Here is a 53,317-nt window from a genome sequence, read left to right as displayed (position 1 = left end):
GACAACACGCTGCGCAACTCGACGCACAAGGAACTGTATGACCTGATCAAACAGAAACTGGGGCACTCGCAGCCGTGAGTGACTGAGGCGGGCGTTCGATAAACCCCGCAGAAACAAAAAAGCCCCGCAGGCTAGGTCCTGTAGGGCATTTTCTATGAATAAAGTTCAGGATCGGGATTCCACCCCGTTACACGCCACACGAGTATTCAGATAATCAGTGACAGCTTCTTCAAATGCTGCTCGAAGCTCATTAACTGAATCGCCATGAAACCCCACAACGTCCTTTATTCCGAAGATGTGGCCAACGAACAAGCAGTCTGCGTGGCTGTACTCATACCGGGCGAAATAGCCGTTGTAGCTCATCAATCTCATGATGTAGTCCTGCGTGCTCAACTAGAATGGTTGCCAGAATAATCGAGTGACTCTCACTGAGGTTGTAGGCAAAATCCGCGACTTGCGTGCGAACATACACTACGTGCGTTTTTCGTCAGGCCTCAACCTTGTTGGCCTGCATTTCGGCGGGATAGTCTCCAAGCATCGCTGCACATTCAGCGATCGGGCTTGGAAACCCGTCGAGTCACGCAATCACCGCTCACAACACTGGCGTTCTTTTCGAACGCGAGTTTGTGTTATGGCGGCTGTGCGTGGGACGCCTTCGGGCGTGCCGGTCTCCTTGACTCCCGGTTTCCAACCTGCGTACAGCTGCCACCCATTCGCTTGGAAACGAAAAGTGGCAGTTCACTGACGTCAAGGAGTTCCACAATGCAGCTGTTTTCCCGATACAAAAAAGATTTGATCATCTCAATCAACGGAGATGGAAAATGACCGAAATCCCAGAAGAAAAAACCATCGGTCTCACCCCTTTCATCTACTGTTCAGATAACCCATTGTTCCATGTCAGCGCTGGCGTCCCCATTAGCGAAGCTCTGTCACAGGCCTCTGATTTATTAGCGCTCGCCAAGTCCTTTGCAGAAGATGCAGCGTTCATAAGAGACACTGACCGTTATGCTTGGGCAGCCTATTACCTGACCGCTATGAGCAAAGCGGTGATTGATGATGTGGTGAAAACTGTCATACCAAGGCCAGGATGGACGACACCCAACGCTGAAAAATAGCGACTGCCTTACCTGACGCCTCCCAAACACGAAAAAGCCCAGCAACAACGCTGGGCTCATCGAGCTGATAGACCCAGCACTGGAACTGATGTGAGAGATCGTTGCATCAGAGAAGCAACCGGAAACTGGGAGCAGGAAGCAGGAAGCGGAAATGGGAAAAGATTATTCTTTCAACGAACGGACTTACAGCGAAAATAAACCAGCCCTGTTTTGCCTTTGGAAATCGACAACCGTAGAGTTACCGAGTCATTTGCCATCGTCTTGGGAGTTGAGATAGTTGGCGATGACATCACCATGACACGCTGCAGGCTTGCAGTGACAACCGAGCGTCTTACCTCTGAGCTTTTCGATGTTTTCATCAAATTTTTCGGGTAATTTCAAAAAACGTTTTTCGAAATCATAAGCAAACTTGGCTATAACTTCGTCACGTGTGCCTTCTTTACCCATCTGGTAGGGATTGCCCCACAGGGTTCCCCGACCGATGTAAACATCATAACTATCACCATTATCTTTATTAGATACTTTGGTGATTTTTAAATTTATAATTCTTGTGGGTATTTCTTTTTCTCGTAAATCATTATCGAGCATAAAGAAACAGTTTCTTTCTTCATCTTGAAAAAGAATAGCGTGTGTGACTTCCTTCAATGCTTCTTTGTCTGAGCCAAACGGGATTGCTGTCAGCCCCTTTGACTGTGAATACTTTTCGATGAAACTATTTTCATCAGATACGAAAATCAGCTCTACCTTTTCAAGAGAGCTGATAATTTTATCGACTTTCCTTTCAAATTTCGAATATGAAAGGAAGTCGATAGGATAAGCAATTAAGACCTTTGCATCTTTACTCATATTAAATCTTTGACAACCGCATCAGATTGATCCCACGCTTGCTTGAGATAATTTGCAACCAGCCTTCGATGACACTGGTGCGGCTGATGCTCACTGCAAAGCAAGCACCCTTCGTCAATGATGTCTGGTTTTACGTGCTTTTCAATATTTCGCTTTGCCATCAGATTTAGAAATTCATCCTCATATTGCTGCCAAGAAATTTCCTTTTTCTGGTATGGCGACAAAATTTCTTTCGTGGGTGCCAATTCTGGCAAATGCACGTAGTCAACGTCGCATAATTCTTTTAGGAAATATTTCAAGTCGTCTCTTTTTGCAAATCCTGAGAGCTGTGAAATATTATTCAATCGAACGTCAACAACCCGCTTTGTGCCTGATAATTTTATCAAGGCGAAAAAACGTTCTGCTTTTTTCTCCGTAAAACCTATTGTGAAAATCTTCATTTTTACCCCTTAGAATACTGCGGCGACCAATTTATAAGCATCTCCGTTGTAAGGTTCACCTAGGCTAATGGTGAAATAGCTTACGTTAGCCGCGTACTCGCCATCTTGCTGGGCCTTGTAGTGTTGCTCTGTCTCTGGATCTGTGACGGTCAGAGCATACTGAATGCGGTTATAGGTAAACTTGGCTCGTACAACACGTTTCGGATTACCAAATTGGGCTCCCTCGGCACTGACCTTGAAGGTGACGTTCTGCGGCTGAATGAGGTAAAGGCTCTGACGGGGTTCAGTCAGGTGCTCAACAGACACCCTATCGTTCACACCTGAATAGCTGTGATTGCCATTCTCCCATAGGGTATCTGGAGCATCCGCAATCCCTGCAAGGTCATTGACAACCATTTGGCCCGCTTTCTCCCAATAAATGGTGTCATCAATGATATGGTTCTCACGCTGGAAACCCGCAGGGGCGGTATTCGTGAAGGTGATGTCGATAACATCCAGTTTTTGAGCCGTGGTGCCGTCCTGATACTCACGATCTCGCTCAGTGATTTCATGTGTTGCAGTGGTGCCAATGGGACGCAGCCAAGCCCCTGTGTAGTCTCCCGTTGTCACCTTACCAGCCACACAGCGGCCACTGAGCTTACGAGAATTTGCCAAGCAGATGATTCGATACTGATACGGCATTTTGTGCGTCCCTTCCATGATGGCGATGTGCCTTGCAGCATCCTCCCTTCGCTCATCACAGATGGCAAGCCCTACTTTCGTTAATTCACGACCGCACCACCCCAAAGGTTTATGAAGAGGGCTACGTCACAATCTAAGAGCTTCTAACGCACAACTGCTCGCGTGCTGTGCAAAGCGAGACGAACCTCGCTCTTTCGCACCATAAGGCTGTCACACAGGGTGCTGGCTAATGAGGCGTGAAGGTAGGATTTAATCGCCAAATGAAAAAAGTACAGACGAAAAAAAACAGCGACTTGGTCACTGCAGTTTGGCAAAAAATTGCTACAAACTACTGCTACAAATCGCTGCTTTTTCACCTTCGTAACTCATTGATTTACAAAGGTTTTTTAATAATGGCGGAGAGATAGGGATTCGAACCCTAGGTACCGGTGAAGGTACAACGGATTTCGAATCCGTCCCATTCGGCCACTCTGGCATCTCTCCAACGGCGCGCATCATAACAACACTTCTGCCGAAAGCAAACCCTCTTTCGAAAATTTTCTCCGTGCTATCAGATGCTTGCGTCGATTAAAGCGGTACACCCAGACGATTGGCGACTTCTTCGTAAGCTTCGATGACGTCACCGAGGCCCTGGCGGAAGCGGTCTTTGTCCATCTTCTTCTTGGTGTCCTTGTCCCACAGACGGCAGCCGTCCGGGCTGAACTCGTCGCCCAGGACGATAGAACCGTCGCTGAACACGCCGAACTCAAGCTTGAAGTCCACCAGCAAGAGGCCTGCGTCGTCGAACAGTTTGCTCAGGACTTCGTTGACCTTCAGCGACAGTTCTTTCATGCGCGCCAGTTGCTCGGCGGTGCCCCAGCCGAATGCCACGACGTGGGATTCGTTGATGAACGGGTCGCCCTTGGCGTCGTCCTTCAGGAACAGTTCGAAGGTATACGGGTTGAGCTTCATGCCCTCTTCGACGCCCAGACGTTTTACCAGGCTGCCGGCAGCGTAGTTACGCACGACGCACTCGACCGGGATCATGTCCAGCTTCTTCACCAGGCACTCGTTGTCGCCCAGCAGCTTGTCGAATTGGGTCGGGATGCCGGCCGCTTCGAGTTTTTGCATGATGAAGGCGTTGAACTTGTTGTTCACCATGCCTTTGCGGTCGAGCTGCTCGATGCGCTTGCCGTCGAACGCCGAGGTGTCGTTGCGAAACAGCAGGATCAAGCGGTCAGCGTCATCGGTCTTGTAAACCGATTTGGCTTTGCCGCGGTAGAGTTCTTCACGTTTTTCCATGATGGGCTCCGCTTGCTAAGTAGATGGGCTAGGCGATATGGCGCCAGTCGAGCCCTGAATCTTGATCGGCCAGTTGCAGCCAGTCCGGGTCGCACCCGAGAGTGTCGACAAAACATTGCCGGGCCAGCTGCGGCAGGTTGTTCTTGCTGCTCAGGTGGGCGAGAACCAGATGCTGCAAGCCCTGCCACCCCAACTCGGCCACCAGGAATGCCGCCTGATGGTTGTTCAAATGTCCCAGCTCGCCGCCCACCCGCTGCTTGAGAAAGTGCGGGTAATGACCACGTGCCAGCATGTCGCGGCAATGGTTGGACTCGATCATCAATGCATCGAGATCCCGATAACCGTCCAGCACCCGTTCGCAGTAGGAACCCAGGTCGGTCAGCAGGCCGAAGCGCCGCTGCTCGTTGTCACTGAATACATACTGAGTCGGCTCTTGCGCATCATGGGCCACGGCAATGACCCCGATGTTCAGTGCGCCGATCTGCAACTGCTCGCCGCCGGCGAGAAAGCCTGCGGGTTCGATCGGTTTGCGCATCCCGCGCAGTGTGCCGCGACTGAGGTAGACCGGCAGATTGTAGCGCCGAGACAGCAAACCCACGCCATGCACGTGGTCGGCATGTTCGTGGGTTACGAGTATCGCGCTCAGCTGCGCCGGATTCACACCCAGGCGCAACAGGCGTTTTTCGGTTTCCCGCAGGGAAAAACCACAATCCACCAGCACATACGTATCAGCGCTGGCGATCAGCGTGCCGTTCCCTTGGCTACCGCTGCCGAGAACGGCAAAGCGCATGTGATCAGCCCAGGTTGTCCTGAATCACGCTCAACACTTTGCGGGCCACATCGGCCGGCGCAACGGTGTTGATGTTCTTCTCGACGGTTACCTGAACGTTTTCGCCGACCTTGCTCAGGCGCACCTGATAACGCTCGGCGCGGGCTTCAACTTCTTCCTTGGTCGGCGCACTGCCGAACAGGCTGCTGAAGAAACCAGGCTTCTCGTCCTTCTTCTCGGCTTTTTCGGCCAGGTTGATGTAATACAGACCCAGGCTGCGGTTGATGTCCTCAACTCGCCATTGACCTTGCTCCAACGCACGACCGACGCTCGACCAGGCACGATCCAGATCCGGACCGACGTTCAACACCGGGTTGCCGCTGCCGTCTTCGCTGAGGCTGACACGGCTTGGGGTATCGAAATCACGCGAAGCCAGCATCGACACCGAACCACCCTTCTCGGATGTCCGGCTCATGCTCGCCAGCATGTCGTCGACCAGCGCTGCGTCCAGGCCAGTGTTGACCGAACGGTTGGTGAAATCGACGTCAGCGGTGCTGCCTGCAGGACGCTCGGCGCTGACCACGTAGATTTCACTGGTGTTGCGCTGCACGCCTGGCTCGATGCGCACCCGCACGCGGGTTTCGCTGTCGGCGGCGACACCCGCTGCGCTCAGGCGCTTGGCCATGGCGGCGGACAGCTCGTCGGAATGCTGCCAGGTGGTGGTGAATTCACCGGTTTGCGGACGCTGTTCATCCAGACGGAAACCGTTGTCCTGGAAGAACTGCACCGCCACTGGCCAGACTTCGGCCGGTGGGTGCTGGGCCACGACCCAACGCGAGTCACCGCTCTTCTGCAGCGAGTAGTCGGTTGCATCGGCAATCGCGGTCAGCGGTTGTGGACGCGGCACCACGTATTCGCCCTTGGCAGTGTCATCGGCCACGTTGCGCGGAATCGGCAACAGTGGATCAAGACGCTTGGAGGTGCTGACATTCGGTGGCAATTGCATCGGTGCAGTCTGTTGCGCTTCCAGGTAATCGCTACCACGGTCACGGAAATAACCTTCCGGGCCCCAGACCCATCCGCAGCCACTGGTGCTGGAGATAATCAAGGCAAGTGCGGAAAGTCCGGCCATTCGCTTCATGCGTTGTACTTCCTCAATTAAACCAGGACGCTGCACTGGCGCAGGGCCGTGCGAAGCGTTTCATGACAAGGAGCGCTCAGCCAGGTCAGCGGCAGGCGGATGCCTTCGTGCATCAGGCCCATTTCAACCAAAGCCCACTTCACCGGAATCGGGTTGGCTTCGATGAACAGGTCCTTGTGCAGCGGCATCAGTTTTTCATTGATTGCCCGTGCGGTATCGGCGTCGCCTTTCAACGCGGCCTCGCACAGGTCAGCCATTTCGCGCGGGGCGACGTTGGCTGTTACGGAGATATTGCCTTTGCCACCCAGCAGGATCAGCTCGACCGCGGTCGGATCATCGCCGGACAGCACGATGAAGTCCTTGCTCACGCCGTCGATGATGGCTTTGGCGCGTTTCAGGTCACCGGTGGCTTCCTTGATGCCGATGATGTTCGGCACGGTGGACAGGCGAATCACCGTCTCGGCCTGCATGTCGCAGGAGGTGCGGCCGGGAACGTTGTAGAGAATCTGTGGAATGTCGACGGCTTCGGCAATGTGCTTGAAGTGCTGGTACAGGCCTTCCTGGGTCGGCTTGTTGTAGTACGGCACGACCAGCAGGCAGGCGTCGGCGCCGGCTTCCTTGGCATTGCGGGTCAGCTCGACGGCTTCGCGGGTCGAGTTGGCGCCGGTACCGGCGATCACCGGAATGCGCCCGGCTACCTGTTTGACCACGGCTTTGATGACGGCGATGTGTTCTTCTACATCAAGGGTCGCCGACTCGCCGGTAGTACCGACCGCGACGATGGCATGGGTGCCGTTCTTGAGATGGAAGTCCACGAGTTTGCTGAGGCTGTCCCAGTCAAGACGCCCTTGTGCATCCATGGGAGTGACCAGTGCCACCATACTGCCCGCAATCATGAAACCGCTCCTGCCGGAAAAAGAGAGCGGTAATGGTACTGGCGCCAAGATGCTTGCACAAGCGAAGTACTGCGCCGCCATTCCCCTTGGCGTCGGTTTTCGCTACCCTTCAGACTTTGATCGGTACAGATCAGCTTGTACGCCGGGTACCAGCCTCCCCTTTCGGCCTCCCAGGCCCCGTTCCAGGGTCGCAGTTGCACGTTCCGCCTTTATTGGAGCGAATTGCGAGCCAGGTTCCGAGGCTTTCTGAACGGGCACGCGCAGACGCATCCCGACGGCCAACGCCCATCGACCTACCGACCGCTCATCGCTTTAGGAATGCTGCATGTCCACCCCCACAGTTCGCGAACAATTCCTTGTCATCAGTGCCCTTGGCGCCAACCCCATGGAGCTGACTAACGTCCTGTGCCGCGCCAGCCATGAAAATCGCTGCGCCGTCGTCACGTCCCGCCTGACCCGCCACGGCGAGTGCAGTGCCCTGGTGCTGGAAGTTTCCGGTAGCTGGGACGCGCTGGCCCGCCTTGAAGGCAGCCTGCCGACCCTGGCCAAGCGCCACGCCTTCACCGTCAACGTGGTACGCAGTGCGGCGCTGGAAAATCGTCCGCAAGCACTGCCTTATGTAGCTTATGTCAGCTCGGCGTATCGCCCGGACATCATCAATGAGCTGTGCCAGTTTTTCATGGACCACAACGTCGAGCTGGAAAACCTGACCTGCGACACCTATCAGGCCCCGCAGACCGGCGGCACCATGCTCAACGCCACGTTCACCGTAACGCTGCCGGCCGGCACCCAGATCAGTTGGCTGCGCGACCAGTTCCTGGACTTCGCCGACGCAATGAACCTGGACGCGCTGATCGAACCTTGGCGCCCCCAAAACCCAATGTAAGGAAGCTTTCATGGCCGTTGTCATCGACCAACCGGTTGCGGATTTCGAAGCACCTGCCACCAGCGGGCAGACCATCAGCCTGTCTGCCTTGAAGGGCAAGCAAGTGGTGATCTACTTCTATCCGAAGGACAGCACCCCGGGCTGCACCACCGAAGGCCAGGGCTTTCGTGACCAGTATGCGGCGTTTCAGGCTGCCAACACGGAGATCTTCGGTATTTCCCGCGACAGCCTGAAGTCCCACGAGAACTTCAAGTGCAAGCAGGAGTTTCCGTTCGAGCTGATCAGCGACAAGGACGAAGCGGTCTGCCAGCTGTTCGACGTGATCAAGTTGAAGAAGCTGTACGGCAAGGAATACCTGGGCGTCGATCGCAGCACGTTTCTGATCGACAAAAACGGTGTGCTGCGTCAGGAATGGCGCGGCGTGAAAGTGCCGGGGCATGTGGATGCGGTACTGGCTGCGGCTCAGGCGCTGAATAAAGCCTGAAGATCAAAAGATCGCAGCCTGCGGCAGCTCCTACATTGGAATGTGTTTCCCTGTAGGAGCTGCCGCAGGCTGCGATCTTTTGGCTTTTATAGTAACGGAGCCACCACAGGCTCCTTACGCGGCCATGCATCCAGCACGGCCTTGAACAGCGTCGCCAGCGGAATCGCAAAGAACACGCCCCAGAAGCCCCACAACCCGCCAAACAACAGCACCGCGCAGATGATGGCCACGGGGTGCAGGTTGACCGCCTCGGAAAACAGCAAAGGCACCAGCACGTTGCCATCCAGCGTCTGAATGATTCCGTAGACCGCCATCAGATAAATGAACTGATCGCTCCAGCCCCATTGGAATAGCGCGATCAGCAGCACCGGTACGGTCACCACCACCGCACCGACGTACGGCACGACCACCGACACCCCGACCAGCAACGCCAGCAGCGCCGCATAGTTAAGGCCGAGGGCGACGAAGGCGATGTAGGTCACGCCGCCGCAGATCACGATTTCGATAACCTTGCCACGAATGTAGTTGGCAATCTGCCGGTTCATCTCCTGCGCGACCCGGGTGATCAGCGCCCGCTCGCGAGGCAGATAGCCGCGCACCCACTCGCCGATCATGGCCCGATCCTTGAGAAAGAAAAACACCAGGATCGGCACCAGCACCAGATAGATCATGATATTGACCAGCAGCGGCAGGCTCGACAGCGAAAAGGTCAGCGCCCACTGCCCGAATTTGCCGATTTCACCACGCGCGGCTTCGATGGCCTGCAGCACCTGCTCATCCGAGACCAGGTGCGGATAGCGCTCGGGCAGCAACAGCAGCAGCGACTGCCATTTGGCGAGCATGCCCGGCAGTTCGTTGAACAACGTGATCAACTGATGCCAGAGCAGCGGCAACACCACCACGATAAACACCAGCAACACGCCCATGAACAGCGCAAACACCAGGCCCACCGCCGCCGCACCGGGCACGCGCATACGCTCAAGAGCAAGCACCAGCCCCTGCATCAGGTACGCCAGCACCATCCCCGCCAGTACCGGCGCGAGCATGCCACCGAGCGTGAGCACTGCGGTGAAGGCGAGAAACAGCAGCACTGCCAGCACCACCGCTTCTTCGTCGGAAAAATAGCGCTGAATCCAGTCGCGTAACACTTTGAACATCAATAATCCCTAGGTCTTTTACGCGGGGGGGGTCAGGCTTTTTTCAACCAGTAACGGTAAACGCCTGCTTCGTCTTCTTCGCGCAGCAGCGTATGACCGGCCAAACGGGCAAAGGTGCGGAAGTCGCGCTGCGAGCCCGCGTCCGTGGCGATTACCCTGAGTATGGCGCCGCTGGGCAGCTTATTGAGCTCCATTTTGGCCTTGAGCAACGGCAACGGGCAATTCAGGCCACTGGCGTCCAGTTCACAATCATGGGCTACAGCGTCAGTCATTGCGTCACTCCGGTTCAGATGGTCGAGCGGCCTAGAATATCTGGTCGCGGGCCCGGTGTCCGGCTACAGTAAGGTCTTTGTCTTCTAAGGCTTTGTGCATGACATTTCTGCGCCCTACCCTGTTGACGCTCGCTTGCCTGCTCGCCTCACCGGGCTTTGCCGACGATCTGCCGTCACTTGGCGACGCCAGTTCTGCCATTGTCTCACCGCAACAGGAATACCAGCTGGGCCGCGCCTGGCTGGCGATGTTGCGCAGTCAGGTTGCACAACTCAACGATCCGCAACTCAAGGACTACGTCGAGTCCAGCGTCTACAAGCTGGTGGAAACCAGCCAGGTAACTGACCGCCGCCTGGAATTCATCCTGATCAACAGCCCGCAACTCAACGCCTTCGCGGCGCCAGGTGGCGTGGTCGGGGTCAACGGCGGGCTGTTCCTCAATGCGCAGACCGAAGGCGAATATGCCTCGGTACTGGCTCACGAACTGGCTCACTTGTCGCAACGTCACTTTGCTCGCGGCGTCGAAGCTTCGCAACGGATGCAGGTACCGATGATGGCGGCGCTACTGGCTGGCATCGTGATTGCCGCTGCCGGTGGTGGTGATGCCGGGATCGCGACCATTGCCGGCAGTCAAGCAGCAGCCATTCAATCGCAACGTACCTTCTCGCGCCAGAACGAACAGGAAGCCGACCGTATTGGCATCCTCAACCTGGAAAAGGCCGGATACGACCCGCGCTCGATGCCGACCATGTTCGAACGCCTGATGCGCCAGTACCGCTTCGACGCCAAGCCGCCGGAATTTCTGCTGACTCACCCGGTAACCGAGTCGCGTATCGCTGACACCCGTAACCGCGCAGAACAAGCGCCAGCCGGCGGCATTGAAGACAGCATGCGCTATCAGTTGATCCGCGCCCGCGTTCAGTTGATCTACGAAGAAACACCGGGACTGGGGGCCAAGCGCTTCCGCGCACAACTGGACGAGAACCCGAAGAACGACGTGGCGCGCTATGGCCTGGCAATCGCCCAGATCAAGGGTGGTCAGCTCAATGAAGCGCGGGAGAACCTCAAGCAATTGCTGGCCAAGTCGCCCAACGAGATCATCTACAACCTCGCGCAGATCGACCTGGACATCACCAACAACCGCCTGCCGGACGCGCAAACCCGGGTTGACCGGATGCTCACGCAATACCCGGGCAATTACCCGCTGAATCAGGTTCGTGTCGATCTGTTGCTGAAACAGAATCGCACCGCCGACGCGGAAAAAGCCCTCGACAGCTTGCTCAAATCTCGTCCGAACGATCCGGACGTGTGGTATCAGGTCGCTGAAACTCGTGGCCTGTCCGGCAATATCATCGGCCTGCATCAGGCTCGCGCCGAATACTTTGCGCTGGTGGGGGACTATCGTCAGGCGATCCAGCAGCTCGATTTTGCCAAACGCAAGGCGGGCAGCAACTTCCCGCTGTCCTCGCGAATCGATGCGCGCCAGCGTGAACTGATGGAGCAGGAACGCATGATCAAGGACATGATGGGCTAAGTGTTCATCAGCGACATAAAAGTTTCAGGCATAAAAAAACCGCCTCTTTCGAGGCGGTTTCTTATTTCACTGCAACCTGATTATTCAGCCAGTTTGAAGGTGATGAAACTCGCGCGACCTTCGCGCAGAACGCGCATCGACACTGAACGGTTCTTCGGCAGCGCCTTGGCGATCTCGCCGAACTCTTTGGTAGAGCCAATGGCCTGGTTGTTCAGGTGCGTGATCACGTCACCCGGCTGCAGACCGATCAGCGCCGCAGGACCATCCTGAACCTCCTTGATCACCACACCGCCCTTGAGGTCGTAGGTTTTCTTCTGCTCAGCGGTCAGTTCCGCCACCGAAACGCCGAGGCGATTGCTGCTGCTTTCCGCACCGGACTTCGGCAGTGCTGCCAGCTCTTTGTCCTCATCAGGAATCGCGCCGACAGTCAGCTCGACATTCTTGCGCTTGCCGTCACGAATCACTTCGAGGTTGGCCTTGGCGCCTGCCTTAAGTGCACCAACCAGATGTGGCAGGTCAGCGGACATGACGATCGGCTGACCGTTCATGCTCAGGATCACGTCACCCACTTGCAAGCCACCCTTGGCTGCCGGACCGTCATCCTGAATCTGCGCAACCAGCGCTCCGGCCGGCTTATCAAGACCGAACGATTCAGCCAGATCCTTGTTTACTTCCTGAATAACCACGCCCAGCCAGCCGCGGCTGACCTTGCCACCGCTTTTCAGCTGATTGGAAACGTCCATCGCCACGTCGATCGGGATGGCGAACGACACGCCCATGAAGCCACCGGAACGGGTGTAGATCTGCGAGTTGATCCCTACCACTTCACCGTTCAGGTTGAACAGCGGGCCACCGGAGTTACCCGGGTTGATCGGCACGTCAGTCTGGATGAATGGCACGTAGTTTTCGTTCGGCAGGCTACGGCCAACGGCGCTGACAATGCCTTGGGTCACGGTGTGGTCAAAGCCGAACGGCGACCCGATCGCCACCACCCACTGACCGGCTTTCAGGTCCTGAGACTTGCCGAGTTTGAGCACCGGCAGATCCTTGCCATCGATTTTCAGCAGGGCCACGTCGGAGCGCGGATCGGTGCCGATCAGCTTGGCTTTCATTTCACTGCGATCTGCCAGACGCACGAGGATTTCGTCGGCATCGGCAATCACATGGTTGTTGGTCAGGATGTAGCCATCCGAAGAAATGATGAAGCCCGAACCCAGCGATTGTGCTTCACGCTGACGGTCGCCGCGCGGCGAACGCTGCTGAGGCGGCATGCCACGCTCGAAGAACTCGCGCAACATCGGCGGCAAGCCTTCCAGGTCAGGCATCTGCTGGTTCACCTTGCGATCCGGCAGTTTCTGCGTGGTACTGATGTTCACCACCGCAGGCGAGGCCTGTTCAACCAGTTGGGTGAAGTCAGGCAAGTCGGCCGCCTGGACAGCGGGGACAGCCTGACCCAGCACCAGCACGGTGGCGAAAATGGAGAGATAAGACTTCAAGCTAAGTATCGACATACAGCTCCCGTTACGACGAGCAGGGTTAAGCGATATGGAGCAAGGAACACCGGGAACCGCGGGCCGGTATTTTTGTTCCGGGAACAACAGACAAGGCCAGAGCCGTGAGGCTCTGACCTATAAAAAACTTTCGGGTGATTTGCAAATGAAAATGCTGAGCAAACATTTCATCTACGTCTCGACGAAGAGGTGGAAATGACTGAAATCAGCTCACTGCTTGCTGGTTGCAGCGCCATCATTGCGCATCGACAAAGCAATGCGTTCAGCTGTGCCAATTGGAATTTCTCCGACCACCGTGACCATCATCTCACCCTCGGGCGTGGTGAGGCGGCGAGAAACGGCAACAGTCGGCCCCAACTGCGTGCGGGTGTCAGTCACTGTCGCACCGTTGAGTGGCTCCAGGAACACCGAGAAACGCGCCAGACCGTCGTCATACATCAGGCTGTTGACCTGAGTCTTGGTTTCCGGATCTTTGTGCGAGGTACTGCTGGTCAGCACGAACCCCGGAGGCAGCCAGTCCGAATGCCAGACCTGAGCCGTCTTCACGGCAGACGCTTTGTCACTGTCCAAGGTGATGGCCTTGCAATCGGTGCCCGCCTGCAAATCTTTATCCGACGGGACCTCAGCGGTATCAAGGCTGGTGAACTGGAAACGCTCGAGCAACTGCCCCTTGTCATTGAGCAGCAGTGACTTAAGCGGCAGAGCGGTCTGTTTGTCCAGATGAAGCTCGAAACCATAGCGATGCTGGTCTCGCGGCGTCAGCGATACGATAACCGCATCCCGCCCGGCCACGCGCGACTTGCCGATGACAGCAAGGTCATACCAGTTTTTCAGCTTTTGGGGATCAAACGCACGAGCGGTCGAGTTGGAAGAGTCTCCCAACCCCGCAATCAGAGTGCCACTGACACATTGAGTATGCCCATCAATGCGCACCACTTCCTGTGCCGAACCGTCCAGCTGAACCAGGCGCTCACGAACCTGACCGTTCTGGACACGATGCCAGATGTTATGGGTAGAAAAACTACCGTTACGCTCGTAAACGAAGGTGCCTTGAAAGCTTTGCTGCTGTTCGGCCTGGCCCAGACGGTTCAACCAGTCCTGGGCCTCATCAGCGTGGGCTGGAACAACGAACCAGCCACTGAGCAGAAGCGAAAGTAAAGGTATGGCGCGCATGATCCTCCTTAACGGTTTTCCATGCTTGCTGCACGCGCATAAGGCAAGGCGCTTTCAGTACCTTTCAGTGCAGCCTGCTGGGCATGCTGGCGCAGATAACCTGGCAGACGCTGATCATGCCAGCCTGGCTGACCTTGCAGAACGCCATTGGCCATCGGACCGGTGGTTTCCGAGCTTTCCTTATAGCCTGCCAGCACTGCAGGGCCTTTGGCTTGCGGTGCTACCAGCGAAGGCTGATTGGACTGCTGAGCCAACTCGACACCCGCGATTTCGTCCTGGTTGTACAGACGAACACCGGCCAGTACGGCAACGGTCACCGAAGCGGCAACGGCCAGACGACCGAGGTTACGCCATGGACCACGGGATACTTTGGCTGGAGCCGTTTCGTCTTCCAGCGCAGCAGAGACTGCCGCAGCGATGTCCAGACGCGGAAGCAGCAGGTCCTTGTGCATGGCTGCCCGGGCGATCTGGTAACGGGCCCAGGTCTCACGGGTTTCAACATCGTCCAGTGCATTGATCACTCGACGCAATTCCAATTCGTCCGCTTCGTTATCCATCACTGCGGACAGCGATTCCTGCAGGGCTTCACGACTCATGGCGTTCCTCTCTTGGCTGTCGCCGCTGTCTCAGTTTTCCTGCAACAACGGCTGCAGGGCTTTATCGATGGCCTCCCGAGCGCGGAAAATCCGGGAGCGCACGGTACCCACCGGACACTGCATGACACTCGCAATGTCCTCGTAACTCAGACCATCGAATTCACGTAAAGTTAACGCCGTACGCAAATCCTCTGGCAGTTGCTGAATGGTTCGATGGACGGTGCCTTCGATCTCATCCCGCAGCAACGCGCGTTCCGGTGATTCGAGATCCTTGAGGCCATGATCGCCATCGTAGAACTCTGCGTCTTCAGAACTTACATCACTATCCGGCGGCCGGCGGCCGCGTGAAACCAGATAGTTTTTTGCCGTGTTGATGGCAATACGGTAAAGCCACGTATAGAACGCGCTATCTCCGCGAAAGTTTCCTAATGCTCGGTACGCCTTGATAAAGGCTTCCTGAGCCACATCCTGGGCTTCATGGGTGTCGTGCACAAAACGCACGATCAACCCGAGAATTTTGTGCTGATATTTCAGCACCAGCAGATCGAAAGCTCGCTTGTCGCCACGCTGAACGCGCTCGACCAGCTGCTGATCCTCTTCCTGGGTTAGCATGAACACTCCTCGATAAGCATGGAGGAGGCTTGCATAACTAAACGACCAGACTTGCAAACATAGACTCGGGCTTTTCGCAAAAGTTCTCCCCCTCCAGGCAAGTTTCCTGCGGGCTCTGATTTGGCACGCACGAAAAACGCAGCGCGGGATAAACCGGCTGCGCGAATAATCTTGTCATCGGTTCGCCGGCAAAAACCCAATCGCAGGTTCTGCATTGAAGCCGACACTGTCCCGTGTTTCTGGCAACTGTCTATTGATCTTGGGCCTCTGGCAAAAGTTCCAATTATTTATAGCCATGCTGGAGCGACATTGAACGACCGTGCGCTGAAAAAGCCTGTTTCATCCTCGATACAGTTGCCTTTTTCCAAAACGATGAAAAAAAACCTCCGACGAAACGTCAGGCTTTTGTCGTCAAAGTAGTTTCACAATGCCATACAAGCCCGGCTATTGTGCCGCCCCACCCCTCTATATACTAGTGGGCTGTGTGGCTGTCTTGACTCGCCGATCCAGCTGTCTTGCGCCAACCCCGATCCGGGTCGCTTTGAGCGGAATCCTGAAATGAGCCAACAGTTTCAACACGATGTTCTGGTGATTGGCAGCGGCGCTGCCGGTTTGAGTCTCGCGCTGACCCTGCCGGGTCATTTGCGCATTGCCGTATTGAGCAAGGGTGATCTGGCCAACGGTTCGACCTATTGGGCCCAGGGCGGCGTCGCTGCCGTGCTGGACGATACCGACACTGTCGAATCCCACGTCGATGACACCCTGAACGCCGGCGGCGGTCTGTGCCATGAAGACGCGGTGCGTTTCACTGTCGAGCACAGTCGGGAAGCCATCCAGTGGTTGATCGACCAGGGCGTGCCGTTCACCCGCGACGAACAGTCCGGCACCGAAGACGGCGGCTTCGAATTCCACCTGACCCGCGAGGGCGGTCACAGTCATCGGCGCATCATCCACGCCGCCGACGCAACCGGCGCAGCGATTTTCACCACCCTGCTCGCCCAAGCCAGAGAGCGCAGCAATATAGAGCTGCTGGAACAACGGGTTGCCGTTGATCTGATCACCGAGCGTCGTCTGGGCCTGGACGGCGAGCGCTGCCTCGGTGCCTACGTGCTGAATCGTGCGACCGGCGAAGTCGATACCTACGGCGCGCGTTTCGTGATCCTCGCGTCCGGCGGTGCGGCCAAGGTCTACCTCTATACCAGCAACCCCGATGGCGCCTGCGGTGATGGCATCGCCATGGCCTGGCGTTCGGGCTGCCGGGTGGCCAACCTGGAATTCAACCAGTTCCACCCCACTTGCCTGTATCACCCACAAGCCAAGAGTTTCCTGATCACTGAAGCCTTGCGCGGCGAAGGTGCGCACCTGAAGCTGCCCAATGGCGAACGGTTCATGCCGCGTTTCGACAAACGTGCCGAACTGGCACCACGCGACATCGTCGCCCGTGCCATCGACCATGAAATGAAGCGCCTGGGCGTCGACTGCGTCTATCTCGATATCAGCCACAAGCCGGAAGCCTTCATCAAAAGCCACTTCCCGACCGTTTATGAGCGCTGCCTGGGTTTTGGCATCGACATCACCAGGCAACCGATCCCGGTCGTACCGGCGGCGCACTACACCTGTGGTGGGGTGATGGTCGATCAACACGGTCGCACCGACGTGCCGGGGCTGTACGCCATCGGCGAAACCAGCTTCACCGGTTTGCACGGCGCCAACCGCATGGCCAGCAACTCGCTGCTCGAATGCTTTGTCTATGCGCGTTCGGCGGCGGCGGACATTCTTGCGCAACTGGATGCCGTCACCGCGCCAAACGCCCTGCCCGAGTGGGACGCCAGCCAGGTAACCGATTCCGACGAAGACGTGATCATCGCCCACAACTGGGATGAGCTGCGCCGCTTCATGTGGGACTACGTGGGGATCGTGCGCACCAACAAGCGCCTGCAACGGGCGCAGCACCGCGTGCGCCTGCTGCTGGACGAGATCGACGAGTTCTACAGCAACTATAAGGTCAGCCGCGACCTGATCGAGTTGCGTAATCTGGCGCAAGTCGCCGAGCTGATGATCTGCTCAGCCATGGAGCGCAAGGAAAGTCGCGGCCTGCATTACACGCTCGACTATCCGAACCTGCTGCCCGAGGCGCTCGACACTATTCTGGTGCCGCCCACCTACGCCGGCTGAATTTGAGCCGCACTCGCAGGCGTCGGTGCACATCCGCTGCCTGCGAGTCTCGCGGTACGCAGATCGAACGCACTCGCCGCTCCCCACGCAGACGAAAGCGCAACACCACGATCAACGGCAACGCCAGGCTGTCCGGGCGCAACTGCACCGCTTGCCAGCCCCCCGCCTGATTCCACAACTGCCAGCCATCGGCGTCGCGGCGCAATCGGCAAAAAGCCTGCGGATGCTTCAACAGTATCTGCCGTGGCAACACCCATGCGGCGTGCAGCACACAGGCGAAAGCTCCGAGCAGACTGGCCCAGAGTGGAATCGACAGGAGAAACAACACACCCACAGCGAACGCCTGGGCCAACAGATACGCCGCCAGCAACTGCCGTGAGGCATGCCAGCGGCATTCGAAGGTGTTACTTGGGCTGAACACGGTCCAGGATCATCCGGACCATGCGCTGCAGTTCCGGGTCTTCGGATTCGCTGCGCTCCATGAACCAGCCGAACATGTCCTGGTCTTCACAGGTCAGCAGTCGGACATACAAGTCGCGATCGACCTGGTTGAGGTGCGGATAGACCTCCTGCACGAACGGCACCAGCAGCACGTCAAGTTCCAGCATGCCGCGGCGGCTGTGCCAGAAGAGGCGATTGAGTTCAACTTGTTCGACCATGGAGCCCTCCTCAAATAGGCGCGCAGTATACAGCCCCGGCGCAGGTCGCACAGTCGGCTTTGGTCGGGCACCACCGATCCTTTATCAACTACCCATTTCAACAACGCGCCCTTATGATGTGGCCCAGACTTTTTACCCTGCGATGAACCATGGCCGATTCTGCTTTTTTCTGCACCCTGTCTCATGAAGGCGTACTCGCGGTTCGCGGCGCGGATGCCGGCAAATTCCTGCAAGGCCAGTTGACCTGCAACATTAATTACCTCAGCGACAGCCAGGCCAGCCTTGGCGCACGCTGCACGCAAAAAGGCCGGATGCAGTCGAGCTTCCGCATTCTGCTCGAAGGTGACGGTGTGCTGCTGGCGATGGCCAGCGAACTGCTGGAGCCGCAACTGGCAGATCTGAAAAAGTACGCCGTATTCTCCAAGTCCAAGTTGACCGACGAAAGCGCCGCCTGGGTGCGTTTTGGCCTGGAGCACGGCGACGCCGCATTGGCCAGCCTGGGGCTGGAACTGCCGCGCGAGACCGATGCCGTGGTGCGCAACGCAGGCCTGATCGCGATTCGCGTCTCGGCGGATCGCGCCGAGCTCTGGACACCGGCCGATCAAGCCAATGCCATCAAGGCCAAACTCGTCGCCGCCCTGCCGGAAGGCGAGTTGAACCAATGGCTGCTGGGGCAGATTCGCGCCGGTATCGGTCAGGTCATGCCGTCCACCCGCGAGTTGTTCATCCCGCAGATGCTCAACCTGCAGGCCGTCGGCGGCGTGAGTTTCAAGAAAGGTTGCTACACCGGACAGGAAATCGTCGCGCGCATGCAGTACCTGGGCAAGCTCAAGCGTCGCCTCTATCGCGTGCGACTGGACGCGAGCGAACTGCCTGAGCCGGGTACCCCGCTGTTCGCCCCAAGCCACAGCAGCGCCATCGGCGAAGTGGTGATTGCCGCCCGCGCCGCAGAAAAGATTGAACTGCTGGCGGTGTTGCAGGCCGAAGCTGCCGAAGCGGGTGATCTGCACCTGGGTGCCCTCGAAGGCCCAGCGCTGCATTTGCTCGACCTGCCCTACGAACTGGATCGCGACCGCGAAATCCAGCGCTGATCGCAGCTTTTGTTGCAACACCCTAGAGAATCTACATGAGCGAGCTGGCGGATAAGGTCCAACAGGATTTGGTTGAGGCCATCGATAACGATGACCTGGTTCTGCCAACGTTACCGGAAGTGGCCCTGCAAATTCGCAAGGCCGCCGAAGATCCGGAGATCAGCGTCAGCGATCTGAGCAAAGTCATTGGCCGCGACACGGCACTGTCGGCGCGCCTGATCAAAGTGGTCAACAGCCCGTTGCTGCGTGCGACCCAGGAAGTCACCGACCTGCACACCGCGATCACCCGGCTGGGGGTGAACTACAGCAGCAACCTGGCGATCGGGCTGGTGATGGAACAGATCTTCCACGCCCGCTCCGACGTGGTCGAACAGAAGATGCGCGAAGTCTGGCGCAAGAGCCTGGAAATCGCCGGCGTCAGCTACGCCCTGTGCCGCCGCCACACCCAACTCAAACCTGATCAGGCAGCGCTGGGCGGACTGGTGCATCAGATCGGCGTGCTGCCGATCCTGACTTACGCCGAAGATCACTACGAACTGCTGTCGGATCCGGTCAGCCTCAATCATGTGATCGACCACATTCACCCGCTGCTGGGCGACAAGCTGTTGCGGGTCTGGGAATTTCCCGAGCAATTGGTGGAGCTGCCTGGGCTGTATCTGGATTTCAAGCGCGACTCGGCACAGATCGATTACGTCGATCTGGTGCAGGTGGCGAGCCTGTATTGCCACAAGGACAGCGATCATCCGATTTCACGGATTGACCCACTCAGTGTGCCGGCATTCAGAAAGCTTGGGATCGATCCGGAGAACAAGCAATTGTGTGCAGATCTGGAAGAGTCGCGGACGATGTTTTACTGACCTGTGGCGAGGGAGCTTGCTCCGCTAGGCTGCGAAGCAGCCCCAAAACCAGGCGGCCTCCCTTCATCAGGCAAACCTTGCACTCAGAGATCACGACTGCTGCGCAGCCGAGCGGGAGCAAGCGCCCTCGCCACAAAAGCCATCTCGGCTGCTATCCGGCAATAAAACTCACCCGAACCTTCAAACCGGACTGCTCGCCATCATGCAAGGTGATCTGCGCCAGATGCGCCCGGCAGATCTCTCCGACAATCGCCAGCCCCAACCCTGAACCCGCCACCTGTTGATTGCGCCGGTAGAAGCGTTCAAACACCCGGTCACGCTCCTCCAGCGGAATCCCCGGCCCGTCATCTTCAACCTCAAGCACCGCCGGTGCCGCGACCCGCAGAATCACATTGCCGCCCGGTGGCGTATGCGCCAGGGCGTTGTCCACCAGATTGCTCAACAATTCATTGAGCAACGTCGGCTCGCCGCGCAGCCATACCGGTTCATCCGCCTCCAGCGCCAATGCGACGCCGCGCGCGTGGGCGAGAGGCGCCATGGCCATGCCCAGTTCGCGGGCCAACTGACTCAGATCCAATAATTGCGCGCCGCCCTCGGCAATCGCCCGGGCACCGTTTTCCACCCGTGCCAGCGACAGCAGTTGATTGGCCAGATGGGTCAGGCGGTCAGTGCTTTGCGCCGATGACTCCAGGGTCGTGCGCCAGGTTTCCGGCTCGCTGGAACGCAGCCCCAACTCCAGCCGTGCCTTCAATGCTGCCAGTGGCGTGCGTAGTTCGTGAGCGGCATCGGCGATGAACTGCGCCTGCCGCTCGAACTGCCCACGCAGACGCTCGGTGAAATGATTGAGCGCGCGCACCAGCGGCCACAATTCATGTTGCACCTCCACCAGCGGCAGCGGCCGCAAATCATCGGGCTGGCGCTCCTCCACCGCGGTGCGCAGACGTTCCAGCGGGCGCAGCGCAGCACTCACCGCGAACCACACCAGCAACAATGCGCCGATCGCGAGCATGCCCAGACGCAACAGCGTATCGGCCGCCAGACTGCGCGCCATGGCGACGCGCGCCTCATCGGTTTCGGCGACGCGGATTTCCGCCATGCCGTTCATGTTCGGTTCGGTGACCGCTTTGAGCAGGCTGACCACGCGCACGTTCTGCCCGCGATAGGTCGCGTTGTAGAAGCGCGCGAGCGCCGGGTAATCGTCGGTTCTTGGCGTACCGGGTGGCGGCCCGGGCAGGTTTTCGTAGCCGGAAATCAGCTTCTGGTGGATGTCGTTGACCTGGTAATAGATCCGCCCGGCACTGTCGTAGGCGAAAGTATCGAGGGCCACGTAGGGCACATCGGCGCTGAGCGTACCGTCGCGTTGCGAGAGGCCGGCGGCGATGGTTCGCGCCGAGGCCAGCAGGGTTCGGTCGTAAGCCGTGTCGGCAGCTTCGCGTCCGTTCCAGTACGCGCTCAAACCACTGGCGAGCATCAATACCACCAGCAACAACGCGAGGTTCCACAGCAACCGCCAGCGCAGGCTGCTGGGCTTATGCATCGCGGCTTTCCAGCAGGTAACCGAGGCCACGGAAAGTCACGATCGCCACAGGCTGGCCGTCGAGTTTCTTGCGCAAGCGATGCACGTAGATTTCGATGGCGTCGGGGCTGGCTTCTTCGTCGAGCCCGAACACCTGCGCGGCGAGTTGCTCCTTGCTCATCACCCGTCCCGGGCGGGCGATCAATGCTTCGAGCACAGCCTGTTCGCGAGAGGTCAGGGTCAGCAATTCTTCGCCGAGGCTGAAACGTCGGGTGTCGAGATCGTAGGCCAGCACGCCGCAACGCTGCTGGCGTTCGCCGCCGAGCACACTGCGTCGCAGCAGGGCTTTGACCCGCGCTTCGAGTTCGCTCAGTTCGAACGGTTTGGCGAGGTAATCGTCAGCGCCGAGATTCAAGCCGTGTACGCGGTCCTTCACATCGCTGCGCGCCGTCAGCATCAGCACCGGCAGGTTCTTGCCGCGTGCGCGCAGGCGCGCCAGCACCTCGAACCCGTCCATGCGCGGCAGGCCGACATCGAGGATCGCCATCGCGTATTCCTCGCTGCCCAGCGCCAGGTCGGCGGCCACGCCATCGTGCAGCACGTCCACGGTCAGACCGGTGCTCTTGAGCGCCTGGGCGACGCTTTCGGCCAGCTGCAAATGGTCTTCGACGAGCAGAACACGCATGGATCCTTACCTCATTCAGGGATGGCCGACGCCATTCTTTGCCGCGGAGTTTACAGCCGCAACCGCCACTGTGAAGCCCGAAAACCGCGAAATCCAGCTGAAAGGTTAGCGAAAGGTTAGGCCGTTAGAGTCCGGTCACGGACAGTTTCGACTGCCGTCGCTGCTGCCACACAGCGCTACGAAAAACGCCACGAAGCGTTTTCGACCAATAAGAACAATAAACGGAGTACACCGCGCATGCCGTCCTTGCAGACCAAGGCTTTCACGCCCGCTCGCCCTTTGCGTTTCAGCCACACCGCCCTCGCCAGTGCCGCCGCCCTCGCCGGTTTTTCACCGCTGAGCTACGCCGACTTCATCAAAGACAGTTCCGCCACCTTCGAAACCCGCAACATGTACTTCAACCGTGACTTTCGCGACGGCACCAGCGCCCAGCAAAGCAAGCGGGATGAATGGGCCCAGGGTTTCATGCTCAACCTGCAATCGGGTTACACCGACGGCACCGTGGGGTTCGGTGTCGATGCGCTGGGCATGTTGGGGGTCAAACTTGATTCGAGCCCGGATCGCACCGGCACCGGCCTGTTGCCGACCCACGATGACGGGCGCGCCGCGGACGAATATTCCAAGGTCGGCCTGACCGGCAAAGTTAAAATCTCCGCCACCGAACTGAAAATCGGCAGCCTGATGCCTGAATTGCCGATCCTCAAACCGAACGACGGGCGCATCCTGCCGCAGACCTTCGAGGGCGGTTTGCTGACCTCCAAAGAGATCAAGAACCTGACCTTCACCGGCGGGCGTCTGGAGAAAGCCAAGGATCGCGACAGCACCGATTTCGAGGACATTGCCCTCAACAACAAGAACAGCCGTTTCGCTGGAACCGTGGCCGGCAAGCATTTCGATTTTGCCGGCGTGGACTACAAGTTCACCGACAAGATCACCGGCAGTTACCACTTCGCCCAACTCGACGAAGTCTACAACCAGCATTTCTTCGGCCTGGTCGCCTCGCGGCCGATGGGCCCGGGCACATTCGCCACCGACCTGCGTTTTGCGGTCAGTGACGATCAGGGCGCGGCCCGTGGTGGCGAGATCGACAACCGCTCGCTCAATGGCCTGGTCAGCTATGCCCTGAGCGGCCACAAATTCACCGCCGGTTATCAGCACATGTCCGGCGACAGCGCCTTCCCGTATGTCGATGGCAGCGACCCGTATCTGGTCAACTTCGTGCAGATCAACGACTTCGCCGGCGCCGAAGAACGCTCCTGGCAGGCGCGTTACGACTTCGACTTTGCGCGCCTCGGCATCCCCGGCCTGTCGTTCATGAGTCGTTACCTGAGCGGTGACAACATCAAGCTCAAGAACGGCGATGAAGGCAAAGAGTGGGAGCGCAACACCGAGATCAAATATGTAGTACAAAGCGGCGCCTTGAAGGACGTTGCCGTCCGCCTGCGTAATGCCACCTACCGTTCCAACTACTCCGCTCGCGATGCCGATGAAGTGCGTCTGCTGGTGAGCTATAGCGTTGCCCTTTGGTAATTGATTGAAATGCTGCGGGTTGGAAGATCAAAAGATCGCAGCCTGCGGCAGCTCCTGCAAAAAGCCCTACAACAAGAAGACCGTGGAGAAACCAATGAACTTATCACTGCGTAAAGTTGCTCTGGCCGCTGGCGTCATGCTGTTCGCCGGCCAACTGATGGCCGAACCGAAGCGCCCGGAATGCATCGCCCCGGCCTCCCCCGGCGGCGGTTTCGACCTGACCTGCAAACTGGCGCAGAGCGCGCTGGTCAATGAAAAACTGCTGACCAAGCCGATGCGTGTGACCTACATGCCCGGCGGTGTCGGCGCGGTGGCGTACAACGCGGTCGTCGCTCAGCGTCCGGCCGATGCGGGCACGCTGGTGGCGTGGTCCAGCGGTTCGCTGCTGAACCTGGCGCAAGGCAAGTTCGGCCGTTTCGATGAAACCAATGTGCGCTGGCTCGCAGCCGTCGGCACCAGCTACGGCGCCATCGCGGTGAAAAGCGATTCGCCCTACAAGACCCTCGACGATCTCGTCAAAGCCTTGAAGAAAGATCCGAGCTCGGTGGTCATCGGCTCCGGCGGCACCGTCGGCAGCCAGGACTGGATGCAAACCGCTCTGATCGCCAAGGCTGCCGGGATCAACCCGCGTGACCTGCGTTACGTCGCCCTCGAAGGTGGCGGCGAAATTGCCACCGCGCTGCTTGGCGGGCACATCCAGGTCGGCAGCACCGACATTTCCGACTCCATGCCGCACATCCAGAGCGGTGACATGCGCCTGTTGGCAGTATTTGCCGACAAACGCCTCGACGAGCCGGAAATGAAAGACATCCCGACCGCCCGCGAGCAGGGTTACGACATCGTCTGGCCAGTGGTTCGCGGTTTCTACCTCGGGCCAAAAGTCAGCGACGAAGACTACGCCTGGTGGAAAGACGCCTTCGACAAACTGCTGGCCTCGGACGACTTCGCCAAGCTGCGCGATCAGCGTGAACTGTTCCCGTTCGCCATGACCGGCCCGGAGCTGGACACCTACGTGAAGAAGCAGGTGGCGGACTACAAGGTGCTGGCCAAAGAGTTCGGCCTGATTCAGTGATCGTCTCTGTCTAGCGGCTGCGGCCTCGCGCATCGAGGCCTCGGCACAGGAGTTTCCCATGCTCTTACAACGCATTTTCGCCTCGGTGCTATTGCTGGCCTGCGTCGGCCTGGCGCTGATGGCGTGGCCGTATCAAGCGGCTTTTTCTTATGAACCGGTCGGCCCGCGTGCCTTTCCCCTGCTGATGCTCGGCCTGATGGGCCTGGCGCTGCTGTACATGGTGTTCCGCCCGGCCCCCATCAAACACAGCGCGGACGAACCGCCGCTGGATCGCGAAACCCTGATCAAGATCGGCATCTGCGTCGTTCTGCTGTTGGTGTTCGCCGGCACATTTGAATCGCTGGGTTTCATCATCGCCAGCGTCATCACCGGCATCCCGATGGCACGCCTGTACGGCGGTCGCTGGTTGCCGAGCGTGGCGATCATCAGCCTGATGGCCATCGGTCTTTACCTGCTGTTCGACCGTTTGATGGACGTTCCGCTGCCCCTTGGCCTGCTCAGCGTTCTGGAGAACTGATATGGATACTCTTGGCTATTTGGGTCAGGGTTTTGGCGTTGCGCTGAGCCCCTACAACCTGGTGACCGCGCTGTGCGGCACACTGATCGGCACTGTTGTCGGCCTGTTGCCGGGCCTGGGTCCGATCAACGGTGTGGCACTGCTGATCCCGATCGCATTCGCCCTTGGCCTGCCGCCGGAGTCGGCGCTGATTCTGTTGGCGGCGGTGTATCTGGGCTGCGAATACGGCGGGCGGATCAGCTCGATCCTGCTGAACATTCCAGGCGAAGCCTCCACCGTGATGACCACCCTCGACGGTTACCCGATGGCCCGCAAAGGTCTGGCCGGTGTGGCGCTGTCGTTGTCGGCATGGAGTTCGTTCATCGGTGCATTCATTGCCACCTGCGGCATGGTGCTGTTCGCCCCGCTGCTGGCGAAATGGGCGATTGCTTTCGGCCCGGCGGAATACTTCGTACTGATGGTGTTCGCGATTGTCTGCCTTGGCGGCATGGCCGGTGATCGTCCGCTGAAGACGTTTATCGCGGCGCTGATCGGCCTGTTCCTGTCAACCGTCGGCATCGACGCCAACAGCGGCGTGTACCGTTTCACTGGCGACAACATTCACCTGACCGACGGCATTCAGTTCGTGGTGCTGGTGCTGGGCCTGTTTTCCATCAGCGAAATTCTCCTGCTGCTGGAAAAAACCCACCACGGCCAGGAAGCGGTGAAAGCCACCGGCCGGATGATGTTCAACTTCAAGGAAGCGGCTTCGGTATTCGTGGTCAACGTCCGCTGCGGCGTGCTGGGTTTCATCATGGGCGTGTTGCCCGGTGCCGGCGCGACCCTCGCCAGTGCCGTGGCCTACATGACCGAGAAACGCATCGCCGGCGCCAGCGGCAAGTTCGGTGAGGGTGATGCCCGTGGCCTCGCCGCGCCGGAAACCGCCATTGGCGGTGCCGCCTGCGGTGCACTGGTGCCGATGCTGACCCTCGGCGTTCCCGGTTCGGGCACCACGGCGGTGATGATCGGCGCCCTGTCGCTGTACAACATCACTCCGGGGCCGCTGCTGTTCCAACAGCAACCGGACATCGTCTGGGGCCTGATCGCTTCGTTGTTCATCGCCAACGTCATGCTGGTGATCCTCAACATCCCGATGATCCGCATCTTCACCCGCATCCTCGCCGTGCCGAACTGGGCGTTGGTGCCCGTCATCGCCATCATTACCGGGATTGGCGTGTATGCGGTGCATGCCACCACGTTCGACCTGTTTCTGATGATCGGTATCGGCATCTTCGGCTACATCCTGCGCAAGCTGGACTTCCCGCTGTCGCCGCTGTTGCTGGGCTTCATCCTTGGCGAACTGATGGAGCAGAACCTGCGTCGCGCCCTGTCGATCTCCAACGGTGCGCTGGAAATCCTCTGGTCGAGCCCGATCACGCTCGGCGTCTGGGTACTGACTGGGATCATGCTGCTGATGCCGATCATCCGCATCTGGCGCAAACGTGCGGCAGCGCAACGCACCATCGCCGATGTCTGATCGTTCGTCCCTCAGAAGCTGGTGGGCTACCCCGCTGGTCGGTCTGCTTGGCGGTTTTATCGCCAGCCAGATCGGCTGGCCGCTACCGTGGATGGTCGGCTCGTTGCTGGCGATCATCCTGGTGCGCTGCCTGACCCCGTGGCAACTTACGGAAATCCCCGGCGGGCGCAAATGCGGGCAATGGATTGTCGGCATCGGCATCGGCCTGCACTTCACCCCGCTGGTGATGGAGCAGGTACTCAGTCACTTCGGTCTGATTTTCTTCGGTGCACTGGTTACCAGCCTCTCGGCGGTGGTCGGCGTGTGGCTGATGCGCCGCACCGGCGAAGATCGCGCCACGGCGTTTTTCTCGAGCATGCCCGGCGGCTCCGGGGAGATGGTCAATCTCGGCGCGCGCAACGGTGCGCTGCTCAGCCATGTCGCGGCCGGGCAGAGTCTGCGGGTGCTGGTGGTGGTGCTGTGCGTGCCGGCCGCGTTCAAGTATCTGCTGGGCGACGGCACGCCAATTTCCCACACCGGCAACGTCGATTGGCGTTGGCTGGCGATTCTGTTTCCCACAGGCGCCCTGCTCGCCTGGCTCTGGCAGCGTTTGCGTCAACCCAATCCGTGGCTGTTCGGCCCGTTGCTGGTCAGCGCCACGGTGAGCATTACCTGGGATTTGCACATTGGCCTGCCGGACGGAGGCAGCCAGATCGGCCAGTGGCTGATCGGCAGCGGACTGGGCTGTCACTTCAATCGACAGTTCTTCCGGCGCGCGCCGTCATTCATGGGGCGTACGTTGATCGGCACGGCGTTGACCATGTTGATCGCCACCCTGGCGGCACTGGGCTTGAGTGCACTGACCCATCTGGATCTGCGTTCGCTGACGTTGGGCATGATGCCCGGCGGCATTGCCGAAATGAGTCTGACGGCGGAAACCCTGCAACTGTCGGTGCCGCTGGTGACGGCGATGCAAGTGATGCGGCTGTTGTTTGTGCTGTTTCTGGCGGAGCCGTTGTTCAAGTATTGGAATCGTAATCCCGAATAATACCGCGCCGCCCTTTTCGCGAGCAGGCTCGCTCCCACAGGGTTTTGAGGTGTTCACACAATCTGTGGCAACCACAGGAACCTGTGGGAGCGAGCCTGCTCGCGAAGGGGCCCGCCCATTCAACCCATCAAATCGGCGGCAACCGCCACTCGATCGGCGCTTCGCCATTCTGCTCAAGAAACTTGTTGGTCCGGCTGAAATGCCCGCAGCCCAGGAAGCCACGATATGCCGACAACGGCGACGGGTGCACCGAGGTCAGCACCAGGTGCTTGGTCGCATCAATCAGCTTCTGTTTGCTCTGCGCATGCGCGCCCCACAGCATGAACACCAGATGCGGCTGGCGTTCGCTGACCACCTCAATGATCCGGTCGGTGAAGAACTGCCAGCCTTTGTCCTTGTGCGCGTTGGCATTGGCGCGCTCGACGGTCATGGTGGTGTTGAGCATCAACACGCCCTGATCGGCCCAGCTCTGCAGGTAGCCATGATTAGGGATGTCGATGTTCAGGTCGCGCTTCAACTCCTTGTAGATGTTGACCAGCGATGGCGGCGCCGGCACGCCCGGCTGCACCGAGAAGCACAAGCCATGGGCCTGGCCCGGGCCGTGGTACGGGTCCTGGCCGAGGATCACCACTTTGACCTTATCCAGCGGCGTCGAATTCAGCGCGTTGAAAATCAGCGGCCCCGGCGGATAGATCTCCTTGCCGGCCGCCCGCTCCTGCTGCAGAAAATTGCGCAACTCTGCCATGTAAGGCTGGTCGAATTCAGCACGCAGTGCCTCCTTCCAGCTCGGTTCGAGTTTGATACGGTCGTCAGCAGTCATGGTCATACCCGGCAAAAACAATGGGGCGAACCCTAGGAAAGCCGACCACGCTTGTCAATTGATCTGACACAGATCCGGCACTTTCCCGCACAGCGATCATACTGATCGTTCAAATTCCCGATCGAGGTCACGATGAATCTGCACTTCGAAGAACTCACCGGCACTGACGGCGCCCGCCTCGGTATCGCCAGCCTGGATGCTGAAAAGTCGCTCAACGCGCTGTCCTTGCCGATGATCAACGCCCTGAGCGACAAGCTGAACGCCTGGGCCAAGGATCCGCAAATTGTCTGCGTGCTGCTGCGCGGCAACGGCGCCAAGGCATTCTGCGCCGGCGGCGAAGTGCGCAGCCTGGTGGAAGCCTGCCGCGCTCATCCCGGCGAAGTCCCGCCATTGGCCGCGCAGTTTTTCGCTGCCGAATATCGCCTGGACTACAGCCTGCACACCTACCCCAAACCGCTGATCTGCTGGGGCCACGGTTACGTGCTCGGCGGCGGCATGGGCCTGCTGCAAGGCGCCAGCACGCGGATCGTTACGCCGAGCAGTCGCCTGGCGATGCCGGAGATCACCATCGGTCTGTATCCGGACGTCGGGGCCAGTTGGTTTCTCTCCCGGTTGCCGGGCAAGCTCGGCTTGTTCCTCGGTCTGACCGGTGCGCACATGAACGGGCGTGATGCGATCGATCTGGATCTGGCCGACCGCTTTCTGCTTGAAGAGCAGCAACCGCAACTGATCGAAGGCCTGCTGCAACTCAACTGGCAGGAACAGACCGACATGCAACTCAACAGTCTGCTCAAGGCCCTGCAACAGGAAGCCGTCGAGCAGATGCCCGAAGCGCAGTGGTTGCCGCGCCGCGAGCAGATCGACGAACTGCTCGACGTCAGCAACGTCATCTGCGCCTGGAAAACCATCAGCCTGCAACGCGACAGCAACGACCCGCTGATCGCCCGCGCCGCGAAAACCCTGAGCGAAGGCTCGCCGCTGACCGCACATCTGGTCTGGGAACAGATCCTCCGCGCCCGCTACCTGTCACTGGCTGAAGTCTTTCAGATGGAATACACCCTGAGCCTCAATTGCTGCCGGCATCCGGAGTTCAGCGAAGGGGTGCGGGCGCGATTGATCGACAAGGATCAGAAACCGCACTGGCATTGGCCGGATATCAACAATGTGCCGGAGGCGGTGGTCGAGGCGCATTTTCACAAGGTGTGGGAAGGTCGGCATCCGTTGGCGGATTTGACGGTTTACTGACGGCCCGGCAAATCGCAGGCAGAAAAAAAGCGGCGCTCAATGCGCCGCTTTTTTTGTTTGCGGATGATTACCAGCGACCGCCTCGCCCGCCGTGGTCACCGCGGTTACCGTGATGATCACGGCCACCACGGTCCCGATCCCAACCCCCACCGCGGTGACCGTCCCAGCGCCCGCGATCGTTGTCGTGCCAGCGACGACTTTCGTAGTAGCGCGGCGCTGGTTGGTAGTAGCGCGGCGCCGAGTAGTAACGTGGCGCTGGCTGGTAGTAACGCGGGGCCGCCTGGTAATAGCGAGGGGCCGAATAGTAGGTACTGCCACCGCTGTAATACGTGCCGCCAGTGTTGTAGTACGCGGGAGCGGGTGACGTGTAGACCTCCGAGCTGTAGTAACTGTCTGCGTAGGAGTAAGGAGCGCAACCGGCAACGGAAAACATCATCGCAGCAAGTAGAAGAATTCGTCGATACATGGCGGCCTCCTGGACCGCGGGTAGCCGCACCAGCGACGCTGGCAGGCATCAGTCGTTTATTCGGTGACTGACGCAATATCTGACAGCGTTTTCCGAATCTGGTGCGCTTTCGTAACAAGTTGAAACATGTGATTGATGAAATCCTGTTCATTTGGAAAACGCTTTCATTCAGCCACCGATCAGTGGTGCCCACCGTGATAGTCGCCGCCGTGGTAACCGCGTCCATAACCACCGCGATAGCCGTAGCCGCCGTAGTAATAATGAGCACCGCCGTAGTAACGCGGGCCGTAATATCCGCCGTAGTAATACGGCGAATAATAGCCGGGGTAGTAGTAAGTGGCGGGATAAGTGTCGTAAGGCCCGGCGTAGTAATAACAACCGGACAGACCCAGGCCGAGCACCGCTCCCAGCAGCACCCGGCGCAACAGTTTTGAAGTACCCATGACGGCCTCCTGAAAGACCAGCGGCCGCAGCAAGACAGCGCAGCCGACACAGTTTTGACTGTCAGGTCCGGGGCAAGTGCCGGGCGTGGAAAGGCTTCAGATCAGCGGCGTCAGTCACACTGAAAATCCTCTGTGGTAGCAGGCTTGCACCCACAGCTGGCCTTCGAGCTTGCACAGGCTACCGTCCCGGGCCGATCATGCAATGTAACGGGCCAAGCAAACCGGCCGTAACCGCACCTGCGTGGAAATGCCTCATCCGACTTATGCCTGATTCCGACACCAAACCCGACCTCTGCCCGGCCTGCGGCGCGCGCAACGATTGCACCCTGGCCGACCCGCGCACCGCCGACCGCGCCTGCTGGTGCTACGGCGTATCCATCGATCCGGCAGTCCTTGAAGCGCTGCCGCCGGAGCTGCGTGACAAGTCCTGCCTGTGCCCGCGTTGCGCCCAGGTCGAGGCGCAACTGCAAGCGGCCAAGCCGTCGATCCCGTAAGATGCGTGCCCCGCTACCTGCCGATTTCTGACCATGCGCGTCGACCGTTTCCTCAGTAACCTGCCCCGCTTCAACCGCAAGCAGGTTCGCCTGTTGCTGGTGGAAAAGCGCGTGCGCATTGACGGAAAAGTCGTCAGCGATCCCCACAGCGAAGTCCTGGAATTCAGCCGCGTCGAAGTCGACAACGAAGTGCTGCAAAGCGGTAAACCGGCGCGCTACTTCATGCTGCACAAACCGCCTGGCTGCGTCAGTGCGACCCGCGATCCGCAGCACCCGACCGTGCTCGATCTGATCCATGAACCGGACAAGGACGACCTGCATATCGCCGGGCGTCTGGACTTCAACACCACCGGGCTGATGCTGATCACCAACGATGGCAGCTGGTCACGGCGTCTGACCCAGCCACAGACCAAACTGCCAAAGGTCTATTACGTCGAGACCGAACAGGAAATCGGCCCGGGATATGCGATCAAGTTCGCCGAGGGGGTCTATTTCGCCTTCGAAGACTTGACCACCCAACCGGCGCAGCTGGAAGTGCTCGGCCCACGAGCTGCGCGGCTGAGCATCGTCGAAGGTCGCTACCATCAGGTGAAGCGCATGTTCGGTCACTTCAACAACAAAGTGCTGCGCCTGCACCGCGAATCCATGGGCCCGCTGGCGCTGGATCACGCGCTAAAACCGGGCGAATACCGCGCTTTGCGCACCGAAGAGATTCATTTGTTCTAAGCCGGCGACCGCTCAGCAGAAGTTGTCGAACAATTTACCAACGGCACTTGCGCGATCCCCATCCCACTGCTTGAATCAGGACGTCGGCCAAATTGTGACCGACGAGTCACAACATACATCCAAGAAACTTTTTGCCGGTCGTCAGCCCTCCGGGTTGCGCCTCAGCCGGCAGACTGCCCGCCAATAACAACACCCGTCGACCGCAGTCATGGATCGACATGGGCCAAGCAAATTCCAGGCGTATGCCTACCTGTCACAAAGCTCGTGCAATCTCTATTTGCGCGCATACCCGCTTGCTTGCCAGGAGTCTTATGACATGAGGCCAGAAATCGCTGTGCTGGATATACAGGGTCAGTATCGGGTTTACACGGAGTTCTATCGCGCAGACGCCGCAGAAAAGACCATCATCCTGGTCAACGGCTCGATGGCCACGACTGCGTCGTTTGCTCAAACCGTGAAAAATCTGCACCCGCAATTCAACGTGGTTTGCTATGACCAGCCCTACGCGGGCAGGTCGAAAATCCACAACCGTCACGAGAAACATCTGACCAAGGAAGTCGAAGGGCAGATCCTGCTGGAGCTGATCGATCATTTCGGTGCCGAACACGTGCTGTCGTTTTCCTGGGGCGGCGCCGCGACAATGGTCGCCCTCGCCCATCAGCCTCGGCGCATCGAAAAAGCCGTGATCAGCTCGTTCTCGCCAGTGATCAACGCACACATGCTTGATTACCTGGAGCGCGGTGTCGACTACCTCGGCCAGCGCGATGGTGATCGGGTCGGGCACCTGGTCAACAACACGATTGGCAAACACCTGCCGTCACTGTTCAAGCGCTTCAACTATCGCCACGTCAGCAGCCTGGCCGAGCACGAATACGGGCAGATGCACTTTCACATCAACGACGTGTTGCACAGTGATCGTCAGTGCTATCTGAACGCAGCGAAGAAAATCAACGTGCCGGTGCTGTTCCTCAACGGCGAATGGGATGAATACACCGCCGCCGAAGACGCCCGACTGTTCGGCAACCACGTGGCGTACAGCACCTTCACCACGCTGCAGGCCACCGGCCACTTCCTCGACATGGAACACAAAGCTGCGTGCCGCGATAGCCAGAACGCCCTGCTCGGCTTCCTGAAACCGTCACAGCAGACGAGCCGAACGCGTTATGCGTTCGTTCAGGATCACCATGCACTGGCCATTTGAAAAAGTGTCGTCGCGAGCGGGTCTGTGGGGCTGAAAAACCAGTATCGATGGCCCTGCAGATTTGCCCGCGAATGACCGTTTTCAATGCTGTAACGCGCTGCGAGGAAAAGAAAAACTTCAAATTCGCGCCCAACTCTGGTACAAAGTCAGCCGCTCTGAGCGGGTATAGTTTAGTGGCAAAACGAAAGCTTCCCAAGCTTTAGTTGAGGGTTCGATTCCCTCTACCCGCTCCACTCAATCAGGTCTCACGTCGTGGTTATGACGGGGGATGCAGGAACAGAAAAAACCGGCCTACAGGGCCGGTTTTTTTGTGTCCGGGATTTGTCCGCATTGCCCCGTAAAGGCCTGCAACACACCCATCATTCCAACGCGAAGCCCCAGCCTAGACTGGACCTTGCCAGCGAGCCAATTAAAAGACGATGACCGCTCGGTGGTTATAGTGTTGATCAAAAAAAATCAGTAGTTATAGTACCCACCAAGCACACCACAAGGAGGTGTTGTGAATAGCCGCTTTTTAATCGGTCAACTCGTCGCAGACGGTTGGTATCTGGTGCGGGTCAAGGGCAGTCATCATCACTTCAAACATCCCATCAAACCTGGTCTGGTGACGGTGCCGCATCCAAAGAAGGATCTGCTTAAAAAAACGGCCATCAGCATTTTGAAACAGGCGCTGCTTTGACTCACGCCACCGACAGCGTCCAGGAGGTCCACGAACATGCTTTACCCGATCGCAATTTCAATAGGTGATGAAGAACATGCCTGGGGAGTGGAAGTGCCGGATATTCCCGGCTGTTTTTCTGCCGGGGATGATCTGGATGATGCCGTCGCGATGGCTCGCGAAGCCATTGAGGGTCATTTCGAAATTCTGGCAGAGGACGGTGCGCCGATCCCGCCAGCCAGCAAGCTTGGCGTGCACGTAGCGAATCCGCAGTACGCCGGCTGTGCCTGGGCTGTGGTTGATATCGACGTTACCAAATACCTGGGCAAGGCGCAGAAACTCAACATCACACTGCCCGGCTATCTGCTCAACCGCATTGATGAATATGTGCTTCATCACCCGGAAGAAAAAAGTCGTTCGGGGTTTCTGGCCTCGGCAGCGTTGAAGGTCTTGCAGCAAGGTTGAATACAAATCCGGCCCTCCGCTAGCATTTCCCCATCACCCACCACCCTCCCCTGCGCGGCCATCGACGAATACGCGTTTTGACTTTCGAGGGACTCCATGGCGCGGCCCCTGTGCCGCTGATGACCGAACTCAAAAGAGTATTTCCCCATGACGCAAAATATTTACGACGATCCTGATTTTTTCCAGGGTTATAGCCAGATGAACCGCTCCATCGGCGGTCTCGATGCCGCGCCGGAATGGCCGGCGCTCAAAGCGTTGCTGCCATCGATGCACGACTTGAATGTGGTCGACCTCGGCTGCGGCTATGGCTGGTTCAGCCGCTGGGCCAGTGAGCACGGCGCCGCTCAGGTGCTGGGGCTGGATGTCTCGGAAAAGATGCTCGAGCGCGCGCGAGAGACCACTGCGGCGGCGAACATCCGCTATGAGCGCGCCGACCTTGAGCATCTCGACCTGCCGGTCTGCCGTTTCGATCTGGCCTACAGTTCGCTGGCACTGCACTACATCAAGGATCTGCCAGGGCTGTTCGCTCATCTGTACGCGGCGCTGAAACCGGGTTCGCATTTTGTGTTCTCCATCGAGCATCCGATCTTCATGGCGCCGCGCAATCCAGGCTGGCTGGTCGACAGCGATGGCCACAAGCGCTGGCCGCTGGACAGTTATCAGATGGAAGGCGAGCGGGTGACCCACTGGCTGGCCGAAGGGGTAATCAAGCAGCACCGCACGATGGGCACGCTGTTGAATGCGTTGATCGCGGCGGGCTTTGCCATTCGCCATGTCAACGAATGGGGGCCGAGCGATGCGCAGGTGGCGGCGCAACCGGCGCTGGCTGAAGAGCGGGAGCGGCCGATGATGATGTTGGTGGCGGTGCAGCGCTGATCTGATCTGTACAAACAATATGTGGCGAGGGGATTTATCCCCGATGGGTGCGCAGCACCCGCTTAAAGGGCCTGCTGCGCAGTCCATCGGGGATAAATCCCCTCACTACAGGTGGCTGAAGGCTGGCTTCAGCGAGTCGCGACGATAAACAACCGCGGAAACGGCAACAGTACCGAGCCATCCGGCAACGCCGGATAAGCCTTGGCCACCGCCGCCAGATACTGCTGCAGGTATTGCGCCCGCTCCTCTTCAGTCAGCGGGTTCAAGAACGGAATCAAACCACTGCCCTTGAACCACTCCACCACACCCGCCGCGCCGTCTGCGAGTTGATGGTGATAGGTGGTGCGCCACACATCTACCCGCGAACAGTGTGGACGCAACATCGAGAAGTAATCGCTGGCACTCGCCATGTCGGTGCGTTGCCCGGCGGCGCCAGCCAGTTTGGCGGCCCATGGGCCATTGGCGGCGACTTCGCGCATCAGCCGATGGGAAGGCTCGTTGAGGTTGTCCGGCATCTGGATCGCCAGACTGCCTCCGTCCGACAGCTTACCCGCCAACGCCGGCAGCAACGTCGCGTGATCCGGCACCCATTGCAGCACGGCATTGGCGAAGATCACATCGAACGGCCCTTGATCCGCCCAGCTATCGATTTCCGCGATTTCGAACTGCACGTCAGGCAAGCGCTTGCGCGCCGCGTCAATCATGTCCGGCGAGCTGTCCAGTCCCCGGACCTGCGCCTGCGCAAAACGCTGCACCAGCAGCTCGGTGGAGTTACCCGGGCCACAACCGATATCGACCACCGATCGCGCCTGATCCGTGGGAATCGCCGCCAGCAGATCTCGGGCCGGGCGGGTGCGTTCATCTTCAAAAGCGACGTATTGTCTGGCGGACCAACTCATTGCGTTCTCCTGTCGGGACATTCCAGCGGTTCGTCACCATACAGGCAGTGCTGCGGACAGTTCCAGGGAGGCTTATTGCCAAGAGTGTCTGGTTGCTCGCAATGATTGGCAGGTTTCAATTGTAAGTAGAATTTTCATCGCATCCCGGATGTCTGAAATTCATGCTCTCCCAATAAGGAACATCGCAATGAAATTCGCCAAAATCTCCCAGACCCTGGCCCTTTGGGCCGGCAGCCCGAAAACGTTCATGGGCGCGTTGATCCTGATTTTTCTGTGGGGGTTGAGCGGGCCGATTTTTGATTTCAATGACACCTGGCAACTGATCATCAACACCTCGACCACGATCATCACCTTTCTGATGGTGTTCCTGATCCAGAACACGCAGAACCGTGATACCGACATCCTGCATCTGAAGCTTGATGAGTTATTGCGGGTGAACAAGGAGGCGCAGAACGCGATGCTCGGGCTGGAGTCGCTGGATCTCAAACAACTCGAGGCGTTGCGCAAGCATTACCGCAGCCTGGGGGAAAGCGAGGTGTTCGATCTTGAGGGTCTGGGGGAGAAGAGCAAGCCGAAGCAGGATTTGAATGACTGCTAAATACAGTTAAAAAAGCAAAAGATCGCAGCCTGCGGCAGCTCCCGCACCGTTCTATGCAGGAGCTGCCGCAGGCTGCGATCTTTTTGCTTTACAGGCGGTATCAGCGGCTGGCTTGCAGCGCCCGGGCCATTTGCAGATGGCTTTGCAGTTTTGGCAGTGTCTCGTCGGCAAAAGCCTTGATTTCCGGCACATCGGTCGACTGCGCTTCCTGCTGGATCTGCTGGATGGCCTCTTCGGTCGCTTTCACCTGACTGGCGGCGTAGGCCTGGTCAAAGGTTTCACCGTCCTTGACCTGCGGGATCATGCTCTTGGCCTTGTCGGCGATTTCTTCACGGGGTGCGACCGGCAAATCGAGTTTCTTGGCGATCTTCGCCAGATGCTGGTTGGCCGTGGTGCGGTCATTGATCACCACGATGGTGTAATCCTTGACCTCTTTGGATTCGGATTTCTGGTGCGCCAAGCGGCTGGCTTCAATGTCGGCCATGCCTTTGGCAGACGCATCGTTGATGAAGTCGGCAGGCGACTGGGCGAATGCCGTGCCAGCGAACAAACCCAACAGGGTGGCAACACTTAAGTGACGTATCTGGGTGGCCATCCGGCTCATGGTCGCGCCCTCCTATCTTTGCAAATTCAAGCGGGGGCTTGCGCCCCCGCCTCTCAATCAAAACAACCTCGCCGACTACTTCGACTTCTGAGCTGGCTTGCGGCCCATTTCGGCTTTCGCAGGCTCTTTGTCGACTGTCGTGGTGGTGGTTTTCCCACCTTTGCGACCGGCTTCAGAGGCCTTCGTTCGATCGTTGGCGAAGTTTCCCGAGTTGGAGTTTCTTGAATTAGGCATGATTCTCTTCCTCTTGGTGTTGATCGTTGGCGAGCAGGTGCCCGCCTAGATTGAGAATTGCCGGGCTGCCAAAGGTTTAGAAAAGTTGCCTGCACCGCGACGAACGGCGCGCACCGGTTCAGATATCAACCAGCCGATGATTGAGGCGTTTGGCGGCGTACATCGCCTGGTCGGCATGCCGGAACAGTTGCTGCTCCTCGCTGCCATGTTCGGGATAACGGGCCACGCCGATGCTTGGCTCGATATGCAGGTTGTGACCGTCCAGACGCATGGGTTGCACGAGCACCTGGCGGATTTTCTCGGCCACGCTGTCGGCGTCTTCAGCGGCGTGGATACTGTGCAGCAGCACCACGAATTCGTCGCCACCAATGCGCGCCACGGTATCGGTATCGCGCACGCAGCCCTTGAGCCGACTCGCCACGGTTTGCAACAGCATGTCGCCGACCGCGTGGCCAAAGGTGTCGTTGACCTGTTTGAAGCGATCCAGATCGACGTACAGCAACGCCATGCTTCCCGACGCATCCCGGGCGCCGGCCAGTGCAGCCTTGAGACGGTCTTTGAGTAATCCGCGATTGGGCAACTGGGTCAATTGATCGTACTGCGCCATGCGCTTGAGCCGCGCGTACAGTTGCTGGCGCTCGATGGCGGTGGCGACCTGAGCGCAGACGTATTGCAGCAGTTCCTTGTCCTGTTCGGTGTAACGTTCGCCGCCCGGCAGGCTTTTGACGATCAACGCACCGATGGTGCCGTTTTTCGAATTCAGCGGCACACCAAGCCAGCACGGTGAATCCTGCCCCGCCACCAGCGCCGCGAAATCGGATGAGGCGTCGGGGTTGTCGGGCGTCAGCAGAATCGGCTGACCGCTGCGGATGACTTGCGCACACAAACGCCCGGTGACGGTGCCCGGTTGCTCGGGCTGCAATTCGTGGTCATCAACGTGATAGGGGAAATTCAGCTGCGCACAGTGCTCGTCGTACAGCGCCACGGAAAAATTAAGCGCCGGCAGCCATTCACCGATGATCAAGTGAATGCGTTTGAACAGCGCCAGCAAGTCTTCGGCGACATGCGCCGCTTCGGAAATCGCATACAGCGCAGCCTGACGCGATTCCGCCTGCTTGCGCTCGGTGATGTCGCGGGCCACGGCGATGCGCAGCTGATCGACCTCCGACCAGCGCGCCGACCACAGTATGTTCGCGATGCGCCCATCTTTGCGCACGTAGCGGTTTTCAAAGTTGTGTTTCGGTTCACCGCCCATGATGTCACTGGCCGCTGTCAGGGTGCGCTGGCGGTCGGCCGGATGCACCAGTTCGATCATCGGCCGGCCGATCAACTCGTCAGGCGTATAACCGAAAATGCGCTCGCAGGCGGCACTGACAAAAACGAAACGGCCCTGCCTGTCTACCGCACAGACGGCATCCAGCAACAGGTCCATATAACTCGCCAACGGCGCGGAGTTTCGGCTTTCCATGGTTCAGCGTGGGTGTCCGGACAATGCAGCACTGTTCAACCATCCTTGCCCTTGATCAAGCATCCCTGCACACAATTTCAAGCCTTGTTCGGCAGCAATCCCGGTAGTGCGTGCATCAGTGCGTTTATGGCAAAACCGATAAACATCACGCCACATAAACGCGTGATCATCAGCTCGTGGCGCTGATACAGCGTGCGTACGCGACGAGCGCCAACCACGCCGATCAGAATAGCGTAGGCCAGCAAACCGCCAAGGAAGCTCAGGGCGATCAGCGCCGGCAGCATCGACCAGTTGAGCAGTTCGGCACGACTCGACAGCAACGCGGTAAACGTCGCCACCGCCACCGGGTAGGCCTTGGGATTGGTCAAACCAAACAGGATTCCGTGCCAGAACGGCTGACGCGCAGCGCCCTGCGGCTGATCATCGCTGCGCCGTTGGGCCCGCACTGCGCGCCAGCCAAGCCAGAACAGGTACAAGCCGCTGAGTACGCCGAGCACGTCAAAGGCCGTGCTGCCGATTTCCCGGGCGCCGACGATGGCGATCAGCGCGGTACTGCACCAGACCACATCACCAAGCAAATGCCCGCAAAGAAACCCCGCCCCGGCCCGACGCCCGTGTGCCGCGCCGATGCCGAACACCGCCAGAACGCCCGGCCCGGGTGTGATGCCGTAAATGAAACCAGAAGCCAGAACGGCCATTAGCAGCGATGGAGTCATGAAAAACCTGCTGTCGCCAGTGCAAATGATGGCCAGTCTATATCAGCCTGCGACGCCTGATCATGACTCGTCGTAAAAACGCATCCCCGAGTACGGTTTCAAGCGACAGGCTGCCAGTCGCGAGGCCAGATCGCCGACGTGCGCTTCGAGCTTGTGGCCATCAGGATCAAGGAAGTAGAACGAAGCACCTTCGCTGCGGTTGTCACGCCACTCCCGCACGTTCGCCGCTTTTAGCGTTTGCACGAACAACGCAAAATTCGCCTCAGCCAGGCTGAACGCGTAATGCGTGTAGTCGACGGACGGCTCGCCGCCGCGCTGCGCATCCAGCGACAGGCACAGCCACAGCCCCGGCAGCGACAGATAGGCCCCGGCGTCCCACGTGGCTTCTACACGCAGATTCAGCACGTCACGGTAGAACGCCAGACTGCGTGGCAAGTCGCTGACGGCAAGGGTCAGGTGATTGAGGCCGGTGAGCATCGGGATCAGTAACCTCTGAGGTCTTCGGGGACGGCGTACTGCTGGCCATCGTACGTCAGGGTGACCTGCTTTTTCTTCAACTCGGTGGTTTTCGATACGCACTGATTGCCAGATTGGGTGTTTTTCATTTTGCTGCCACTGGTGGTGACGATCAGATCGGCAAAACCATGGTGCACCGCAGGCCCGATCTCGACGGTGCGGCGGATTTTTCGGTTATAGCCTTCACACTTGCTGGTGAATTCACCGTGGTGCTTGTACACCACCAGCCCTTCGAGCACCGGCCGCAGTTCGTCGCCCTCGCGCACATACAGCGCCAGATCGGTTTTTTCGTAGGGAACAGCGTGGGAATTGTGCGCAAATTTCGCGCGCAGCCCAAAAGCCCGGATGTCCGGCGTCAAACGGTAGCGCGCCGTATCGATGCGTACATCCTCCAGACGCACGGCATCGGAGTTGTACGCGCCCGGTTTATGGTAAGTGGCGATGGGTTTGGCGTTGCTCGCATTGAGGAGCGCCAGCTCCAGATCGAACGCCCCGGCATCGTCGCCACCGGAGTCGGCGAGGTAGGTGGATTTGACCGAAATCGCCTGACTCGGAAACGCCGGCCAGACGTTGCAACGCGACATGGATTTGCCGTCGAAACTCTGGGTGGTGCAGGCTGCGTGGGCCTGGGTGGTGATGGCCAGCAAACCGAGGGCGAGCAGGAGTCTGGTGGGGTTGAGCATGGTTCTTCCTTGATAGCTGTTGTGTATGGCTGGCGGGTTACAGGCCTTGGAAACCGTTTGGCAAAACGTAGGATTTTCCGTCGTAGTGCAATGTTGTCAAAACGGGTTGGTTGTCAGTGGTTTCAGTTTTACATGCGTCTCCCGTCCCCACACTTGTTGTGTCTTTCTCCAAGGTTTTGACAATCAGATCTGCAAAGCCGTGAGAGCTAGTTTTAGCGATTTCTACTGTTCTTGAAATCTCATATCGCTCTCCTTCGCAGTCACCATCCCACTCGCCGCCATACCGATAAACCACTAATTTATCCAATACCGGGCGCAATTTTTCGCCCTCTTTCACGTAGAGCGAAAGCAGGTTTTCCTCCATCGGATTGATCCGGGATCCGTTAGTGGATAACGCACGTACGCCAAAGGCACGAAGATCGGTAGTCAGTGTGTAGCGAGCCGTATCGAGCGTTATTTCTCGCAAACTGACGCCATCCAATACGAATGCAGCCGCTTTGTAGTACGTCGCAATGGGCTTCGATTGAGCAGTGTCCAGAACGGACAAGTCGAAATCGTAGGTACTCAGCGCCTCAGGGTCATCAGATGGGGATCCGCGTTTAAACTGTGCAGTGGCGTTGATGGTTAATCCTGGATATGCAGGCCACTCCTTGCAGACAGAAAGATCCAGATCTCCTGCCATCGGTGTTGGTACGCAATCAGCCAACACCTGCCCCGCCATCAACCACCCACTCAGGGCCACCCAGCCGATCCATCCAGACTTCACTGTCACATCCCACTCCTTGATAACGTGTTCAGCCGCGCACTATCCCCTCCTCAATCCGGCGATTCAACCAGTTCAACGCCTGATCCCCAACCCGGCGCATATGCCACGCCAGCACAAAGGTGAACGGCGCGATCTCGAACGGTGGTGGCAGCACAATCAATTGCTGCTGATCAATGTCGCGCACGCTGCGTGACGACACGGTGAGAATCAGATCCGTGCCGCTGATCAACTGCGGCGCGACGTTCCAGTGCGGCAGGCTGATGGCGACGCGGCGGCGTTCGCGCAATGCGGTCAGGGCCCGTTCGATTTCCGGAGTGCCGCTGCCGCGCATTTCCAGCAACACGTGCGGGCGCGACAGGTAGGTCGGCAAATCCAGTACGCCGTCGGCCGGCAAGCTGCGGCGATCCAGCAGGCAGACGTAGCGTTCTTCGAACAGCACGTTGCTGCGCAATTCGTTGGGCATTTCCGGGAACACCCCGGCGGCCAAATCGATGTCGCCGTTGAGCACACCGTCGAGCATGCCTTCGCGGCTGGCGTGGCTGATCTGCAGGTCGATGCCCGGTGCCTCGCGGCGCAAGGTACGGATCAGTCCAGGCAGGATGATGGCCGCGCCGTAGTCGGACATCGCCACGCGAAAGGTCCGCCGCGCGGTGGCCGGATCGAACGTGTTCGGCGCCAGCAGCGATTGCACCTGGGCCAACGCTTCGGCGAGCGGCGCGACCAGTTCCAGCGCCCGCGCCGTGGGCACCAGCGTCGAACCGGCGCGCACCAGCAGCGGATCGCCGAGCACGTCGCGCAGGCGCGCCAGCGCATGGCTGACCGCCGGTTGACTCAGGTGTAGCCGCTCGGCGGCGCGGGTGACGTGTTGCTCGCTGAGCAAGGCATCGAGAATCACCAGCAGGTTGAGATCGATACGGCGCAGATCATTCATCTTGTGCATGTTCTGGATGACAAAACGGAATTTAAATCTGCGCGACGAATACTCTAGAGTCCAGCAAAACCTGTTGGAGTGTGATCATGAGTGCGTTGCAGTGGGCCGGCCTGTTGCTGCTGGCAGCGTTTGCCGGGGCGGTGGTGCCGTTTCAAAGTGCGATCAACAGCAATCTGGCGCGGAACCTCGGCCATCCGCTGTGGGCAACCCTGGCCTCGTTGCTGGTCAGTGTGTTGGTGTTGTTGCCGGTGATTCTGGCGTTGCGCCTGCCGCTGCCGTCGCCGGGGTTTATCAGCAAGGCACCGTTGTGGATGTGGGCTGGCGGTGCGTTCGGTGTGTGTTTCGTGGCGCTGGCAGTGATGTTGCTGCCGAAACTCGGCGCGTCGGGGTTTGTGGCGCTGGCGTTGGCCGGGCAAGTGATTGCGTCGATGCTGCTCGATCACTTCGGGTTGTTCGGGCTGGTGGAAAAACAGCTGACGGTGTCGCGGGTGTTGGGCGCGTTGTTGCTGATTGGCGGGGTGGTGTTGATTCAGTTGGGTGGGGTTTTCGAGAGGAATGTGGCGGCGGTTGGCTGATCTGAGAGCTCATGGTTTTGTGGTGTTGACGAGTCAGTCTTCGCGAGCAGGCTCGCTCCCACGGTGATCGCATTTCAACTGTGGGAGCGAGCCTGCTCGCGAAGGGGTCAGTGAGCCCTGCTGAACATATCAGGACGGCGCTTCTCAAAACGCGTTGCGGAAAATCTCCTCGATCTGCCGTTGATCCGCCGCCCGAGGGTTGGTCAGGCCGCAGGCATCTTTCAGTGCGTTGGTGGCAAGCACCGGGATGTCGCTGAGCTTGGCGCCGAGTTCGCGCAGGCCGCCGGGGATATCGACATCCCTGGCCAAACAACGGATCGCATTGATCGCCGCCTGAGCGCCCTCCTCCGCACTGAAACCACGAATGTCCGCGCCCATGGCGTGGGCGACGTCGGTCAGGCGCTCGGCACAGACCAGCGCGTTGAAGGTCTGCACATGCGGCAGCAGCACGGCGTTGCACACGCCGTGAGGCAGATCGTAGAAACCGCCCAACTGGTGCGCCATCGCATGCACATAACCGAGGGACGCATTGTTGAACGCCATGCCCGCGAGGAACTGCGCGTAAGCCATGTTCTCCCGCGCCGCGAGGTCGCTGCCGTCCCGCACGGCCAGGCGCAGGTTGTTGCTGATCAGGGTCATGGCCTTCAGCGCGCAGGCATCGGTGATCGGGTTGGCCGCCGTCGAAACGTAAGCTTCGATGGCGTGGGTCAGCGCGTCCATGCCGGTGGCGGCAGTCAGGCTTTTCGGCATGGCGACCATCAGCGCCGGGTCGTTGACCGACAGCAGCGGCGTGACGTTGCGATCGACAATGGCCATTTTCACGTGACGCGATTCGTCGGTGATGATGCAGAAACGGGTCATCTCGCTGGCGGTGCCGGCGGTGGTGTTGATGGCGATCAGCGGCAACTGCGGCTTGCTCGATTGATCGACGCCTTCGTAGTCGCGGATCTGCCCGCCGTTGGTCGCACACAGGGCGATGCCCTTGGCGCAGTCATGGGGCGAGCCGCCGCCCAGCGACACTACGAAATCGCAGCGACTGTCCTTGAGCAGCGCCAGCCCGGATTCTACGTTGGCGATGCTCGGGTTCGGTCTGGCGCCATCGAAGATCACCGAGTCGATGTCCTGCATCGCCAGCTTCTCGGCGACCATGGTCGCCACGCCAGCCTTGGCCAGCCCCGCGTCGGTGACGATCAGCGCCTTGCGAAACCCATAGTTGCGGATCGCAACCATGGCCTCGTCGAGGCATCCATTGCCCATGATGTTTACGGCCGGAATGAAAAAGGTGCTGCTCATGCGCGTCTCCTGACTGGGGCCGAATCGACTGCTCCGATCCGGCGGATGTGCACAGGATCGACTGATCGGTCACGGCTGATGTTGATCTGGCTCAACGCCCGCTCGTGATAAAGTCGCCGTCCATCCGCCCTTTGTTTTGAGACTGCCCACGCAATGACCGATTTTCTGGATGTCGACGCCACCCTCGAAGACTGGAGCGCCCTGCGTGCCACCACTGACTTCAGCGGTCTGTTGGTGGGCAATGGCGCCAGCCGCGCGGTGTGGGACGACTTTGGCTACGACTCGCTGTTCGAAAACGCGCGCACGGTGGAAGAGAAACCGCTGAGCCCGTCGGAGCTGAGCGTGTTCGATGCGATGCAGACGCGCAGCTTCGAGCAGGTGCTCGGTGCACTGAAAACCACCAGTCGGGTCAACAAAGCGCTGGCCGTCAGCTCGGCGGCACCGCGCAATCGCTATTACGCGATCAAGGAAGCACTAATCAATACCGTGCACGCCGTACACATTCCGTGGCGGCTGGTGCAGGCCTCGACCCTGGCCACGCTCAACCAAGAGCTGGCGCGTTATCACACGGTGTTCACCACCAATTACGATCTGCTCAACTACTGGGCGATCCAGCACCGCAGCGAGGTCATCGACGACCTGTTCAACGGCCCCGACGCCAGTTTCGATCTGAGCGACAGCACCAGCGCCAAACCGCGTCTGCTGTACCTGCACGGCGGTCTGCACCTGGTGCGCAATCAGGACGGCACCGCGCGCAAACTGACCTCGACCGAGGGCACCCTGCTCGGCAGTTTTGCGATCAACAACACGATCAAGACGCTGGACGACGTGCCGCTGTTCGTCACCGAAGGGCCGAGCGCGGACAAGCTCAAGACCATCCGCAGTTCGGATTATCTGTCGTTCTGTTATGAACAGTTATTGGGGCACGCGGATAACCTGTGCATCTTCGGTCATGCACTGGGCGAGCAGGATGCGCACATCGTGCGGGCGCTGCGCCTGGCGAAACCGGCGAGCGTGGCGATCTCGATCTATCCGCGCAGTGCGGCGTTCATTCAGCATCAGAAGCGCCATTACGCGAAGGTGTTCGAAGGGACCAGCGTTGCGTTGCGGTTCTTTGATGCGAAGACGCATGCGTTGGGCAATCCGAAGCTTTCAGTGCCGGTCGAGGTTTGATGTAACCGGACTGACGCCTTCGCGAGCAAGCTCGCTCCCACATTGGAACGCGAACTACTGTGGGAGCGAGCTTGCTCGCGAAGCTTTTGGGGCCAACTCATTCTTCGCTGCTGTGCACCACCACCAGCAACTGCGCCTGCACCTCGCCCACCGATCTGATCCGGTGCGGCTTCTGCGCGTTGAAATGCAGCGCATCGCCGCGTTCCAGCAGCACCCGCTCGTTCATGAAATCCACTTCCACCTGCCCTTCGTGGACGAATAGAAATTCTTCGCCCAAGTGCTCCTTGAAGGTCTTGTCGGTGAATTCGCGCGGCGGGTAGATGATGAACGGCAGCAGGTTGCGTTCACTGACCTGATGCGCCAGCACCGCATACCCCGGGCTCTGATCGTTGGCCGCCAGTGACTGGCGTTCGTGGCTGCGCACCAGGCTGTAGCTGTCGAGGCTGACGTTGTCTTCGGAGAACAGTTCCTCGACCTTAACGTTCAGCGCCTTCGCCAATTTCAGCGCGGCCGCAATCGACGGAGTGTTCAACCCGCGTTCGACTTTCGACAGATAACTCTTGGTCATGCCGGATTTTTCGGCCAGTGCCTCAAGCGTTACCCCAAGTTTTTTTCTCAATAATTTCAAACGGATAGACATGCGCAGCGGTTATTCCATCAAGGAAGCGACGATTCATGCTTGCTTATGACACTTTGTGTCATATAGGCTCTTTCGTGTCATTTGCAATCACCCAAAGGACACAGACATGGCCAAGACATTAGCACTACCCAAAGAGCAACTGGTCAAGCAAGCGCTGACCCAAATGCAAAAAAGCCTGGCGGATAATACGTGGACTGACCGGCAAAAGCTGGCGCTGACCTGCCGGATCCTGTTCGAGAGCAGTCACGACTCCGGTCTGGCCGGACAAATCACCGCTCGCGGCCCACAACCGGGAACCTATTACACTCAGCAACTGGGCCTGGGTTTCGATGAAATCACCGCGAGCAATCTGCTGCTGGTCAACGAAGACCTGGAAGTGCTCGAAGGTCACGGCATGGCCAACCCGGCCAACCGTTTCCACAGCTGGGTCTACCGCGCCCGGCCGGACGTGAACTGCATCATCCACACCCACCCGACGCACATTGCCGCGTTGTCGATGCTCGAAGTGCCGTTGGAAATCTCCCACATGGACCTGTGCCCGCTGTACGACGACTGCGCGTTTCTCGAAGGCTGGCCGGGGGTGCCGGTGGGTAACGAAGAAGGCGAACTGATCGCCGGTGCGCTGGGCGACAAGCGCGCCATTCTGCTATCGCACCACGGCCAGCTGTCGACCGGCAGCACGATCGAAGAGGCCTGTGTCATCGCCCAGCTGATCGAGCGCGCCGCCAGACTTCAACTGCTGGCAATGGCCGCCGGTACGATCAAACCGATCATTCCGGCGCTGGGGCGCGAAGCCCACGACTGGGTGTCGAAACCCAAGCGCCACGCCGCCGCTTTCAATTACTACGCTCGGCAGAACCTGCGCCAACACGCCGATTGCCTGAACTGACTTCAGCTCTTCAAGGAGACACCGCATGTCCAACATTCACGGCATCATCGGTTACACCATCACCCCGTTCAGCGCCAACGGCGAAGGCCTCGATCTGCCGGCCCTCGGCCAATCCATCGATCGCCTGATCGACAGCGGCGTCCACGCCATCGCCCCGCTGGGCAGCACCGGCGAAGGCGCCTATCTGAGCGACGCCGAATGGGATCAAGTCGCCGAGTTCAGCATCCAGCACGTCGCCAAACGGGTGCCGACCATCGTCAGCGTGTCCGACCTGACCACCGCCAAAGCCGTGCGCCGCGCGCGCTTCGCCGAAGCCCACGGCGCCGATGTGGTAATGGTGTTGCCCGCCTCCTACTGGAAGCTCACAGAAGCGGAAATCCTCGCCCATTACCGCGCCATCGGCGACAGCATCGGCGTGCCGATCATGCTCTACAACAACCCGGCCACCAGCGGCACCGACATGTCGGTCGAGCTGATTCTGCGCATCGTCAATGGCGTGGAAAACGTGACCATGGTCAAGGAGAGCACTGGCGACATTCAGCGCATGCACAAGCTGCAATTGCTCGGTGAAGGCCAGGTGCCGTTCTACAACGGCTGCAACCCATTGGCGCTGGAGGCGTTTGCCGCCGGGGCCAAAGGCTGGTGCACCGCCGCGCCGAACCTGATCCCGCAGTTGAACCTGGATCTGTATGCGGCTGCGCTGGCCGGTGATCTGGAACACGCACGCAAGCTGTTCTATCGCCAGTTGCCGCTGCTGGATTTCATCCTCCAGGGCGGTTTGCCGGCGACGATCAAGGCTGGATTGCGCGAGACGGGGCTGGAAGTCGGTGATCCGCGGTTGCCGGTGTTTCCGTTGAGCGAAGCTGGGCAAGCTCAGCTAAAAGCAATCCTCAAGACCCTGCGTTGATCTCACACACAATTACCTGTGGGAGCTGGCTTGCCAGCGATAGCGGTGTATCAGTCAACATCAATGCTGAATGATAGGCCCTCATCGCGGGCAAGCCCGCTCCCACAGGAGCTGTGTGAAATTTGAGAGGGAATTCAGAGTACCGGCAAGGTCTTGTCCTTGATCACTTTGCTCGGCCCGTTGGCCTTGACGCTGGCGATGCCTTTGGCACACGCGGCGTCGTTGGAGTAGGACTCGCTGCTGCCGATGATCTGGTGGTTGGCAGCCTTGAGGTTGAAGTAAGGATGACCATCCTTGGTGGTCTTTTTCTCGTAGCGTTCATCCAGCGGGCTGTTGGTCTGCACCGCTGCAATGCCATTTTCAGCAGCGCTGCGGGTGGTGTAGAGCTCGCTGGTGAGAATGGTTTCAGCGTTAGCGGCCTTCAGCACAAACCTGAACTGGCCGTTGCTGCTTTTGCTCACTTCGTACCATCCGGACATGCTCGATTCTCCTTGGCGGTTGAGGGGTTTCGCGCTTCAGAGTAAAGACCAGCCCAAGACTTCTGTCGCCTGTACCGGCCTCTTCGCGGGCAAGCCCGCTCCCACAGAGTTCGTCAGCGATCACAAAATTTGTGAGCACCAGAGAAACCTGTGGGAGCGGGCTTGCCCGCGATGGGGTCAACTCGGTCAGGACTGTTTCACCACTGCTCGCACCACCGACAACTGCGGCTCTGTCACCCGCCGCTGACTCAGATAGCGCGTACAACTCACCCGCAGAAACGAAGCAAAATTCACCACCTCGCCGCGATAATCCATCACCTCTTCATACAGCTTGGCGATCAACTGGTTGGTGGTCATGCCATCGACTTCGGCGATTTCGCTGAGGATGTCCCAGAACTGATTTTCCAGGCGCAGCGTCGTCACCACGCCGCAGATACGCAGTGAGCGCGAGCGGGATTCATAGAGAATCGGGTCGGCCTTGACGTAGAGCTCGCACATCGGCGAATCCTCGTTACAGGGTGATTTGGGTGCCGAGCAGGCCGAGGAAACCCGCCAGCCAGTTCGGATGCGCCGGCCATGCTGGCGCAGTCGCCAGATTGCCTTGAACGTGGCCGTCGGTCACCGGGATATCGATGAACGTGCCACCGGCCAGCCGTACTTCCGGGGCGCAGGCCGGATAGGCGCTGCACTCGCGTCCTTCGAGAACGCCCGCCGCCGCCAGCAGTTGCGCGCCGTGGCAAACCGCGGCAATCGGCTTGCCGGCCTTGTCGAAGGCGCGCACCAGTTCCAGGACTTTATCGTTCAGGCGCAGGTATTCCGGCGCACGGCCGCCGGGGATCAGCAGCGCGTCGTAATCGGCCTCGGCGACCTTGGCGAAGTCGAAGTTGAGGGCGAACAGGTGCCCGGGTTTCTCGCTGTAGGTCTGATCGCCTTCGAAGTCATGGATCGCGGTGCGCACGGTCTTGCCGGCGGCCTTGTCCGGGCACACGGCGTGCACGGTGTGGCCGACCATCTGCAGGGCCTGGAACGGCACCATCACTTCGTAGTCTTCGACGTAATCGCCGACCAGCAACAGGATTTTTTTCGCGGCCATGGGGAGGACTCCTCTGGGAATGGGCTTGCAGGAGTCTTCAAGGTAGACCTTATCCGTTCGGGCGGGTAACAACCGGCTACTACCGAGTTGACTTCATCGCTGGCAAGCCAGCTCCCACAGGTTCTGAGGCGATCACCGATTTGGCGCTCAACGCCATCACTGTGGGAGCTGGCTTGCCAGCGATGGCAATCTCGAACTGTACGGATAAGTCTTTGCCTAGCTGTAACAGCCAGAAGTCCACGGTTTATGGCTTGATGAAGGTCGTTCTCTGCCACCTTCGATTTCGGTGTTCCTATGTCCTCACGCGAAAACACCGGCATGGCCCTCGGCCTGCTCGGGGTTGTGATTTTCAGCCTGACCCTGCCCTTCACCCGGATCGTGGTGCAGGAACTGCATCCGCTGCTCAATGGCTTGGGCCGGGCACTGTTCGCGGCGATTCCGGCGGCGGCGCTGTTGCTCTGGCGACGCGAGAAGTGGCCGAGCTGGCAGCAGATCAAAGGCCTGAGCCTGGTGATCGCCGGGGTGATTCTCGGCTTCCCGGTGCTGTCGGCATGGGCCATGCAAACCTTGCCGGCGTCCCACGGTGCGCTGGTCAACGGTTTGCAACCACTGTGTGTGGCGCTGTATGCGGCGTGGCTGTCCCATGAACGCCCCTCGAAAGCCTTCTGGGCCTGCGCCGCACTGGGCAGTGCGCTGGTGCTCGGTTACGCGTTGTACACCGGGGCCGGCAGCATTCAGGCCGGCGACTTGTTGATGCTCGGCGCGATTGCCGTGGGTGGTCTGGGCTATGCCGAGGGTGGCCGGTTGGCCAAGGAAATGGGCGGCTGGCAGGTGATCTGCTGGGCGCTGGTGCTGTCGACGCCGCTACTGATCGGCCCGGTGTTGTACCTGGCGCTGCAGCATCATGGCGCGGTGTCAGCCAAGACCTGGTGGGCGTTCGGCTACGTGGCGCTGTTCTCGCAGTTTCTCGGCTTCTTCGCCTGGTACGCCGGGCTGGCGATGGGCGGGATCGCGCGGGTCAGTCAGATCCAGTTGCTGCAGATTTTCTTCACCATCGCGTTTTCGGCGTTGTTCTTTGGGGAACATGTGGAACCGATTACCTGGGTGTTTGCCTGCGGGGTCATCGCGACGGTGATGCTCGGGCGCAAGACCGCTGTGCGTCCTGCCCAACCGGCCACTGCATGACCACCGCCCCTCGAATGACGAGCGCATGCCCCTGTAGGAGCTGCGGCACGCTGCGATCTTTTGATGTTGCCTTTAAGATCAAAAGATCGCAGCGTGCCGCAGCTCCTACAGGGTTTCGTGTCGGATCAGTATCGGGTGTCAGGCGAGGAAGCCGTCGGCGCGCAGCAGGGTTTCCAGACAGTGTTCGCTGATGTTGTAGAAGTCCTTGAGTTCCTGAATCTTCACCAGCAGTTGGGCCGGGTCCACCGGCTCGGCGCGCTTCACCGCGAGAATCATCTTGTTCTTGTTGGTATGTTCCAGTGAGATGAACTCGAACACCTTGGTCTCGTAACCACAGGCTTCGAGGAACAGTGCACGCAGGCTGTCGGTGACCATTTCCGCCTGTTGGCCCAGGTGCAGACCGTATTGCAGCATCGGCTTGAGCAGTGCCGGGCTCTGGATCTGCAGGCGGATCTGTTTGTGGCAGCATGGTGAACACATGATGATCGACGCGCCGGAGCGGATACCGGTGTGGATCGCGTAGTCGGTGGCGATGTCGCACGCATGCAAGGCAATCATCACGTCCAGTTCGCTCGGCGCCACGCTGCGCACGTCACCGCACTTGAACACCAGGCCCGGGTGTTCCAGTTTCGCTGCGGCGGCGTTGCACAGGTTGACCATCTCCTCGCGCAGCTCGACGCCGGTGACTTCACCCTCGGCCTTCAGCGTGTTGCGCAGGTAATCGTGAATCGCGAACGTCAGGTAGCCCTTGCCCGAACCGAAATCCGCGACCCGCACCGGTTTGTCCAGCGCCAGCGGTGACGAGGTCAGCGCGTGGCTGAAGACTTCGATGAACTTGTTGATCTGCTTCCACTTGCGCGACATCGCCGGGATCAGCTCATGCTGCGCGTTGGTCACACCCAGGTCCTTGAGGAACGGTCGGCTCAAGTCCAGAAAACGGTTTTTCTCGCGGTTGTGCTCGGCGGACGGCGCTTCACGCAATTGCTGAGGTTTGCTCTTGAACAGCGAAGACTTGCCTTTTTTGCTGTATTCGAGCTGGGCTTCGTCGGTCACGGTCAGCAGATGCGCATTCTTGAACGCCGCCGGCAACAGCTCGGCAATCACCGCCACGCCTTCGCTCAGCGGCAGGTTCTTGGTGATGTCGCGGGTCTTGTAGCGATAAACGAAGGACAGGTTGGGCTGCGCCTTGACCGTCACCGCTTTGATGATGATCCGCTGCAGCTCCGCCTCTTCGCCCACGTATTTGGCCAGCACCAGTTTGATGAAGCCGTTCTGTTCGAGGCTGGTTTGCAGCAGCTCGATGAACTGGGCGTGATGATCGGGCGCCGGTTTGGCAGACGGCGCGGATGGGGCGTTAACGGACATGAACAAGCAGCCTCGGGCGGGGCGAAACGGGAATGGCGGGTATTTTAGGGGGGATGGCGGTTGGGGACACGCTCTTATTTACCCAACGGCAAAAATCAAAAGATCGCAGCCTGCGGCAGCTCCTACAGAAGACAGTGCAGGAGCTGCCGCAGGCTGCGATCTTTTGATCTATGCCAACACAATCAACCGATTGGGCAATTCATTCCTCACCTGCGTCACCGGCACATGCACCTTGAGCAATTCACCGCAGGCCTCGATGCAGGTGATGAACCCCTCAAGCGTACGCCCCTGCCGCACCTGCTCGGTGAACGCGGCAACAATCGCGTCCCAGCTCTTGTTGTCCAGCCGCCGGGAAATCCCTTCGTCCACCAGAATCTCCACGTAACGTTCGGCCTCGCAGACAAAGATCAGCATCCCCGTGCTGCCGACGGTGTGGTGCAGGTTCTGTTCGAGAAACTGTCGCCGCGCCAGATTCGACGCGCGCCAGTGCCGCACGCGGCGCGGGATCAGGTGGGTGGTGACTTTCGGCAGACGAAACAGCAGGCACAGGACGATAAACAGCCCCCATTGCACCAGCAACAGGCTGCGCATGGTCAGCCAGCCAGTCAGGTAATGAACGATGCCCGGCACCAGCAGCGCCAGCAGGCTGGCCCACAGCAGCGGGATGTATGCGTAGTCATCGGCGCGCGCCGCCAGCACCGTTACCAGTTCGGCGTCGGTGTCGCGCTCGACCCGGGCGATCGCCTCGGCGACTTTGCGTTGTTCGTGTTCGGTCAGTAATGCCATGTCGAAAAGTGCCTGATCATTATTGTTGTGTGTTCACCAGCCGCCGGACGATCCGCCGCCGCCAAAACTGCCCCCGCCGCCGCTGA

The 53,317-nt window shown here is 59.0% G+C and carries 62 protein-coding genes, 2 tRNA genes and 1 pseudogene (1 of these 65 cut by a window edge); 27 read left to right on the top strand and 38 right to left on the bottom strand.

Annotated elements, in window-relative coordinates; genetic code table 11:
* Positions 1 to 78 carry the 3' portion of a hypothetical protein gene (locus tag L6D63_RS25620; protein ID WP_131669951.1) on the top strand. Its footprint begins 129 nt before the window's first position, so the window shows 78 of its 207 coding nt (coding positions 130-207); its start codon lies beyond the left edge, outside the window; it ends in the stop codon at positions 76 to 78.
* 123 nt (positions 79 to 201) lie between these two features.
* Here the strand turns inward: L6D63_RS25620 and L6D63_RS28680 are convergent.
* Positions 202 to 372, bottom strand: a pseudogene (locus L6D63_RS28680) (toxin-antitoxin system HicB family antitoxin); the annotation flags it as partial.
* A gap of 449 nt (positions 373 to 821) precedes the next feature.
* On the opposite strand from L6D63_RS28680, the gene L6D63_RS25615 reads away from it, so the two are divergent.
* Positions 822 to 1,115, top strand: coding sequence for a DUF3077 domain-containing protein (locus tag L6D63_RS25615; RefSeq protein WP_131669949.1), 294 nt, complete (start codon positions 822 to 824; stop codon positions 1,113 to 1,115).
* Positions 1,116 to 1,361: 246 nt separating this feature from the next.
* Here the strand turns inward: L6D63_RS25615 and L6D63_RS25610 are convergent, their stop codons facing one another.
* The 8 genes from L6D63_RS25610 to dapA form a co-directional block, all read right to left on the bottom strand.
* Positions 1,362 to 1,961 (bottom strand): DUF4326 domain-containing protein, encoded by a 600-nt coding sequence (locus L6D63_RS25610; protein WP_131669948.1) that lies wholly within the window; start codon positions 1,959 to 1,961, stop codon positions 1,362 to 1,364.
* A complete protein-coding gene (locus L6D63_RS25605; protein ID WP_131669947.1) occupies positions 1,958 to 2,401 on the bottom strand; it encodes a DUF488 domain-containing protein in 444 nt (147 codons plus the stop codon). Before L6D63_RS25605 ends, L6D63_RS25610 begins: the two co-directional genes overlap by 4 nt.
* Positions 2,402 to 2,410: 9 nt before the next feature.
* Positions 2,411 to 3,100, bottom strand: a complete 690-nt coding sequence (locus L6D63_RS25600) for a dual OB domain-containing protein (protein ID WP_131669946.1) — start codon at positions 3,098 to 3,100, stop codon at positions 2,411 to 2,413.
* 375 nt (positions 3,101 to 3,475) lie between these two features.
* Positions 3,476 to 3,565, bottom strand: a tRNA-Ser gene (locus L6D63_RS25595).
* Positions 3,566 to 3,649: 84 nt separating this feature from the next.
* Complete coding sequence (gene purC, locus L6D63_RS25590; protein ID WP_007963288.1) at positions 3,650 to 4,363, bottom strand: phosphoribosylaminoimidazolesuccinocarboxamide synthase; 714 nt, start codon at positions 4,361 to 4,363, stop codon at positions 3,650 to 3,652.
* 28 nt (positions 4,364 to 4,391) lie between these two features.
* Complete coding sequence (locus L6D63_RS25585; RefSeq protein ID WP_047292293.1) at positions 4,392 to 5,153, bottom strand: MBL fold metallo-hydrolase; 762 nt, start codon at positions 5,151 to 5,153, stop codon at positions 4,392 to 4,394.
* A 4-nt stretch (positions 5,154 to 5,157) separates the two neighbouring features.
* Positions 5,158 to 6,273, bottom strand: a complete 1,116-nt coding sequence (gene bamC, locus L6D63_RS25580; RefSeq protein ID WP_095667291.1) for an outer membrane protein assembly factor BamC — start codon at positions 6,271 to 6,273, stop codon at positions 5,158 to 5,160.
* Between the two features lie 17 nt (positions 6,274 to 6,290).
* Positions 6,291 to 7,169, bottom strand: a complete 879-nt coding sequence (gene dapA, locus L6D63_RS25575) for a 4-hydroxy-tetrahydrodipicolinate synthase (RefSeq protein ID WP_047292292.1) — start codon at positions 7,167 to 7,169, stop codon at positions 6,291 to 6,293.
* A gap of 325 nt (positions 7,170 to 7,494) precedes the next feature.
* On the opposite strand from dapA, the gene L6D63_RS25570 reads away from it, so the two are divergent.
* Both L6D63_RS25570 and L6D63_RS25565 read left to right on the top strand, forming a co-directional pair.
* Positions 7,495 to 8,055 carry a glycine cleavage system transcriptional repressor gene (locus L6D63_RS25570; protein WP_047292291.1) on the top strand — a complete coding sequence of 187 codons (561 nt, stop codon included), beginning with the start codon at positions 7,495 to 7,497 and terminating at the stop codon, positions 8,053 to 8,055.
* Positions 8,056 to 8,065: 10 nt separating this feature from the next.
* Positions 8,066 to 8,539, top strand: a complete 474-nt coding sequence (locus L6D63_RS25565; RefSeq protein ID WP_047292290.1) for a peroxiredoxin — start codon at positions 8,066 to 8,068, stop codon at positions 8,537 to 8,539.
* An 86-nt stretch (positions 8,540 to 8,625) separates the two neighbouring features.
* On the opposite strand, the gene L6D63_RS25560 is transcribed toward L6D63_RS25565, so the two are convergent.
* Complete coding sequence (locus L6D63_RS25560; protein ID WP_027614463.1) at positions 8,626 to 9,696, bottom strand: AI-2E family transporter; 1,071 nt, start codon at positions 9,694 to 9,696, stop codon at positions 8,626 to 8,628.
* A gap of 32 nt (positions 9,697 to 9,728) precedes the next feature.
* A complete protein-coding gene (locus L6D63_RS25555) occupies positions 9,729 to 9,968 on the bottom strand; it encodes a sulfurtransferase TusA family protein (protein ID WP_236170452.1) in 240 nt (79 codons plus the stop codon).
* Between the two features lie 98 nt (positions 9,969 to 10,066).
* Here L6D63_RS25555 and L6D63_RS25550 point away from each other — a divergent pair, with 98 nt between their 5' ends.
* Positions 10,067 to 11,500 carry a M48 family metalloprotease gene (locus L6D63_RS25550; protein ID WP_041070373.1) on the top strand — a complete coding sequence of 478 codons (1,434 nt, stop codon included), beginning with the start codon at positions 10,067 to 10,069 and terminating at the stop codon, positions 11,498 to 11,500.
* 80 nt (positions 11,501 to 11,580) lie between these two features.
* Here L6D63_RS25550 and L6D63_RS25545 read toward each other — a convergent pair whose 3' ends face one another.
* The 4 genes from L6D63_RS25545 to rpoE all read right to left on the bottom strand — a co-directional run bounded on the left by L6D63_RS25545 (position 11,581) and on the right by rpoE (position 15,392).
* Complete coding sequence (locus L6D63_RS25545; RefSeq protein ID WP_047292288.1) at positions 11,581 to 13,011, bottom strand: DegQ family serine endoprotease; 1,431 nt, start codon at positions 13,009 to 13,011, stop codon at positions 11,581 to 11,583.
* A 210-nt stretch (positions 13,012 to 13,221) separates the two neighbouring features.
* Positions 13,222 to 14,184 (bottom strand): MucB/RseB C-terminal domain-containing protein, encoded by a 963-nt coding sequence (locus L6D63_RS25540; protein ID WP_131669944.1) that lies wholly within the window; start codon positions 14,182 to 14,184, stop codon positions 13,222 to 13,224.
* 8 nt (positions 14,185 to 14,192) lie between these two features.
* A complete protein-coding gene (locus L6D63_RS25535) occupies positions 14,193 to 14,780 on the bottom strand; it encodes a sigma-E factor negative regulatory protein (protein ID WP_041070379.1) in 588 nt (195 codons plus the stop codon).
* A 30-nt stretch (positions 14,781 to 14,810) separates the two neighbouring features.
* On the bottom strand, positions 14,811 to 15,392 hold the full coding sequence (gene rpoE, locus L6D63_RS25530; protein WP_003172477.1) for an RNA polymerase sigma factor RpoE/AlgU: 582 nt from the start codon (positions 15,390 to 15,392) through the stop codon (positions 14,811 to 14,813).
* A gap of 558 nt (positions 15,393 to 15,950) precedes the next feature.
* On the opposite strand from rpoE, the gene nadB reads away from it, so the two are divergent.
* Positions 15,951 to 17,567 carry an L-aspartate oxidase gene (nadB, locus tag L6D63_RS25525; RefSeq protein WP_086792017.1) on the top strand — a complete coding sequence of 539 codons (1,617 nt, stop codon included), beginning with the start codon at positions 15,951 to 15,953 and terminating at the stop codon, positions 17,565 to 17,567.
* Here the strand turns inward: nadB and L6D63_RS25520 are convergent.
* Together L6D63_RS25520 and L6D63_RS25515 are read right to left on the bottom strand one after the other, a co-directional pair.
* On the bottom strand, positions 17,536 to 17,988 hold the full coding sequence (locus L6D63_RS25520) for a protein YgfX (protein WP_047292284.1): 453 nt from the start codon (positions 17,986 to 17,988) through the stop codon (positions 17,536 to 17,538). The genes nadB and L6D63_RS25520 overlap by 32 nt on opposite strands.
* The gene (locus tag L6D63_RS25515) at positions 17,972 to 18,226 is read right to left on the bottom strand and encodes an FAD assembly factor SdhE (protein ID WP_007963266.1); all 255 of its coding nucleotides are present in this window, start codon (positions 18,224 to 18,226) and stop codon (positions 17,972 to 17,974) included. Before L6D63_RS25515 ends, L6D63_RS25520 begins: the two co-directional genes overlap by 17 nt.
* A 149-nt stretch (positions 18,227 to 18,375) precedes the next feature.
* On the opposite strand from L6D63_RS25515, the gene ygfZ reads away from it, so the two are divergent.
* Positions 18,376 to 19,317, top strand: coding sequence for a CAF17-like 4Fe-4S cluster assembly/insertion protein YgfZ (ygfZ, locus tag L6D63_RS25510; protein ID WP_047292282.1), 942 nt, complete (start codon positions 18,376 to 18,378; stop codon positions 19,315 to 19,317).
* Positions 19,318 to 19,352: 35 nt separating this feature from the next.
* Entirely contained in the window at positions 19,353 to 20,174 is an 822-nt protein-coding gene (locus tag L6D63_RS25505) for an HDOD domain-containing protein (protein WP_086792023.1), read from the top strand.
* Positions 20,175 to 20,325: 151 nt separating this feature from the next.
* Here L6D63_RS25505 and L6D63_RS25500 read toward each other — a convergent pair whose 3' ends face one another.
* Together L6D63_RS25500 and L6D63_RS25495 are read right to left on the bottom strand one after the other, a co-directional pair.
* Positions 20,326 to 21,711, bottom strand: a complete 1,386-nt coding sequence (locus tag L6D63_RS25500) for a sensor histidine kinase (RefSeq protein ID WP_095667295.1) — start codon at positions 21,709 to 21,711, stop codon at positions 20,326 to 20,328.
* Positions 21,704 to 22,375 (bottom strand): response regulator, encoded by a 672-nt coding sequence (locus tag L6D63_RS25495; RefSeq protein ID WP_041070394.1) that lies wholly within the window; start codon positions 22,373 to 22,375, stop codon positions 21,704 to 21,706. The genes L6D63_RS25500 and L6D63_RS25495 overlap by 8 nt, the downstream gene beginning before the upstream one ends.
* 237 nt (positions 22,376 to 22,612) lie before the next feature.
* Between L6D63_RS25495 and L6D63_RS25490 the strand changes: the two genes are divergently transcribed.
* From L6D63_RS25490 to L6D63_RS25470, 5 genes are all read left to right on the top strand, one after another.
* Entirely contained in the window at positions 22,613 to 23,905 is a 1,293-nt protein-coding gene (locus L6D63_RS25490) for an OprD family porin (RefSeq protein ID WP_121184187.1), read from the top strand.
* 94 nt (positions 23,906 to 23,999) lie between these two features.
* Positions 24,000 to 24,977: a Bug family tripartite tricarboxylate transporter substrate binding protein gene (locus tag L6D63_RS25485; RefSeq protein WP_041070529.1), complete on the top strand. Its 978-nt coding sequence runs from the start codon at positions 24,000 to 24,002 to the stop codon at positions 24,975 to 24,977.
* Between the two features lie 58 nt (positions 24,978 to 25,035).
* Positions 25,036 to 25,494: a tripartite tricarboxylate transporter TctB family protein gene (locus L6D63_RS25480; protein ID WP_041070398.1), complete on the top strand. Its 459-nt coding sequence runs from the start codon at positions 25,036 to 25,038 to the stop codon at positions 25,492 to 25,494.
* Position 25,495: 1 nt separating this feature from the next.
* Positions 25,496 to 27,010: a tripartite tricarboxylate transporter permease gene (locus L6D63_RS25475; RefSeq protein WP_047292269.1), complete on the top strand. Its 1,515-nt coding sequence runs from the start codon at positions 25,496 to 25,498 to the stop codon at positions 27,008 to 27,010.
* Positions 27,003 to 28,037: an AbrB family transcriptional regulator gene (locus tag L6D63_RS25470; protein ID WP_131669942.1), complete on the top strand. Its 1,035-nt coding sequence runs from the start codon at positions 27,003 to 27,005 to the stop codon at positions 28,035 to 28,037. Before L6D63_RS25475 ends, L6D63_RS25470 begins: the two co-directional genes overlap by 8 nt.
* A 127-nt stretch (positions 28,038 to 28,164) precedes the next feature.
* Here the strand turns inward: L6D63_RS25470 and ung are convergent, their stop codons facing one another.
* Positions 28,165 to 28,857: a uracil-DNA glycosylase gene (gene ung, locus L6D63_RS25465; RefSeq protein WP_097086750.1), complete on the bottom strand. Its 693-nt coding sequence runs from the start codon at positions 28,855 to 28,857 to the stop codon at positions 28,165 to 28,167.
* A gap of 132 nt (positions 28,858 to 28,989) precedes the next feature.
* Between ung and L6D63_RS25460 the strand changes: the two genes are divergently transcribed.
* A complete protein-coding gene (locus L6D63_RS25460) occupies positions 28,990 to 30,102 on the top strand; it encodes an enoyl-CoA hydratase/isomerase family protein (RefSeq protein WP_047292265.1) in 1,113 nt (370 codons plus the stop codon).
* Between the two features lie 67 nt (positions 30,103 to 30,169).
* On the opposite strand, the gene L6D63_RS25455 is transcribed toward L6D63_RS25460, so the two are convergent.
* Together L6D63_RS25455 and L6D63_RS25450 are read right to left on the bottom strand one after the other, a co-directional pair.
* Positions 30,170 to 30,568, bottom strand: a complete 399-nt coding sequence (locus tag L6D63_RS25455; RefSeq protein WP_007963255.1) for a hypothetical protein — start codon at positions 30,566 to 30,568, stop codon at positions 30,170 to 30,172.
* A gap of 179 nt (positions 30,569 to 30,747) precedes the next feature.
* The gene (locus L6D63_RS25450) at positions 30,748 to 31,011 is read right to left on the bottom strand and encodes a hypothetical protein (RefSeq protein WP_131669941.1); all 264 of its coding nucleotides are present in this window, start codon (positions 31,009 to 31,011) and stop codon (positions 30,748 to 30,750) included.
* A 263-nt stretch (positions 31,012 to 31,274) separates the two neighbouring features.
* Here L6D63_RS25450 and L6D63_RS25445 point away from each other — a divergent pair, with 263 nt between their 5' ends.
* From L6D63_RS25445 to L6D63_RS25415, 7 genes are all read left to right on the top strand, one after another.
* Entirely contained in the window at positions 31,275 to 31,505 is a 231-nt protein-coding gene (locus tag L6D63_RS25445) for a cysteine-rich CWC family protein (protein ID WP_047292254.1), read from the top strand.
* A gap of 33 nt (positions 31,506 to 31,538) precedes the next feature.
* Positions 31,539 to 32,231, top strand: a complete 693-nt coding sequence (locus L6D63_RS25440; protein ID WP_131669940.1) for a pseudouridine synthase — start codon at positions 31,539 to 31,541, stop codon at positions 32,229 to 32,231.
* 316 nt (positions 32,232 to 32,547) lie between these two features.
* Positions 32,548 to 33,432, top strand: a complete 885-nt coding sequence (locus tag L6D63_RS25435; RefSeq protein WP_095667302.1) for an alpha/beta fold hydrolase — start codon at positions 32,548 to 32,550, stop codon at positions 33,430 to 33,432.
* Positions 33,433 to 33,591: 159 nt separating this feature from the next.
* Positions 33,592 to 33,665: transfer RNA gene (locus tag L6D63_RS25430), tRNA-Gly, on the top strand.
* 266 nt (positions 33,666 to 33,931) lie between these two features.
* A complete protein-coding gene (locus L6D63_RS25425) occupies positions 33,932 to 34,111 on the top strand; it encodes a type II toxin-antitoxin system HicA family toxin (protein ID WP_007963251.1) in 180 nt (59 codons plus the stop codon).
* Positions 34,112 to 34,147: 36 nt separating this feature from the next.
* Positions 34,148 to 34,555, top strand: a complete 408-nt coding sequence (locus L6D63_RS25420) for a type II toxin-antitoxin system HicB family antitoxin (protein ID WP_047292246.1) — start codon at positions 34,148 to 34,150, stop codon at positions 34,553 to 34,555.
* 147 nt (positions 34,556 to 34,702) lie between these two features.
* Complete coding sequence (locus L6D63_RS25415) at positions 34,703 to 35,431, top strand: class I SAM-dependent methyltransferase (protein ID WP_095667303.1); 729 nt, start codon at positions 34,703 to 34,705, stop codon at positions 35,429 to 35,431.
* A gap of 128 nt (positions 35,432 to 35,559) precedes the next feature.
* On the opposite strand, the gene tam is transcribed toward L6D63_RS25415, so the two are convergent.
* Positions 35,560 to 36,330, bottom strand: a complete 771-nt coding sequence (tam, locus tag L6D63_RS25410) for a trans-aconitate 2-methyltransferase (RefSeq protein ID WP_131669939.1) — start codon at positions 36,328 to 36,330, stop codon at positions 35,560 to 35,562.
* A 187-nt stretch (positions 36,331 to 36,517) separates the two neighbouring features.
* Between tam and L6D63_RS25405 the strand changes: the two genes are divergently transcribed.
* A complete protein-coding gene (locus tag L6D63_RS25405) occupies positions 36,518 to 36,928 on the top strand; it encodes a low affinity iron permease family protein (protein WP_027614440.1) in 411 nt (136 codons plus the stop codon).
* A 100-nt stretch (positions 36,929 to 37,028) separates the two neighbouring features.
* Here the strand turns inward: L6D63_RS25405 and L6D63_RS25400 are convergent, their stop codons facing one another.
* The 8 genes from L6D63_RS25400 to L6D63_RS25365 all read right to left on the bottom strand — a co-directional run bounded on the left by L6D63_RS25400 (position 37,029) and on the right by L6D63_RS25365 (position 42,855).
* Positions 37,029 to 37,532, bottom strand: a complete 504-nt coding sequence (locus L6D63_RS25400) for a DUF4142 domain-containing protein (RefSeq protein WP_047292232.1) — start codon at positions 37,530 to 37,532, stop codon at positions 37,029 to 37,031.
* A gap of 75 nt (positions 37,533 to 37,607) precedes the next feature.
* Positions 37,608 to 37,766 (bottom strand): KGG domain-containing protein, encoded by a 159-nt coding sequence (locus L6D63_RS25395; RefSeq protein ID WP_080963245.1) that lies wholly within the window; start codon positions 37,764 to 37,766, stop codon positions 37,608 to 37,610.
* Positions 37,767 to 37,884: 118 nt separating this feature from the next.
* Complete coding sequence (locus tag L6D63_RS25390; RefSeq protein ID WP_131669938.1) at positions 37,885 to 39,234, bottom strand: sensor domain-containing protein; 1,350 nt, start codon at positions 39,232 to 39,234, stop codon at positions 37,885 to 37,887.
* Positions 39,235 to 39,311: 77 nt separating this feature from the next.
* Positions 39,312 to 39,950, bottom strand: a complete 639-nt coding sequence (locus tag L6D63_RS25385) for a LysE family translocator (RefSeq protein ID WP_047292229.1) — start codon at positions 39,948 to 39,950, stop codon at positions 39,312 to 39,314.
* 60 nt (positions 39,951 to 40,010) lie between these two features.
* Complete coding sequence (gene fos / locus L6D63_RS25380) at positions 40,011 to 40,427, bottom strand: fosfomycin resistance glutathione transferase (RefSeq protein ID WP_131669936.1); 417 nt, start codon at positions 40,425 to 40,427, stop codon at positions 40,011 to 40,013.
* Positions 40,428 to 40,432: 5 nt separating this feature from the next.
* A complete protein-coding gene (locus L6D63_RS25375; RefSeq protein WP_131669935.1) occupies positions 40,433 to 41,149 on the bottom strand; it encodes a PA3715 family protein in 717 nt (238 codons plus the stop codon).
* A 37-nt stretch (positions 41,150 to 41,186) separates the two neighbouring features.
* Positions 41,187 to 41,921, bottom strand: a complete 735-nt coding sequence (locus tag L6D63_RS25370; protein ID WP_095667310.1) for a PA3715 family protein — start codon at positions 41,919 to 41,921, stop codon at positions 41,187 to 41,189.
* Between the two features lie 22 nt (positions 41,922 to 41,943).
* Positions 41,944 to 42,855, bottom strand: coding sequence for a LysR substrate-binding domain-containing protein (locus tag L6D63_RS25365; RefSeq protein WP_236170451.1), 912 nt, complete (start codon positions 42,853 to 42,855; stop codon positions 41,944 to 41,946).
* A 77-nt stretch (positions 42,856 to 42,932) separates the two neighbouring features.
* Here L6D63_RS25365 and L6D63_RS25360 point away from each other — a divergent pair, with 77 nt between their 5' ends.
* Positions 42,933 to 43,421 (top strand): DMT family transporter, encoded by a 489-nt coding sequence (locus L6D63_RS25360; protein WP_131669933.1) that lies wholly within the window; start codon positions 42,933 to 42,935, stop codon positions 43,419 to 43,421.
* A 144-nt stretch (positions 43,422 to 43,565) separates the two neighbouring features.
* On the opposite strand, the gene yiaY is transcribed toward L6D63_RS25360, so the two are convergent.
* Positions 43,566 to 44,714 (bottom strand): L-threonine dehydrogenase, encoded by a 1,149-nt coding sequence (gene yiaY, locus L6D63_RS25355; protein WP_131669932.1) that lies wholly within the window; start codon positions 44,712 to 44,714, stop codon positions 43,566 to 43,568.
* A 153-nt stretch (positions 44,715 to 44,867) separates the two neighbouring features.
* Here yiaY and L6D63_RS25350 point away from each other — a divergent pair, with 153 nt between their 5' ends.
* Positions 44,868 to 45,887 (top strand): DUF4917 family protein, encoded by a 1,020-nt coding sequence (locus tag L6D63_RS25350; protein WP_047292218.1) that lies wholly within the window; start codon positions 44,868 to 44,870, stop codon positions 45,885 to 45,887.
* Positions 45,888 to 45,984: 97 nt separating this feature from the next.
* Here L6D63_RS25350 and L6D63_RS25345 read toward each other — a convergent pair whose 3' ends face one another.
* Positions 45,985 to 46,527, bottom strand: coding sequence for a helix-turn-helix domain-containing protein (locus L6D63_RS25345; RefSeq protein WP_027614428.1), 543 nt, complete (start codon positions 46,525 to 46,527; stop codon positions 45,985 to 45,987).
* A 106-nt stretch (positions 46,528 to 46,633) separates the two neighbouring features.
* Between L6D63_RS25345 and L6D63_RS25340 the strand changes: the two genes are divergently transcribed.
* Positions 46,634 to 47,416 carry an aldolase gene (locus L6D63_RS25340; protein ID WP_131669930.1) on the top strand — a complete coding sequence of 261 codons (783 nt, stop codon included), beginning with the start codon at positions 46,634 to 46,636 and terminating at the stop codon, positions 47,414 to 47,416.
* Positions 47,417 to 47,441: 25 nt separating this feature from the next.
* Entirely contained in the window at positions 47,442 to 48,323 is an 882-nt protein-coding gene (locus L6D63_RS25335; protein ID WP_047292213.1) for a dihydrodipicolinate synthase family protein, read from the top strand.
* A 134-nt stretch (positions 48,324 to 48,457) separates the two neighbouring features.
* Here the strand turns inward: L6D63_RS25335 and L6D63_RS25330 are convergent, their stop codons facing one another.
* From L6D63_RS25330 to L6D63_RS25320, 3 genes are all read right to left on the bottom strand, one after another.
* The gene (locus L6D63_RS25330) at positions 48,458 to 48,802 is read right to left on the bottom strand and encodes a YegP family protein (protein ID WP_047292211.1); all 345 of its coding nucleotides are present in this window, start codon (positions 48,800 to 48,802) and stop codon (positions 48,458 to 48,460) included.
* A gap of 186 nt (positions 48,803 to 48,988) precedes the next feature.
* Positions 48,989 to 49,300 carry a ribbon-helix-helix domain-containing protein gene (locus tag L6D63_RS25325; RefSeq protein ID WP_041070458.1) on the bottom strand — a complete coding sequence of 104 codons (312 nt, stop codon included), beginning with the start codon at positions 49,298 to 49,300 and terminating at the stop codon, positions 48,989 to 48,991.
* A gap of 13 nt (positions 49,301 to 49,313) precedes the next feature.
* On the bottom strand, positions 49,314 to 49,895 hold the full coding sequence (locus L6D63_RS25320; protein WP_182403013.1) for a DJ-1/PfpI family protein: 582 nt from the start codon (positions 49,893 to 49,895) through the stop codon (positions 49,314 to 49,316).
* 294 nt (positions 49,896 to 50,189) lie between these two features.
* Here L6D63_RS25320 and L6D63_RS25315 point away from each other — a divergent pair, with 294 nt between their 5' ends.
* Entirely contained in the window at positions 50,190 to 51,080 is an 891-nt protein-coding gene (locus tag L6D63_RS25315; protein ID WP_131669928.1) for a DMT family transporter, read from the top strand.
* A 138-nt stretch (positions 51,081 to 51,218) separates the two neighbouring features.
* Here the strand turns inward: L6D63_RS25315 and L6D63_RS25310 are convergent, their stop codons facing one another.
* Together L6D63_RS25310 and L6D63_RS25305 are read right to left on the bottom strand one after the other, a co-directional pair.
* The gene (locus L6D63_RS25310) at positions 51,219 to 52,445 is read right to left on the bottom strand and encodes a class I SAM-dependent methyltransferase (protein ID WP_131669927.1); all 1,227 of its coding nucleotides are present in this window, start codon (positions 52,443 to 52,445) and stop codon (positions 51,219 to 51,221) included.
* Between the two features lie 168 nt (positions 52,446 to 52,613).
* The gene (locus L6D63_RS25305) at positions 52,614 to 53,231 is read right to left on the bottom strand and encodes a TPM domain-containing protein (protein ID WP_047292199.1); all 618 of its coding nucleotides are present in this window, start codon (positions 53,229 to 53,231) and stop codon (positions 52,614 to 52,616) included.
* Between the last annotated feature and the right edge of the window lie 86 nt (positions 53,232 to 53,317).

The sequence above is a fragment of the Pseudomonas parakoreensis genome, assembly GCF_021602155.1.
Lineage (GTDB): Bacteria > Pseudomonadota > Gammaproteobacteria > Pseudomonadales > Pseudomonadaceae > Aquipseudomonas > Aquipseudomonas parakoreensis.
Note: the sequence above shows the minus strand (reverse complement) of the source record. Positions and strands in the feature narration are given on the sequence as shown.

What these genes read in the sequence shown, in the direction of transcription:
- L6D63_RS25515 (WP_007963266.1), bottom strand. Translation starts at nt 18,226, where the DNA reads ATGGTCGAACAAGTTGAACTCAATCGCCTCTTCTGGCACAGCCGCCGC.
- L6D63_RS25400 (WP_047292232.1), bottom strand. Translation starts at nt 37,532, where the DNA reads ATGAGCCGGATGGCCACCCAGATACGTCACTTAAGTGTTGCCACCCTG.
- L6D63_RS25320 (WP_182403013.1), bottom strand. Translation starts at nt 49,895, where the DNA reads ATGGCCGCGAAAAAAATCCTGTTGCTGGTCGGCGATTACGTCGAAGAC.
- L6D63_RS25450 (WP_131669941.1), bottom strand. Translation starts at nt 31,011, where the DNA reads ATGGGTACTTCAAAACTGTTGCGCCGGGTGCTGCTGGGAGCGGTGCTC.
- L6D63_RS25350 (WP_047292218.1), top strand. Translation starts at nt 44,868, where the DNA reads ATGACCGATTTTCTGGATGTCGACGCCACCCTCGAAGACTGGAGCGCC.
- L6D63_RS25310 (WP_131669927.1), bottom strand. Translation starts at nt 52,445, where the DNA reads ATGTCCGTTAACGCCCCATCCGCGCCGTCTGCCAAACCGGCGCCCGAT.
- L6D63_RS25610 (WP_131669948.1), bottom strand. Translation starts at nt 1,961, where the DNA reads ATGAGTAAAGATGCAAAGGTCTTAATTGCTTATCCTATCGACTTCCTT.
- L6D63_RS25335 (WP_047292213.1), top strand. Translation starts at nt 47,442, where the DNA reads ATGTCCAACATTCACGGCATCATCGGTTACACCATCACCCCGTTCAGC.
- L6D63_RS25605 (WP_131669947.1), bottom strand. Translation starts at nt 2,401, where the DNA reads ATGAAGATTTTCACAATAGGTTTTACGGAGAAAAAAGCAGAACGTTTT.
- L6D63_RS25570 (WP_047292291.1), top strand. Translation starts at nt 7,495, where the DNA reads ATGTCCACCCCCACAGTTCGCGAACAATTCCTTGTCATCAGTGCCCTT.
- L6D63_RS25550 (WP_041070373.1), top strand. Translation starts at nt 10,067, where the DNA reads ATGACATTTCTGCGCCCTACCCTGTTGACGCTCGCTTGCCTGCTCGCC.
- L6D63_RS25395 (WP_080963245.1), bottom strand. Translation starts at nt 37,766, where the DNA reads ATGCCTAATTCAAGAAACTCCAACTCGGGAAACTTCGCCAACGATCGA.
- rpoE (WP_003172477.1), bottom strand. Translation starts at nt 15,392, where the DNA reads ATGCTAACCCAGGAAGAGGATCAGCAGCTGGTCGAGCGCGTTCAGCGT.
- L6D63_RS25360 (WP_131669933.1), top strand. Translation starts at nt 42,933, where the DNA reads ATGAGTGCGTTGCAGTGGGCCGGCCTGTTGCTGCTGGCAGCGTTTGCC.
- L6D63_RS25565 (WP_047292290.1), top strand. Translation starts at nt 8,066, where the DNA reads ATGGCCGTTGTCATCGACCAACCGGTTGCGGATTTCGAAGCACCTGCC.
- L6D63_RS25480 (WP_041070398.1), top strand. Translation starts at nt 25,036, where the DNA reads ATGCTCTTACAACGCATTTTCGCCTCGGTGCTATTGCTGGCCTGCGTC.
- L6D63_RS25540 (WP_131669944.1), bottom strand. Translation starts at nt 14,184, where the DNA reads ATGCGCGCCATACCTTTACTTTCGCTTCTGCTCAGTGGCTGGTTCGTT.
- L6D63_RS25365 (WP_236170451.1), bottom strand. Translation starts at nt 42,855, where the DNA reads ATGCACAAGATGAATGATCTGCGCCGTATCGATCTCAACCTGCTGGTG.
- L6D63_RS25340 (WP_131669930.1), top strand. Translation starts at nt 46,634, where the DNA reads ATGGCCAAGACATTAGCACTACCCAAAGAGCAACTGGTCAAGCAAGCG.
- L6D63_RS25615 (WP_131669949.1), top strand. Translation starts at nt 822, where the DNA reads ATGACCGAAATCCCAGAAGAAAAAACCATCGGTCTCACCCCTTTCATC.
- ygfZ (WP_047292282.1), top strand. Translation starts at nt 18,376, where the DNA reads ATGGCCGATTCTGCTTTTTTCTGCACCCTGTCTCATGAAGGCGTACTC.
- L6D63_RS25445 (WP_047292254.1), top strand. Translation starts at nt 31,275, where the DNA reads ATGCCTGATTCCGACACCAAACCCGACCTCTGCCCGGCCTGCGGCGCG.
- L6D63_RS25330 (WP_047292211.1), bottom strand. Translation starts at nt 48,802, where the DNA reads ATGTCCGGATGGTACGAAGTGAGCAAAAGCAGCAACGGCCAGTTCAGG.
- L6D63_RS25560 (WP_027614463.1), bottom strand. Translation starts at nt 9,696, where the DNA reads ATGTTCAAAGTGTTACGCGACTGGATTCAGCGCTATTTTTCCGACGAA.
- L6D63_RS25305 (WP_047292199.1), bottom strand. Translation starts at nt 53,231, where the DNA reads ATGGCATTACTGACCGAACACGAACAACGCAAAGTCGCCGAGGCGATC.
- L6D63_RS25345 (WP_027614428.1), bottom strand. Translation starts at nt 46,527, where the DNA reads ATGTCTATCCGTTTGAAATTATTGAGAAAAAAACTTGGGGTAACGCTT.
- L6D63_RS25490 (WP_121184187.1), top strand. Translation starts at nt 22,613, where the DNA reads ATGCCGTCCTTGCAGACCAAGGCTTTCACGCCCGCTCGCCCTTTGCGT.
- L6D63_RS25405 (WP_027614440.1), top strand. Translation starts at nt 36,518, where the DNA reads ATGAAATTCGCCAAAATCTCCCAGACCCTGGCCCTTTGGGCCGGCAGC.
- L6D63_RS25470 (WP_131669942.1), top strand. Translation starts at nt 27,003, where the DNA reads ATGTCTGATCGTTCGTCCCTCAGAAGCTGGTGGGCTACCCCGCTGGTC.
- tam (WP_131669939.1), bottom strand. Translation starts at nt 36,330, where the DNA reads ATGAGTTGGTCCGCCAGACAATACGTCGCTTTTGAAGATGAACGCACC.
- L6D63_RS25415 (WP_095667303.1), top strand. Translation starts at nt 34,703, where the DNA reads ATGACGCAAAATATTTACGACGATCCTGATTTTTTCCAGGGTTATAGC.
- dapA (WP_047292292.1), bottom strand. Translation starts at nt 7,169, where the DNA reads ATGATTGCGGGCAGTATGGTGGCACTGGTCACTCCCATGGATGCACAA.
- L6D63_RS25420 (WP_047292246.1), top strand. Translation starts at nt 34,148, where the DNA reads ATGCTTTACCCGATCGCAATTTCAATAGGTGATGAAGAACATGCCTGG.
- L6D63_RS25325 (WP_041070458.1), bottom strand. Translation starts at nt 49,300, where the DNA reads ATGTGCGAGCTCTACGTCAAGGCCGACCCGATTCTCTATGAATCCCGC.
- L6D63_RS25440 (WP_131669940.1), top strand. Translation starts at nt 31,539, where the DNA reads ATGCGCGTCGACCGTTTCCTCAGTAACCTGCCCCGCTTCAACCGCAAG.
- L6D63_RS25495 (WP_041070394.1), bottom strand. Translation starts at nt 22,375, where the DNA reads ATGCGTGTTCTGCTCGTCGAAGACCATTTGCAGCTGGCCGAAAGCGTC.
- L6D63_RS25390 (WP_131669938.1), bottom strand. Translation starts at nt 39,234, where the DNA reads ATGGAAAGCCGAAACTCCGCGCCGTTGGCGAGTTATATGGACCTGTTG.
- purC (WP_007963288.1), bottom strand. Translation starts at nt 4,363, where the DNA reads ATGGAAAAACGTGAAGAACTCTACCGCGGCAAAGCCAAATCGGTTTAC.
- L6D63_RS25600 (WP_131669946.1), bottom strand. Translation starts at nt 3,100, where the DNA reads ATGGAAGGGACGCACAAAATGCCGTATCAGTATCGAATCATCTGCTTG.
- L6D63_RS25485 (WP_041070529.1), top strand. Translation starts at nt 24,000, where the DNA reads ATGAACTTATCACTGCGTAAAGTTGCTCTGGCCGCTGGCGTCATGCTG.
- L6D63_RS25375 (WP_131669935.1), bottom strand. Translation starts at nt 41,149, where the DNA reads ATGCTCAACCCCACCAGACTCCTGCTCGCCCTCGGTTTGCTGGCCATC.
- L6D63_RS25455 (WP_007963255.1), bottom strand. Translation starts at nt 30,568, where the DNA reads ATGTATCGACGAATTCTTCTACTTGCTGCGATGATGTTTTCCGTTGCC.
- L6D63_RS25500 (WP_095667295.1), bottom strand. Translation starts at nt 21,711, where the DNA reads ATGCATAAGCCCAGCAGCCTGCGCTGGCGGTTGCTGTGGAACCTCGCG.
- L6D63_RS25315 (WP_131669928.1), top strand. Translation starts at nt 50,190, where the DNA reads ATGTCCTCACGCGAAAACACCGGCATGGCCCTCGGCCTGCTCGGGGTT.
- ung (WP_097086750.1), bottom strand. Translation starts at nt 28,857, where the DNA reads ATGACTGCTGACGACCGTATCAAACTCGAACCGAGCTGGAAGGAGGCA.
- L6D63_RS25585 (WP_047292293.1), bottom strand. Translation starts at nt 5,153, where the DNA reads ATGCGCTTTGCCGTTCTCGGCAGCGGTAGCCAAGGGAACGGCACGCTG.
- L6D63_RS25535 (WP_041070379.1), bottom strand. Translation starts at nt 14,780, where the DNA reads ATGAGTCGTGAAGCCCTGCAGGAATCGCTGTCCGCAGTGATGGATAAC.
- L6D63_RS25385 (WP_047292229.1), bottom strand. Translation starts at nt 39,950, where the DNA reads ATGACTCCATCGCTGCTAATGGCCGTTCTGGCTTCTGGTTTCATTTAC.
- bamC (WP_095667291.1), bottom strand. Translation starts at nt 6,273, where the DNA reads ATGAAGCGAATGGCCGGACTTTCCGCACTTGCCTTGATTATCTCCAGC.
- L6D63_RS25460 (WP_047292265.1), top strand. Translation starts at nt 28,990, where the DNA reads ATGAATCTGCACTTCGAAGAACTCACCGGCACTGACGGCGCCCGCCTC.
- L6D63_RS25555 (WP_236170452.1), bottom strand. Translation starts at nt 9,968, where the DNA reads ATGACTGACGCTGTAGCCCATGATTGTGAACTGGACGCCAGTGGCCTG.
- L6D63_RS25505 (WP_086792023.1), top strand. Translation starts at nt 19,353, where the DNA reads ATGAGCGAGCTGGCGGATAAGGTCCAACAGGATTTGGTTGAGGCCATC.
- L6D63_RS25545 (WP_047292288.1), bottom strand. Translation starts at nt 13,011, where the DNA reads ATGTCGATACTTAGCTTGAAGTCTTATCTCTCCATTTTCGCCACCGTG.
- L6D63_RS25435 (WP_095667302.1), top strand. Translation starts at nt 32,548, where the DNA reads ATGAGGCCAGAAATCGCTGTGCTGGATATACAGGGTCAGTATCGGGTT.
- fos (WP_131669936.1), bottom strand. Translation starts at nt 40,427, where the DNA reads ATGCTCACCGGCCTCAATCACCTGACCCTTGCCGTCAGCGACTTGCCA.
- L6D63_RS25475 (WP_047292269.1), top strand. Translation starts at nt 25,496, where the DNA reads ATGGATACTCTTGGCTATTTGGGTCAGGGTTTTGGCGTTGCGCTGAGC.
- nadB (WP_086792017.1), top strand. Translation starts at nt 15,951, where the DNA reads ATGAGCCAACAGTTTCAACACGATGTTCTGGTGATTGGCAGCGGCGCT.
- yiaY (WP_131669932.1), bottom strand. Translation starts at nt 44,714, where the DNA reads ATGAGCAGCACCTTTTTCATTCCGGCCGTAAACATCATGGGCAATGGA.